General features: G+C 38.7%; 58 protein-coding genes and 1 other annotated feature (2 of these 59 cut by a window edge). Of the genes, 49 read left to right on the top strand and 9 right to left on the bottom strand.

Going from position 1 to position 57,671, the window contains the following annotated elements; genetic code table 11:
• The 12 genes from spoIIP to deoC form a co-directional block, all read left to right on the top strand.
• Positions 1 to 53: the final stretch of a stage II sporulation protein P gene (gene spoIIP / locus ACI48O_RS12840; RefSeq protein WP_435562209.1), read on the top strand. 1,147 nt of this gene lie to the left of the window's left edge; only the last 53 of its 1,200 coding nucleotides appear in the window; the start codon falls outside the window, past its left edge; it ends in the stop codon at positions 51 to 53.
• 15 nt (positions 54 to 68) lie between these two features.
• Entirely contained in the window at positions 69 to 410 is a 342-nt protein-coding gene (locus ACI48O_RS12835; RefSeq protein WP_435562208.1) for a YqxA family protein, read from the top strand.
• Positions 411 to 537: 127 nt separating this feature from the next.
• The gene (lepA, locus tag ACI48O_RS12830) at positions 538 to 2,373 is read left to right on the top strand and encodes a translation elongation factor 4 (RefSeq protein WP_435562207.1); all 1,836 of its coding nucleotides are present in this window, start codon (positions 538 to 540) and stop codon (positions 2,371 to 2,373) included.
• An 82-nt stretch (positions 2,374 to 2,455) separates the two neighbouring features.
• Positions 2,456 to 3,598, top strand: a complete 1,143-nt coding sequence (gene hemW / locus ACI48O_RS12825; protein ID WP_435562206.1) for a radical SAM family heme chaperone HemW — start codon at positions 2,456 to 2,458, stop codon at positions 3,596 to 3,598.
• An 85-nt stretch (positions 3,599 to 3,683) separates the two neighbouring features.
• Complete coding sequence (gene hrcA / locus ACI48O_RS12820) at positions 3,684 to 4,715, top strand: heat-inducible transcriptional repressor HrcA (protein ID WP_435562205.1); 1,032 nt, start codon at positions 3,684 to 3,686, stop codon at positions 4,713 to 4,715.
• A 90-nt stretch (positions 4,716 to 4,805) separates the two neighbouring features.
• On the top strand, positions 4,806 to 5,438 hold the full coding sequence (gene grpE / locus ACI48O_RS12815; protein ID WP_435562204.1) for a nucleotide exchange factor GrpE: 633 nt from the start codon (positions 4,806 to 4,808) through the stop codon (positions 5,436 to 5,438).
• A gap of 47 nt (positions 5,439 to 5,485) precedes the next feature.
• On the top strand, positions 5,486 to 7,315 hold the full coding sequence (dnaK, locus tag ACI48O_RS12810) for a molecular chaperone DnaK (protein ID WP_435562203.1): 1,830 nt from the start codon (positions 5,486 to 5,488) through the stop codon (positions 7,313 to 7,315).
• A 154-nt stretch (positions 7,316 to 7,469) separates the two neighbouring features.
• Positions 7,470 to 8,594, top strand: coding sequence for a molecular chaperone DnaJ (dnaJ, locus tag ACI48O_RS12805; protein WP_435562202.1), 1,125 nt, complete (start codon positions 7,470 to 7,472; stop codon positions 8,592 to 8,594).
• Positions 8,595 to 8,616: 22 nt separating this feature from the next.
• Positions 8,617 to 9,555 carry a 50S ribosomal protein L11 methyltransferase gene (gene prmA, locus ACI48O_RS12800; RefSeq protein ID WP_435562201.1) on the top strand — a complete coding sequence of 313 codons (939 nt, stop codon included), beginning with the start codon at positions 8,617 to 8,619 and terminating at the stop codon, positions 9,553 to 9,555.
• Between the two features lie 95 nt (positions 9,556 to 9,650).
• On the top strand, positions 9,651 to 10,400 hold the full coding sequence (locus ACI48O_RS12795) for a 16S rRNA (uracil(1498)-N(3))-methyltransferase (protein WP_435562247.1): 750 nt from the start codon (positions 9,651 to 9,653) through the stop codon (positions 10,398 to 10,400).
• A 5-nt stretch (positions 10,401 to 10,405) separates the two neighbouring features.
• The gene (gene mtaB, locus ACI48O_RS12790; RefSeq protein WP_435562200.1) at positions 10,406 to 11,767 is read left to right on the top strand and encodes a tRNA (N(6)-L-threonylcarbamoyladenosine(37)-C(2))-methylthiotransferase MtaB; all 1,362 of its coding nucleotides are present in this window, start codon (positions 10,406 to 10,408) and stop codon (positions 11,765 to 11,767) included.
• Between the two features lie 166 nt (positions 11,768 to 11,933).
• Positions 11,934 to 12,605 (top strand): deoxyribose-phosphate aldolase, encoded by a 672-nt coding sequence (gene deoC / locus ACI48O_RS12785; RefSeq protein WP_435562199.1) that lies wholly within the window; start codon positions 11,934 to 11,936, stop codon positions 12,603 to 12,605.
• A 734-nt stretch (positions 12,606 to 13,339) separates the two neighbouring features.
• Here deoC and ACI48O_RS12780 read toward each other — a convergent pair.
• Positions 13,340 to 14,269, bottom strand: a complete 930-nt coding sequence (locus ACI48O_RS12780; RefSeq protein WP_435562198.1) for a Na/Pi symporter — start codon at positions 14,267 to 14,269, stop codon at positions 13,340 to 13,342.
• A 235-nt stretch (positions 14,270 to 14,504) separates the two neighbouring features.
• Between ACI48O_RS12780 and rpsU the strand changes: the two genes are divergently transcribed.
• The 24 genes from rpsU (at position 14,505) to ACI48O_RS12660 (ending at position 36,806) form a co-directional block, all read left to right on the top strand.
• Positions 14,505 to 14,678 carry a 30S ribosomal protein S21 gene (gene rpsU, locus ACI48O_RS12775; RefSeq protein ID WP_019154564.1) on the top strand — a complete coding sequence of 58 codons (174 nt, stop codon included), beginning with the start codon at positions 14,505 to 14,507 and terminating at the stop codon, positions 14,676 to 14,678.
• Between the two features lie 15 nt (positions 14,679 to 14,693).
• Positions 14,694 to 15,137 (top strand): GatB/YqeY domain-containing protein, encoded by a 444-nt coding sequence (locus ACI48O_RS12770; RefSeq protein ID WP_435562197.1) that lies wholly within the window; start codon positions 14,694 to 14,696, stop codon positions 15,135 to 15,137.
• A 152-nt stretch (positions 15,138 to 15,289) separates the two neighbouring features.
• Positions 15,290 to 16,600, top strand: coding sequence for an NfeD family protein (locus ACI48O_RS12765; RefSeq protein ID WP_435562196.1), 1,311 nt, complete (start codon positions 15,290 to 15,292; stop codon positions 16,598 to 16,600).
• A 75-nt stretch (positions 16,601 to 16,675) separates the two neighbouring features.
• A complete protein-coding gene (gene floA, locus ACI48O_RS12760) occupies positions 16,676 to 17,674 on the top strand; it encodes a flotillin-like protein FloA (protein WP_435562195.1) in 999 nt (332 codons plus the stop codon).
• A 29-nt stretch (positions 17,675 to 17,703) separates the two neighbouring features.
• Positions 17,704 to 18,192, top strand: coding sequence for a hypothetical protein (locus tag ACI48O_RS12755; RefSeq protein WP_435562194.1), 489 nt, complete (start codon positions 17,704 to 17,706; stop codon positions 18,190 to 18,192).
• 76 nt (positions 18,193 to 18,268) lie between these two features.
• Positions 18,269 to 18,553 carry a sporulation protein YqfC gene (yqfC, locus tag ACI48O_RS12750; protein WP_435562193.1) on the top strand — a complete coding sequence of 95 codons (285 nt, stop codon included), beginning with the start codon at positions 18,269 to 18,271 and terminating at the stop codon, positions 18,551 to 18,553.
• Positions 18,554 to 18,568: 15 nt separating this feature from the next.
• The gene (yqfD, locus tag ACI48O_RS12745) at positions 18,569 to 19,762 is read left to right on the top strand and encodes a sporulation protein YqfD (RefSeq protein WP_435562192.1); all 1,194 of its coding nucleotides are present in this window, start codon (positions 18,569 to 18,571) and stop codon (positions 19,760 to 19,762) included.
• The gene (locus ACI48O_RS12740) at positions 19,759 to 20,730 is read left to right on the top strand and encodes a PhoH family protein (RefSeq protein ID WP_435562191.1); all 972 of its coding nucleotides are present in this window, start codon (positions 19,759 to 19,761) and stop codon (positions 20,728 to 20,730) included. Before yqfD ends, ACI48O_RS12740 begins: the two co-directional genes overlap by 4 nt.
• Before the next feature lie 127 nt (positions 20,731 to 20,857).
• A complete protein-coding gene (locus ACI48O_RS12735) occupies positions 20,858 to 23,023 on the top strand; it encodes an HD family phosphohydrolase (RefSeq protein ID WP_435562190.1) in 2,166 nt (721 codons plus the stop codon).
• Positions 23,020 to 23,490: an rRNA maturation RNase YbeY gene (ybeY, locus tag ACI48O_RS12730; RefSeq protein ID WP_435562189.1), complete on the top strand. Its 471-nt coding sequence runs from the start codon at positions 23,020 to 23,022 to the stop codon at positions 23,488 to 23,490. The genes ACI48O_RS12735 and ybeY overlap by 4 nt, the downstream gene beginning before the upstream one ends.
• Positions 23,468 to 23,851 carry a diacylglycerol kinase family protein gene (locus tag ACI48O_RS12725; RefSeq protein ID WP_435562188.1) on the top strand — a complete coding sequence of 128 codons (384 nt, stop codon included), beginning with the start codon at positions 23,468 to 23,470 and terminating at the stop codon, positions 23,849 to 23,851. The genes ybeY and ACI48O_RS12725 overlap by 23 nt, the downstream gene beginning before the upstream one ends.
• Before the next feature lie 548 nt (positions 23,852 to 24,399).
• Positions 24,400 to 24,798: a cytidine deaminase gene (locus ACI48O_RS12720; RefSeq protein WP_435562187.1), complete on the top strand. Its 399-nt coding sequence runs from the start codon at positions 24,400 to 24,402 to the stop codon at positions 24,796 to 24,798.
• Positions 24,791 to 25,711, top strand: a complete 921-nt coding sequence (gene era / locus ACI48O_RS12715) for a GTPase Era (RefSeq protein WP_435562186.1) — start codon at positions 24,791 to 24,793, stop codon at positions 25,709 to 25,711. The genes ACI48O_RS12720 and era overlap by 8 nt, the downstream gene beginning before the upstream one ends.
• 173 nt (positions 25,712 to 25,884) lie before the next feature.
• Positions 25,885 to 26,028 (top strand): YqzL family protein, encoded by a 144-nt coding sequence (locus ACI48O_RS12710; protein ID WP_435562185.1) that lies wholly within the window; start codon positions 25,885 to 25,887, stop codon positions 26,026 to 26,028.
• 33 nt (positions 26,029 to 26,061) lie between these two features.
• Entirely contained in the window at positions 26,062 to 26,820 is a 759-nt protein-coding gene (gene recO, locus ACI48O_RS12705; protein ID WP_435562184.1) for a DNA repair protein RecO, read from the top strand.
• Between the two features lie 38 nt (positions 26,821 to 26,858).
• Positions 26,859 to 27,026: a binding site (T-box leader), on the top strand.
• An 83-nt stretch (positions 27,027 to 27,109) separates the two neighbouring features.
• Positions 27,110 to 28,495 (top strand): glycine--tRNA ligase, encoded by a 1,386-nt coding sequence (locus tag ACI48O_RS12700; RefSeq protein ID WP_435562183.1) that lies wholly within the window; start codon positions 27,110 to 27,112, stop codon positions 28,493 to 28,495.
• A 187-nt stretch (positions 28,496 to 28,682) separates the two neighbouring features.
• Entirely contained in the window at positions 28,683 to 29,318 is a 636-nt protein-coding gene (locus ACI48O_RS12695) for a helix-turn-helix transcriptional regulator (protein ID WP_435562182.1), read from the top strand.
• A 29-nt stretch (positions 29,319 to 29,347) separates the two neighbouring features.
• Positions 29,348 to 30,163, top strand: a complete 816-nt coding sequence (locus ACI48O_RS12690) for a pyruvate, water dikinase regulatory protein (RefSeq protein WP_435562181.1) — start codon at positions 29,348 to 29,350, stop codon at positions 30,161 to 30,163.
• 318 nt (positions 30,164 to 30,481) lie between these two features.
• Positions 30,482 to 30,952, top strand: coding sequence for a YaiI/YqxD family protein (locus ACI48O_RS12685; RefSeq protein ID WP_435562246.1), 471 nt, complete (start codon positions 30,482 to 30,484; stop codon positions 30,950 to 30,952).
• Positions 30,953 to 30,993: 41 nt separating this feature from the next.
• Positions 30,994 to 32,796 carry a DNA primase gene (dnaG, locus tag ACI48O_RS12680; protein ID WP_435562180.1) on the top strand — a complete coding sequence of 601 codons (1,803 nt, stop codon included), beginning with the start codon at positions 30,994 to 30,996 and terminating at the stop codon, positions 32,794 to 32,796.
• Positions 32,797 to 32,834: 38 nt separating this feature from the next.
• On the top strand, positions 32,835 to 33,962 hold the full coding sequence (gene rpoD, locus ACI48O_RS12675; protein ID WP_435562179.1) for an RNA polymerase sigma factor RpoD: 1,128 nt from the start codon (positions 32,835 to 32,837) through the stop codon (positions 33,960 to 33,962).
• 562 nt (positions 33,963 to 34,524) lie between these two features.
• Complete coding sequence (gene cccA / locus ACI48O_RS12670) at positions 34,525 to 34,884, top strand: cytochrome c550 (RefSeq protein WP_435562178.1); 360 nt, start codon at positions 34,525 to 34,527, stop codon at positions 34,882 to 34,884.
• A gap of 97 nt (positions 34,885 to 34,981) precedes the next feature.
• Complete coding sequence (locus ACI48O_RS12665) at positions 34,982 to 35,704, top strand: tRNA (adenine(22)-N(1))-methyltransferase (protein WP_435562177.1); 723 nt, start codon at positions 34,982 to 34,984, stop codon at positions 35,702 to 35,704.
• Positions 35,691 to 36,806, top strand: a complete 1,116-nt coding sequence (locus tag ACI48O_RS12660) for a Nif3-like dinuclear metal center hexameric protein (protein WP_435562176.1) — start codon at positions 35,691 to 35,693, stop codon at positions 36,804 to 36,806. The genes ACI48O_RS12665 and ACI48O_RS12660 overlap by 14 nt, the downstream gene beginning before the upstream one ends.
• Before the next feature lie 419 nt (positions 36,807 to 37,225).
• Here the strand turns inward: ACI48O_RS12660 and ACI48O_RS12655 are convergent, their stop codons facing one another.
• Entirely contained in the window at positions 37,226 to 38,167 is a 942-nt protein-coding gene (locus tag ACI48O_RS12655; RefSeq protein ID WP_435562175.1) for a 4-hydroxy-3-methylbut-2-enyl diphosphate reductase, read from the bottom strand.
• Between the two features lie 221 nt (positions 38,168 to 38,388).
• Positions 38,389 to 39,093: a VrrA/YqfQ family protein gene (gene vrrA, locus ACI48O_RS12650; protein ID WP_435562174.1), complete on the bottom strand. Its 705-nt coding sequence runs from the start codon at positions 39,091 to 39,093 to the stop codon at positions 38,389 to 38,391.
• A gap of 208 nt (positions 39,094 to 39,301) precedes the next feature.
• Between vrrA and ACI48O_RS12645 the strand changes: the two genes are divergently transcribed.
• Both ACI48O_RS12645 and ACI48O_RS12640 read left to right on the top strand, forming a co-directional pair.
• Positions 39,302 to 40,618, top strand: a complete 1,317-nt coding sequence (locus tag ACI48O_RS12645; protein ID WP_435562173.1) for a DEAD/DEAH box helicase — start codon at positions 39,302 to 39,304, stop codon at positions 40,616 to 40,618.
• Positions 40,619 to 40,646: 28 nt separating this feature from the next.
• On the top strand, positions 40,647 to 41,540 hold the full coding sequence (locus ACI48O_RS12640; protein WP_435562172.1) for a deoxyribonuclease IV: 894 nt from the start codon (positions 40,647 to 40,649) through the stop codon (positions 41,538 to 41,540).
• Positions 41,541 to 41,811: 271 nt separating this feature from the next.
• On the opposite strand, the gene ACI48O_RS12635 is transcribed toward ACI48O_RS12640, so the two are convergent.
• Positions 41,812 to 42,072, bottom strand: a complete 261-nt coding sequence (locus ACI48O_RS12635; protein ID WP_435562171.1) for a DUF2624 domain-containing protein — start codon at positions 42,070 to 42,072, stop codon at positions 41,812 to 41,814.
• Positions 42,073 to 42,238: 166 nt separating this feature from the next.
• On the opposite strand from ACI48O_RS12635, the gene ACI48O_RS12630 reads away from it, so the two are divergent.
• The 3 genes from ACI48O_RS12630 to ACI48O_RS12620 are packed head-to-tail and all read left to right on the top strand — an operon-like array spanning position 42,239 to position 44,290.
• Positions 42,239 to 43,024, top strand: coding sequence for a metal ABC transporter ATP-binding protein (locus tag ACI48O_RS12630; protein WP_435562170.1), 786 nt, complete (start codon positions 42,239 to 42,241; stop codon positions 43,022 to 43,024).
• Positions 43,021 to 43,863: a metal ABC transporter permease gene (locus tag ACI48O_RS12625; RefSeq protein WP_435562169.1), complete on the top strand. Its 843-nt coding sequence runs from the start codon at positions 43,021 to 43,023 to the stop codon at positions 43,861 to 43,863. The genes ACI48O_RS12630 and ACI48O_RS12625 overlap by 4 nt, the downstream gene beginning before the upstream one ends.
• A 16-nt stretch (positions 43,864 to 43,879) precedes the next feature.
• Complete coding sequence (locus tag ACI48O_RS12620) at positions 43,880 to 44,290, top strand: Fur family transcriptional regulator (RefSeq protein WP_435562168.1); 411 nt, start codon at positions 43,880 to 43,882, stop codon at positions 44,288 to 44,290.
• A 30-nt stretch (positions 44,291 to 44,320) separates the two neighbouring features.
• On the opposite strand, the gene ACI48O_RS12615 is transcribed toward ACI48O_RS12620, so the two are convergent.
• Complete coding sequence (locus ACI48O_RS12615; protein WP_435562167.1) at positions 44,321 to 44,887, bottom strand: hypothetical protein; 567 nt, start codon at positions 44,885 to 44,887, stop codon at positions 44,321 to 44,323.
• Between the two features lie 144 nt (positions 44,888 to 45,031).
• On the opposite strand from ACI48O_RS12615, the gene ACI48O_RS12610 reads away from it, so the two are divergent.
• Positions 45,032 to 45,415: a hypothetical protein gene (locus tag ACI48O_RS12610; RefSeq protein WP_435562166.1), complete on the top strand. Its 384-nt coding sequence runs from the start codon at positions 45,032 to 45,034 to the stop codon at positions 45,413 to 45,415.
• 64 nt (positions 45,416 to 45,479) lie between these two features.
• Here the strand turns inward: ACI48O_RS12610 and ispG are convergent, their stop codons facing one another.
• The 3 genes from ispG to ACI48O_RS12595 form a co-directional block, all read right to left on the bottom strand.
• Positions 45,480 to 46,571: a flavodoxin-dependent (E)-4-hydroxy-3-methylbut-2-enyl-diphosphate synthase gene (gene ispG, locus ACI48O_RS12605; RefSeq protein WP_435562245.1), complete on the bottom strand. Its 1,092-nt coding sequence runs from the start codon at positions 46,569 to 46,571 to the stop codon at positions 45,480 to 45,482.
• A gap of 122 nt (positions 46,572 to 46,693) precedes the next feature.
• Complete coding sequence (locus ACI48O_RS12600) at positions 46,694 to 47,014, bottom strand: LysM peptidoglycan-binding domain-containing protein (RefSeq protein ID WP_435562165.1); 321 nt, start codon at positions 47,012 to 47,014, stop codon at positions 46,694 to 46,696.
• Positions 47,015 to 47,133: 119 nt separating this feature from the next.
• Positions 47,134 to 47,904 carry a DUF1189 domain-containing protein gene (locus tag ACI48O_RS12595; RefSeq protein ID WP_435562164.1) on the bottom strand — a complete coding sequence of 257 codons (771 nt, stop codon included), beginning with the start codon at positions 47,902 to 47,904 and terminating at the stop codon, positions 47,134 to 47,136.
• Positions 47,905 to 48,090: 186 nt separating this feature from the next.
• On the opposite strand from ACI48O_RS12595, the gene ACI48O_RS12590 reads away from it, so the two are divergent.
• The gene (locus ACI48O_RS12590; protein ID WP_435562163.1) at positions 48,091 to 48,573 is read left to right on the top strand and encodes a DUF456 domain-containing protein; all 483 of its coding nucleotides are present in this window, start codon (positions 48,091 to 48,093) and stop codon (positions 48,571 to 48,573) included.
• Between the two features lie 416 nt (positions 48,574 to 48,989).
• On the opposite strand, the gene ACI48O_RS12585 is transcribed toward ACI48O_RS12590, so the two are convergent.
• Entirely contained in the window at positions 48,990 to 49,685 is a 696-nt protein-coding gene (locus tag ACI48O_RS12585) for a Crp/Fnr family transcriptional regulator (RefSeq protein ID WP_435562162.1), read from the bottom strand.
• Positions 49,686 to 50,028: 343 nt separating this feature from the next.
• On the opposite strand from ACI48O_RS12585, the gene ACI48O_RS12580 reads away from it, so the two are divergent.
• From ACI48O_RS12580 to pstA, 6 genes are all read left to right on the top strand, one after another.
• Positions 50,029 to 50,637, top strand: coding sequence for a superoxide dismutase (locus ACI48O_RS12580; RefSeq protein ID WP_435562161.1), 609 nt, complete (start codon positions 50,029 to 50,031; stop codon positions 50,635 to 50,637).
• A 318-nt stretch (positions 50,638 to 50,955) separates the two neighbouring features.
• Positions 50,956 to 52,173, top strand: a complete 1,218-nt coding sequence (locus ACI48O_RS12575; protein ID WP_435562160.1) for an MFS transporter — start codon at positions 50,956 to 50,958, stop codon at positions 52,171 to 52,173.
• Between the two features lie 377 nt (positions 52,174 to 52,550).
• Positions 52,551 to 54,698, top strand: coding sequence for a peptidoglycan D,D-transpeptidase FtsI family protein (locus ACI48O_RS12570; protein ID WP_435562159.1), 2,148 nt, complete (start codon positions 52,551 to 52,553; stop codon positions 54,696 to 54,698).
• Positions 54,699 to 54,930: 232 nt separating this feature from the next.
• Complete coding sequence (locus ACI48O_RS12565) at positions 54,931 to 55,899, top strand: PstS family phosphate ABC transporter substrate-binding protein (protein ID WP_435562158.1); 969 nt, start codon at positions 54,931 to 54,933, stop codon at positions 55,897 to 55,899.
• A gap of 121 nt (positions 55,900 to 56,020) precedes the next feature.
• A complete protein-coding gene (pstC, locus tag ACI48O_RS12560; protein ID WP_435562157.1) occupies positions 56,021 to 56,977 on the top strand; it encodes a phosphate ABC transporter permease subunit PstC in 957 nt (318 codons plus the stop codon).
• Positions 56,978 to 57,671: the 5' portion of a phosphate ABC transporter permease PstA gene (pstA, locus tag ACI48O_RS12555; RefSeq protein ID WP_435562156.1), read on the top strand. It continues 191 nt past the right edge of the window; 694 of the gene's 885 nt are visible here — the first part of the coding sequence; its start codon is at positions 56,978 to 56,980; its stop codon lies off the right edge, out of view. It abuts the gene before it with no gap.

The raw sequence follows: 57,671 nt of genomic DNA, 5'->3' as shown, positions 1-57,671 counted from the left end.
GGCAGGCTGAAAAGGTTAACCAAGGAACAGAACAACCTGCTAACCCCAATTAGAATGTAGGTGAAAATATGAAATTGTTTATGCTGAAAAGTTTTCTGTTGGCTTCGCTCATGTTCGTTTCCGTGTTATTTGGGATGCAGCAGGCGAATGATGGGATTCATCGAATGAAGGGGTATGAAGATACGGGTTTTGGGAAGGCATTTACCCTAAATGAGGATGAGCAAGGAAAAATGGCGGGAACATTTTTAGGAAATGATGTAACCAGTCATGATTTAGAAAAAAAGAAACAGGAGCTTGCAGAAATGAATTCCTACAATTTCTTTTCATCTATTGGAAAAAGCATGGCAAAGGGGATATCAGAGGCAACGGAAAAAACGATAAATTACTTCGTTGATAAAGCAGGAAAGTGAGACAGAGCGATCATTCGACTCTGTTTTTCTTTTTCCCCCAAAATTTTCTTTTAATTGATTGTGAAATAGGCAATTGGTATAATGAAAAATAGTGTATATTGCGCGAGTATTGTAGGAGTGAACGATAATGAACAGAGAAGAAAAACTAAAACGACAATCAAAAATCCGTAATTTCTCCATCATTGCTCATATAGATCATGGGAAATCCACTTTAGCTGACCGGATCTTAGAAAAGACGAACGCGTTGTCTCAACGTGAAATGAAGGATCAGTTATTAGACTCCATGGATCTAGAAAGAGAACGGGGAATCACGATAAAACTTAATTCCGTCCAATTGAACTATAAAGCAAAAGACGGAGAAGAATACACCTTTCATTTAATTGATACACCAGGGCACGTCGACTTCACATATGAGGTGTCCCGCAGTTTAGCGGCATGTGAAGGAGCAATACTGGTCGTCGATGCAGCTCAAGGTATTGAGGCGCAAACATTAGCAAACGTCTACCTTGCCCTTGATAACAATCTTGAAATTCTCCCGGTTATTAATAAAATAGACTTGCCAAGTGCTGACCCTGAAAGAGTTCGCCATGAAATTGAAGAAGTAATTGGACTAGACGCATCTGAAGCGGTTCTTGCTTCAGCAAAAGCTGGAATCGGGATTGAGGATATCCTTGAACAAATCGTTGAAAAGGTTCCTGCTCCTGAGGGCGATCCTGATGCCCCGTTAAAGGCTTTGATTTTTGATTCATTGTTCGATGCATACCGCGGTGTTGTTGCTTATATCAGAGTGGTTGAAGGCACCGTTAAGGTTGGCGATAAAATCAAAATGATGGCAACAGGAAAAGAGTTTGAAGTTACTGAAGTAGGCGTATTTACTCCAAAAGCTGTCCTTCGTGATGAGCTTTCTGTTGGTGATGTTGGCTTTTTAACAGCTGCAATCAAAAACGTTGGTGACACACGTGTCGGGGATACGATTACCAATGCGAAAAACGGAGCAACTGAAGCATTGCCAGGTTATCGCCGTTTAAATCCAATGGTATACTGCGGATTATATCCAATTGATTCAGCGAAATTTAATGATTTGCGTGAGGCGTTAGAAAAGCTTCAATTAAACGATTCCGCTCTGCAATTTGAAGCAGAAACATCGCAAGCATTAGGATTTGGTTTCCGTTGTGGTTTCCTTGGTCTATTGCACATGGAAATTATTCAAGAGCGTATTGAACGTGAATTTAAAATTGACCTTATTACTACAGCACCAAGTGTTATATATCATGTAATTAAAACAGATGGCGAAGAAATCAAAGTGGACAATCCATCCAAAATGCCGGATCCACAAAAGATTGATCGAATTGAAGAGCCATATGTGAAAGCGACAATGATGACGCCTAATGATTATGTGGGTGCCATCATGGAGTTATGCCAAGCCAAACGCGGTATTTTCATCGATATGCAATATTTAGACGAAAACCGTGTCAGCATCATTTATGAAATTCCGTTATCTGAAATCGTCTATGATTTCTTTGATCAATTAAAATCCAGTACAAAGGGCTATGCTTCCTTTGATTACGAGCTTATTGGTTACAAAGAATCCAAGTTGGTTAAAATGGACATTCTATTAAATGCTGAAAAGGTGGATGCATTAAGCTTTATCGTTCATAAAGACTTTGCATATGAACGAGGCAAGGTGATTGTCGAAAAGCTGAAGGAATTAATTCCGAGACAGCAATTCGAAGTTCCAGTCCAAGCAGCGATTGGTCAGAAGATTGTTGCCCGCTCCACGATTAAATCGATGGGGAAAAACGTATTAGCGAAGTGTTACGGTGGAGATATTTCCCGTAAACGGAAGCTTCTTGAGAAGCAAAAAGAAGGTAAGAAGCGGATGAAGCAGGTGGGCTCCGTTGAGGTTCCACAAGAGGCATTCATGGCCGTATTAAGAATGGACGACAATAATACGAAAAAATAAATCCTTAATGGAGGTTAGACATGTCTGATAAGACGATGCTAGCCTCTTTTTCTTAGATTAATAAAAGAAAGGACGTGAGACGATGATTCATGCCGCTTATCTGCATATACCGTTTTGTGAGCATATATGCCATTATTGTGATTTTAATAAGGTCTATTTAAAAGGTCAGCCAGTGCAAGACTACCTTTTTGGATTAGAGAAGGAAATCAAGCTAACCTTTGATCAGGTACCCCCTCCTCAACAATTAAAGACAATCTTCGTAGGCGGAGGAACACCTACTTCCCTTTCAGAAGAGCAGCTTGCATTTCTTTGTGAAGTAATCGGGAATAATATTCCGTTTGGCTCGGATACAGAATTTACGTTTGAAGCCAATCCTGGCGATTTGTCGAAGGAAAAGTTTCAAATACTAAAGAATGCTGGTGTTAATCGAATTAGCTTTGGTGTTCAAACCTTTAATAATGAATTATTGAAAAAAATAGGCAGAACCCATCGAGCAGAAGATGTCTATAAATCGATTAAACTTGCCAAGGAAACAGGCTTCGAAAATATAAGCGTAGACTTGATTTACAGTCTACCAGGTCAAACAATAGACGATTTCGCCCAAACCTTAGACCTTGCCTTTTCGCTGGAGATTCCTCATTACTCAGGATATTCCTTGATAATAGAGCCAAAAACGGTCTTCTATAATTTGCTAAATAAAGGAAAACTCCCGGTTGTAAGTGAGGACACTGAAGCTGAGATGTACGAACTGTTAATGGAAGAAATGGACAAGCATGGATACAAACAATATGAAATAAGCAATTTCGGATTTCCTGGCTATGAGAGTAGGCATAATCTTACCTACTGGAACAATGATTATTATTACGGATTTGGGGCAGGGGCCCATAGTTATGTTAATGGGTTTAGACGAGCTAATACGGGTCCAATCAAAAAATATATCGATCAAATAGAAATGAACCAGCTTCCGATCATAGAAAACCATGAAGTGACAAAAAATGAAGCCATTGAAGAAGAAATGTTCCTTGGATTAAGAAAAACAGCAGGCGTATCCTTAGTGAATTTTTATAAAAAATTTCAAGAGGATCCAATCGCCTTATTTTCAAAGGAAATAGACGATTTAAAAAAACGAGAATTGATTAAAGTAGAGGATGAGCATATTAAGTTAACGAAACGAGGAAAACTACTAGGTAATGAAGTGTTCCAATCATTTCTAGGGGTTATCTAAACGTTGACACTCTGCTCCTTATTTGTTAATTTAATATTAGAATTAGCACTCGTTCATAAAGAGTGCTAACAGAGGTGATGTTCCGTTGTTAACAGATCGTCAATTGTTGATATTTCAGGTAATAGTTGATGACTTTATTCGATCTGCGCAACCAATCGGCTCAAGAAGCTTGTCTAAAAAAGAGGAAATTTCCTTTAGCTCAGCCACGATTCGTAATGAAATGGCTGACTTAGAAGAAATGGGGTTTATCGAGAAAACCCATATATCATCAGGAAGAATTCCGTCTGAAAAAGGCTATCGTTATTATGTTGATCACTTGCTTTCACCACAAAGACTAGAATCAGATGATGTTTCAAAGGTGAAGTCGATTTTTGAAGAACGCTTATATGAGCTTGAAAAAATCGTGCAAAAGTCTGCTAAAATTTTGTCGGAATTAACAAATTACACTTCGATTGTCTTAGGTCCTGCAGTAAGGGAGAATAAATTAAAGAAAATCCAAATAGTCCCTTTAAATCAGGAAACAGCGATTGCCATTATTGTTACTGATACAGGTCATGTAGAAAATCGAATGTTTCATTTACCGGCAACAATGGATGCAAATGAACTTGAGAAGCTAGTCAACATATTAAATGATCGTTTAGTCAATGTGCCGATTGTTGATTTAAATGAAAAAATTTATAAGGAAGTCGCAACGCTTCTGCGTCAGCATATTCATCATTATGATTCGATGTTAAGCTCGCTTGCCGATACACTTAAGCTTCCAACCACAAACAAATTGTTTTTTGGCGGAAAGACGAATATGTTAAGGCAGCCGGAATTTCATGATATCGAGAAAATCAGGCTTTTGATGAATATGATTGAGCACGAGGACGGAATTTATGATTTGATTCAAAAAAATCCAGTTGGTATTAATGTCAAAATTGGCCGTGAGAATAACAACTTAGCGATGGAGAACTGCAGCCTCATAACCGCAACCTACTCGGTTGGTGCCGAAAAACTAGGATCAATAGCTATATTGGGACCGACTAGGATGGAGTATTCACGAGTCATCAGTTTGTTGCAAATGATTTCCAGTGATCTTTCTAAGGTTTTAACAAAGTTGTATCAAAGTAACTAACGCAGGAAATATTGATTAGGGTGGAGCAATGGCTCCATCCCCTTTCTATGTATATTTAGGTGAGCACTTTTATTTTTGGGAGGTGAAAAAATGTCACAAGAACAAAACGTAAAAAATCAAGAGGAAGTTCAAGTCGAAGGGCAACAAGTTGACGAGACTGTTGAAGTTAACGAAACAGTTGAAACAACGGAATCTGTAGAAGAAATTTTTGCAGAAGCAGATGGTACCCAACAAACTTCTGAACAAGAAGCAGATCAAGAACTTGCAGAGGTTAAGTCAAAACTTGCAGAAGTAGAAGGCCAATTAGAGATTGCCGAAAACCGTTATCTGCGTCTTCAAGCTGATTTTGATAATTTCCGTCGCCGCACAAGGCTTGATGCTGAGGCGAGCGAAAAATATAGAGCCCAAAATTTAATTACTGATCTTTTACCTGCTCTCGATAATTTTGAAAGAGCACTTGCAATGACAGCTGAGAACGAGCAAACAAAATCATTGCAGCAGGGGATGGAGATGGTATATAAGAGCTTGCTAGAAGCGATCAAAAAAGAAGGTGTTCAACCAATTGAATCCGTTGGGCAAGAATTCGATCCACACCTTCACCAAGCTGTCATGCAAGTAGAAGATGCTAACTTTGGACCAAACGTTGTTGTTGATGAGTTCCAAAAAGGCTATATGTTAAAGGACCGTGTCATTCGTCCTTCGATGGTGAAAGTGAATCAATAAAAAAATGATGAAGCACTTACATAGTAAGTATTGGGAGGTAAAGAAACATGAGTAAAATCATTGGTATTGACTTAGGAACTACAAACTCTTGTGTAGCTGTTCTAGAAGGCGGCGAACCAAAAGTAATTCCAAATCCAGAAGGAAACCGTACAACTCCTTCGGTTGTTGCATTTAAAAACGGTGAGCGTCAAGTTGGGGAAGTGGCTAAGCGTCAAGCAATCACAAACCCTAATACAATTATTTCCATTAAGCGTCATATGGGTACTAGTCACAAAGAAACAATCGAAGGAAAAGACTATACTCCACAAGAAATTTCTGCGATTATTCTTCAATACTTAAAATCGTATGCTGAAGAATATTTAGGAGAGCCGGTTACAAAAGCAGTTATTACAGTACCTGCATACTTTAATGATGCCGAGCGTCAAGCAACGAAAGATGCTGGTAAAATTGCTGGTCTTGAAGTTGAACGGATCATCAACGAACCAACTGCTGCAGCTTTAGCTTACGGCTTAGATAAAACAGACGAAGACCAAACCATTCTTGTATTTGACCTTGGTGGCGGAACGTTTGACGTTTCCATTCTTGAACTAGGTGATGGCGTATTTGAAGTTAAATCTACTGCTGGGGATAACCGTCTAGGTGGAGACGACTTCGACCAAGTGATTATTGATTACTTAGTAGAGCAATTTAAAAAAGAAAACGGCATTGACTTGTCTAAAGATAAAATGGCGTTACAACGCTTGAAAGATGCGGCAGAAAAAGCGAAAAAAGACTTGTCTGGTGTAACTTCAACGCAAATTTCATTACCTTTCATTACGGCAGGGGAAGCAGGACCATTACACCTTGACGTTACTTTAACAAGAGCGAAGTTTGATGAGATTACTGCTCATCTTGTTGAAAGAACAATGGGCCCTACTCGTCAAGCACTTAGAGATGCCGGCTTGTCTGCATCAGAAATTGATAAAATCATTCTTGTTGGTGGATCTACTCGTATCCCGGCTGTTGCTGACGCAATTCGTAAGGAACTTGGAAAAGAGCCTTCAAAAGGGGTTAACCCTGACGAAGTAGTAGCTATGGGAGCTGCAATTCAAGGCGGTGTTATTACTGGGGACGTTAAGGACGTTGTATTACTTGACGTTACTCCATTATCACTTGGTATTGAAACAATGGGTGGCGTATTCACAAGATTAATTGATCGCAACACGACCATTCCAACATCAAAATCTCAAGTGTTCTCAACTGCTGCTGATAACCAAACTGCTGTAGACATTCACGTTCTACAAGGGGAACGTCCAATGGCTGCTGACAATAAAACATTAGGAAGATTCCAATTAAGTGATATTCCGCCAGCACCACGCGGAATTCCACAAATTGAAGTAAGCTTTGATATTGATAAAAATGGTATCGTAAATGTTCGTGCAAAAGACCTTGGCACAAACAAAGAACAAGCGATTACAATTAAATCTTCTACCGGTTTATCTGATGAAGAAATCCAAAAAATGGTTCGTGAAGCAGAAGAAAACGCTGAAGCGGATAAAAAACGTAAAGAAGAAGCAGAGCTACGCAATGAAGCAGATCAGTTAGTTTTCCAAACTGAGAAAACATTAAAGGATCTTGAAGATAAAGTTGATGCTGCAGATGTTGCAAAAGCAAATGAAGCGAAAGATGCTCTCAAAGCGGCAATCGAGAAAAATGATTTAGATGAAATGAGAGCGAAGAAAGATGCTCTTCAACAAATCGTTCAAGATTTGAGCGTAAAGCTGTATGAACAAGCTCAAGCGGAGGCTCAAGCTGCTCAAGGCCAATCGGGAGAAGCAAAAGGCAAAGACGACAATGTAGTTGACGCTGAATTCGAAGAGGTTAACGACGATAAATAGAAAATTTCAGCTTTAGGGAAAAAGTCAAAGTCAGCTCGTTCATGGCTTTGGCTTTTTCATTATCAAAGCTACCTGAGTATAGAGCTTTTCATTGCTTTTTTTTAGATTAGAATGTTACAATAACGTTTATGTGAAAGGATGCGGGAGTGGTAACATGAGTAAACGGGATTACTATGAAGTCCTTGGAGTTAGCAAAAGTGCGTCAAAGGATGATATTAAAAAAGCTTATCGTAAGCTTTCAAAGCAATATCACCCAGATATAAATAAAGCAGAAGATGCTGCAGATAAGTTTAAAGAAATTAAAGAAGCTTATGAAGTACTAAGCGATGATCAAAAACGTGCCCATTATGACCAGTTTGGTCATGTTGATCCAAATCAAGGCTTTGGCGGCGGAGATTTTGGTGGTGGCTTCGGTGGTTTTGAAGATATTTTCAATACCTTCTTTGGTGGCGGCGGAGGTCGTCGCCGTGATCCGAATGCACCTAGACAAGGGGCAGATTTACAATATACAATGACCTTGAAGTTTGAGGAAGCAGTTTTTGGCAAGGAAACAGATATTGAAATTCCGCGCGAGGAAGAATGTGAAACTTGTCATGGATCTGGTGCTAAACCAGGGACAAAAGCAGAAACATGTAAGCATTGTCATGGATCAGGTCAGTTAAACGTAGAGCAAAATACACCATTTGGCAGAATTGTTAACCGTAGAACTTGTAACTACTGTGGTGGAACAGGTAAACAAATTAAGGATAAGTGTTCTACATGCGGCGGTTCAGGTAAAGTTAAAAAGCGTCGTAAGATTCATGTGAAAATCCCTGCCGGAATTGATGACGGCCAACAACTTCGCGTTTCAGGTCAAGGGGAAAGCGGAATTAATGGCGGACCTCCTGGAGATCTTTATGTAGTGTTCCATGTTAGGGATCATGAATTTTTTGAGCGGGATGGCGATGATATCTATTGCGAGATGCCGATCACATTCACTCAAGCAGCCCTTGGTGATGATGTCGAGATTCCAACCTTGCATGGTAAAGTTAAATTAAAAATACCTGCTGGTACCCAAACAGGAACCAAGTTTAGACTTAAAGGTAAAGGCGTTCCTAATGTTAGAGGGTATGGGGTCGGAGATCAGCATGTGATCATTCGTATTGTTACCCCATCAAAATTATCAGAAAAACAAAAGCAGTTGCTTCGTGAATTTGCTGAAATCAGCGGTAAGGTTCCGAGCGGCGGTCCTGAAGATAGTTTCTTTTCAAAAGTTAAGCGAGCCTTTAAAGGTGAATAATTAGAAAATGGAGTTGGTAGAGATGAAATGGTCAGAAATCAGCATTCATACTACAAATGAAGCGATTGAACCAATCTCAAATATTTTACACGAGGCAGGCGCCAGTGGCGTGGTAATCGAAGATCCCTTTGAGCTTAGTAAGGAAAGGGTGGATCGCTTCGGTGAAATCTACCAACTCAATCCTGATGATTATCCAGAAGAAGGAGTCATTATTAAAGCTTATATTCCCATCAACAGTTTCCTCGGTGAAACGGTGGAAGAAATAAAAGATGCAATCAATAATTTAATTTTATTTAATATTGATATTGGTAAGAATAATGTTACTATCAGTGAAGTAAACGAGGAAGAATGGGCGACAGCTTGGAAAAAATATTATAATCCAGTTAAAATATCTGAGCGGTTCACGATTGTTCCTACTTGGGAAGATTATTCGCCGGTTTCTAGTGATGAGTTAATCATCGAATTGGATCCTGGAATGGCATTTGGGACAGGAACCCATCCAACTACGGTAATGTGTGTTCAAGCTCTTGAACGGACTGTTAGCCTTGGAGATACTGTTATTGATGTTGGGACCGGTACCGGTGTGCTTAGCATCGCTGCTGCATTATTAGGTGCAAAGAATGTTACAGCATTAGACCTCGATGAAGTTGCGGTTCAATCAGCGATACTCAATATTAAGCTTAATAAAGTGAAAGAATACGTAAACGTGTCCCAAAACAATTTATTGGATGGGATTGAAGGTCCGGCAGATATTGTTGTCGCGAATATTCTTGCTGAAGTGATTCTGCGATTTACGGATGATGTAGCAAGAGTAGTTAAGAAGGACGGTTATTTTATTGCCTCAGGGATTATCCAGCAGAAGAAAAATCAAGTGAAAGAAGCAATCGAGAATGCTGGTTTTTCTATTGAAGAAACGCTGGTCATGGAAGATTGGGTCGCGTTGATCGCTAAGAAAAAATAATCCACTTCTTTATGAGGAGTTTCCCGTTCTTGCTGAAAAGGCTCGCCTCTGGCGAGTTTCTTTTTTGTATTAATATCCGGAAAGAAGGAAGAGGCATGCAGCGTTATTTTATTAATAGCGGATCCGACCATGATCGTTTTTTTATCAATGGCGAGGATTATCACCATATTACCCGCGTAATGAGAATGAAAGCTGGCGAAAATATTGTCTGTGTTACAAAAGATGAAAAAAGTGCCCTTTGCGTAATTGCAGAAATTACCGATGAACAAGTGGTGGCTAACGTTGTAAAATGGGAAGAAGGGTCCACAGAACTTCCGATTCGCGTTACCATTGCGAGCGGATTGCCAAAAGGGGACAAGCTTGAATGGATCATTCAAAAAGGAACAGAGCTTGGTGCAACTGATTTTGTCCCTTTTCTTGCAGCCCGTTCGATTGTTAAATGGGATGAAAAAAAAGCAGAAAAAAAAGTCGACCGTTGGCAAAAAATCGCCAAAGAAGCGGCCGAACAATCTTATCGATATAAAATTCCTGCTGTGTATTCGCCAGTGACACTATCTAATCTTATCAAAATGTCTAATGACTATGATATAAAATTAGTTGCTTATGAAGAAGAAGCTAAACAAGGAGAATCGGCTAAACTGGCTAAAGTACTGAAAGAACTTAAACCTGGTCAGTCGTTGTTTGTTATTTTTGGTCCGGAAGGCGGTTTAGCTTCAAACGAAATCTCATTATTGACTGAAAATGGATTTTTAGCTTGTGGATTAGGACCGCGTATACTCAGGACAGAAACGGCTCCTCTTTACTTACTATCAGCTGTGTCCTATCATTTTGAATTATTGAGGTGATTATTATGCCTACTGTTGCGTTTCATACACTTGGATGTAAAGTAAACCACTATGAAACTGAAGCGATTTGGCAATTATTTAAAGAACAAGGCTATGACCGAGTTGAATTTGAATCAACTTCTGATGTATATATCATCAATACTTGTACCGTTACCAATACGGGTGATAAGAAAAGCCGTCAAGTAATCCGTCGTGCTGTTAGGAAAAATCCTAATGCCGTCATTTGTGTAACAGGTTGTTATGCGCAAACGTCTCCTGCTGAGATTTTAGCAATCCCTGGGGTTGATATCGTTGTTGGAACCCAAGACCGGATTAAAATGCTAGAATACATTGAGCAATATAAAAAAGAGCGTGAGCCGATCAACGCTGTAAGAAATATCATGAAAAGCCGTGTTTATGAAGAGTTAGATGTTCCTGCTTTTACTGATCGAACACGAGCTTCCTTAAAGATTCAAGAAGGCTGCAATAATTTCTGCACCTTCTGTATTATCCCTTGGGCACGTGGCTTAATGCGTTCTCGTGATCCGAAAGAAGTCATTCGCCAAGCTCAGCAGCTTGTTGATGCAGGTTATCAAGAAATCGTTCTAACCGGTATCCATACTGGAGGCTATGGCGAAGACATGAAGGATTATAACCTGGCTATGCTGTTGCGCGATCTTGAAAAAGAGGTCAAAGGATTGAAGCGCCTTCGGATTTCTTCAATTGAAGCCAGTCAAATTACCGATGAAGTGATCGAAGCAATTAATCAATCAGACATTATTGTCCGTCATCTTCATGTTCCACTTCAATCCGGTTCAAATACTGTTCTGAAAAGAATGCGACGAAAATATACTATGGAGTTTTTCGGAGAGCGTCTTAACCGCTTAAAGGAGGTATTGCCTGGTTTGGCAATCACTTCTGATGTTATTGTCGGCTTCCCTGGTGAAACAGAAGAAGAATTTATGGAAACCTTTAATTTTATCAATGATCATAAATTTTCTGAGCTTCATGTTTTCCCTTATTCGAAGCGGACCGGAACCCCTGCCGCTCGAATGGAGGATCAGGTGGATGAGGATGTAAAAAATGAACGTGTTCACCGTCTCATCTCGCTTTCTGATCAACTTGCAGCGGAATACGCATCACAATTCGAAGGTGAAGTGCTTGAGGTGATTCCTGAAGAAAAGTTTGAGGGAGATGCAGATCATCCCCTTTATGTCGGATACACTGACAATTATTTAAAGGTAGTCTTTGCAGGAACGGAAGCGATGATTGGCAAAATTGTTAAAGTAAAAATTACTAAAGCTGGATACCCATACAATGAAGGTCAGTTTATTCGCGTCGTAAATGATGAATTTATAACGGATCACAAAGAGGAAACCGCTATTTAAAAAACTATAACAGACTGTCGAAGCTAAATTCGACAGTCTGTTTTTGTATAAATTATCTAATTTCATTAAAAACTAAAAGAGGTATAAAAAATGCCTCGAATTTTCTTTAGTCGAATGTTATATTGTAGAGGTACGGACATCTTAAAAGTCTGAAAGGAGATACATAATGACAACAAATGTTGCGTCAATGATTGATCATACATTGCTAAAAGCCGATGCAAAAAAAGAGCAAATCGAAGTGCTATGCAAGGAAGCGAGGGAATTTACATTTGCCTCTGTTTGTGTAAACCCAACCTGGGTCAGCTATGCAAGTCAGCTTTTAAAGGATAGTCCTGTGAAGGTTTGCACAGTTATTGGCTTTCCTCTCGGTGCAAACACTCCTGAAACAAAGGCGTTTGAAACGAAAAATGCGATTGAAAATGGTGCAGAAGAAGTAGATATGGTCATTAATATCGGTGCATTAAAGAGTATGGATGATGAGTTAGTAGAACGAGATATTAAGGCAGTTGTTGATGCTACTAAAGGAAAAGCGTTAACCAAGGTCATTATTGAAACAAGTCTATTAACAGATGAAGAAAAAGTGCGGGCATGTCAAATTGCAGTTAAAGCTGGAGCTGATTATGTAAAAACCTCTACTGGTTTTTCAACAGGAGGGGCAACAATTGCTGATATCGCTCTTATGAGAAAAACTGTTGGACCAGACATCGGCGTGAAAGCCTCTGGTGGGGTAAGAAATACAGAAGATGCTAAAAACATGATCGAAGCAGGAGCGACAAGAATTGGAGCTTCAGCAGGCATCGCAATCGTTAAAGGACTGACAAGTGATTCGGATTATTAATTCAAGAGGTTAAGGACTGGTTTAACGTAATAGTGTTAATGGAATTAGAATAGGTCGCTAAAAGAGGCTTTAGTGGATGTAGAATAGAAGACGGACACGTAGAATAGGTCCGTAATTGTCCAAAACGAAGCTGGAAGAGAGCAAAAGTGGCCAATAGGAGGTTCCTACTGGCCAAAACGAAGCAGGAAAACCGCCAAAGTGGCCAATAGGAGGTTCCTACTGGCCAAAACCAAGTAGAGCGAAAGCCAAAGTGGCCAATAGGAGGTTCTTACTGGCCAAAACGAAGCAGGAAAACCGCCAAAGTGGCCAATAGGAGGTTCCTACTGGCCAAAACGAAGCAGAGCGAAAGCCAAAGTGGCCAATAGGAGGTTCTTACTGGCCAAAACGAAGCAGAGCGAAAGCCAAAGTGGCCAATAGGAGGTTCCTACTGGCCAAAACGAAGCAAGAAAACCGCCAAAGTGGCCAATAGCAGGTTCTTACTGGCCAAAACCAAGCTGGAAAACCGCATAAGTGGATGTGGACTAGAAGATGACACGTAGAATAGGGCACTAAAGTTGTGTTTAGTGCCCTAATAAGGTCCTCCTACCCTAGAATAAGGCGCTAAAGGAGGATTTAGTACCCTGTTTTGGTACACGGTCCCAAAAAAAGGTCACTAAAAGAGCGTTAAGTAACCTATTTTGAATGCCCCCCAATCCCAGTCCTGCCCAACCCCCGTCCAGCCCCTCAATTCACTCTCACTTTTTCCCCCTCCCATGAACAAACATAATCCATTTACCAAATTGCTCTGAAAACGGCAAAACGACTAATGAGGAAATCACATTAAAGAGCAGGCTCGTATGAGCGAGTTGGACATCCGGACTTTTGGCAACATTTTGAGCCATGGAAGACATCCAGTCAACAAACGGGATAAAGATGAGCACACCTACAACGTTTAACCAAATATGAGCGTACGCACATAATTTTGATTCCTTCCCGGAACCAATGGAAGCTAAATACCCTGTGATGCACGTACCAATATTCGAACCAAGCATAATCGCTATTCCTGAGTCGAGATTAAGGATACCTCCTGATAAAAATCCCATTGTAATTCCAGTCATTGCTGTACTGGATTGAATTAATGCAGTTAAAATTGCGCCAAATACTATGCTTAATAGATGACTCCTGTTTAGCATTAATAATATATTTTCAACAATCGGTAATTCAGTAAGTGGAGTTGAAAGAAACTCAAATCCTTGTATTGCAATAAAAACGGCGGACATGCCGAATAAAATAAACCCGCTGCTCCTGAACTTAACATTTTGGAAAACCATTAAAATCGCGCCGATTACAGCCATTGGGACGAGGTATTGATTAATATTAAAAGTAATAATTTCGGTGGTAAAGGTGGTTCCAATATTAGTACCTAAAATGATTCCGATTGATCTTGGAAAAGTGAGCATTCCGGCAGAGATTAGTCCAATTGTAATTACCATGACTGCAGAGCTGCTATGCAAAAGGGCTGTTACAAAAATACTTGTCAGCATCGCCTTAAACGGAGAATTTGTGACCCGCTCAAGCAGTTTTTTAAATCTCTCCCCTGATAATTGAAATAGGCCTGCTCTTAAAATGGACATGCCCATTATGAAAACTGCAATAAGAAAGATAAATAATAAAAAATATAACATGTCCTTCACTCCCTTTAATGTTTATATGCGTTGGGAAAATAAAATAGACATGCCGTTATAATAAAAATGTGGCGATGAGTATAAAATATAGTCGAAAAAGAAGATTTTTTCACGAATCGTAGGAACAAGCTCAAATTGAGTTGACCTTATATCTCCGTTATATTATAATTGTCAAAGTACATGGGATTCCATGTCCTCGATGTTAGTGTGTTGTTTTCGGAGGGAGGGAAAGAGAATGTCTAAAACCGTCGTTCGTAAAAACGAATCGCTTGAAGATGCTCTTCGTCGCTTTAAACGTACTGTATCTAAGTCTGGTACGATTCAAGAAGCTAGAAAGCGCGAATTCTACGAAAAGCCTAGTGTAAAGCGTAAGAAGAAATCAGAAGCAGCAAGAAAACGTAAGTGGTAAGAGAGGGTGTAATTCATGAGTCTTCTCGAGCGTTTAAATAACGATATGAAACAAGCGATGAAGAATAAGGAAAAAGACAAACTCTCCGTTATTCGGATGATTAAGGCTTCATTGCAAAATGAAGCGATTAAGCTTGGTCGCGAGCTTGTCGAAGAAGAAGAGTTAACAGTCCTTTCTCGCGAAATGAAACAACGCAAGGACTCCCTCCATGAATTTGAAAAAGCCGGTCGTGAAGATTTGGCTGAAAAATTGCGTACAGAATTGACGTTTGTCGAATTGTACATGCCGAAACAGCTATCTGAAGAAGAAGTGGCTGAGATCGTTAAACAAACGATTTCAGAAGTAGGTGCAACATCAAAAGCTGAGATGGGAAAAGTAATGTCTGCGATTATGCCGAAAGTAAAGGGTAAAGCAGACGGAACACTCGTAAATAAACTTGTTCAACAACACCTTTCATAATGCCGACATCAACAGCCGCAGAGAGTATCTCTGCGGTTTTTCACTTTGTAATAAAAGACCGGAAAAGGGCATAATGATTTGAAGGAAATTGAAACTTTTTGTTTTTCTATCCGTAAATACTATTATGGAGGCCAAGAAAGGGGGGAAACAGAATGAGAAAATTTATGAATCTCATCATGCTCTTATTTGTTTTTAGTATTTTAATGATCCCACAACCTGCCTTTGGAAACCAAAAAACGGTTTATGTTGTTCCAGTTGAAGAAACGGTTGAAAAAGGATTATACGCCTTCTTAAAAAGAGCAGTAACAACAGCGGAAGCGGAACAAGCAGATGCGATTATTTTTGAACTGAATACACCGGGTGGGGCGGTAGATGCAGCTGGAGAGATTGGCAAGCTGTTAACCTCATCGGATGTGAAGACGATTACCCTGGTTAATAAACAAGCTTTGTCGGCAGGAGCGTACATAGCATTAAACACAGATGCAATTTATATGGTTCCGGGGTCGACAATGGGTTCAGCGGCCATTATTGATCAACAGGGGAATACCGCTGGAAAAAAAGCGGAGTCTTATTGGTTTGCGGCAATGAAAAGTGCGGCGGTTCAAAACAATCGAGATCCCCTTTATGCAGTGGCGATGGCGGATGAAACCATTGATTTACCGCAATACGGAGCAGGTGCTGGGAATTTACTAACCTTAACCTCCGATCAAGCAGTCGAAGTTGGTTATTCTGAGGGGACTGTGGCAGATTTAGATGAACTATTGCAGAAGTTAGGTTATGCTGATGCGGATGTCCGTTCCGTTGAGGAAAGCTTTGCTGAAAAGGTTGCCAGATTTATCACCCATCCGGTCGTTGTCCCAATATTATTAACAATTGGTAGTTTGGGGCTTGTTCTCGAGCTATATTCCCCAGGTTTTGGGGTGCCCGGCTTTATGGGCTTATCAGCGCTATTAATGTTTTTTTACGGACATATGGTCGCGGGACTTGCAGGATTTGAAACACTTATTTTATTTATTGTAGGGATTGCCCTCGTCATCCTAGAAATATTTGTCCCGGGTGGAATTGTTGGGGCGATTGGAACGATTTCTATATTGGGTAGTCTTTTTCTGGCAACGGATAATGTTGTTCATATGGGAATTTCAATTTTAATCGCTATTGGGATATCGATAATCACTTCAATCATTATGATAAGGGTGTTTGGTAAAAAAATGAGCCTGTTCAAAAAAATAATCCTGACTGATTCTACGAATACTGAAAGTGGCTATGTTTCGAACCGTAATCGGACGGAGCTTTTGGGACTTGAAGGAATTACTTTGACCCCGCTGCGGCCGGCAGGAACTGTTCTAATTGGAACTGAAAGAATTGATGTTGTAAGTGAGGGCGAGTTTATCTCCAAGGATCAAAAGGTAATAGTAGTAAAGGTAGAAGGCGTCCGTGTCGTGGTTAGAAGTAAGCAAGGATAAATGTCTATAATAGGTCTGTTTTCGTATTACTAAAATTAGTAGCATAATTACATATTTTCAGAGGAGGAAAAAGATATGATCACAGCTGGTTCTGCTTTTTTAATTATCGCGGTTGTGCTGGGCTTAATCCTGTTAAGCATTTTGTTTACGTTTGTTCCGGTCATGCTGTGGATTTCAGCTTTGGCCGCAGGCGTGAGAGTCAGTATTTTTACATTAATTGGGATGAGACTCCGCCGTGTAATCCCAAGCCGGGTAATCAATCCGCTTATTAAGGCCCATAAAGCGGGTTTAAATGTAACAACAAATCAACTAGAAAGCCATTACCTAGCGGGAGGTAATGTTGACCGTGTTGTTAATGCGCTTATTGCTGCCCACCGTGCCAATATCGAATTAACCTTTGAACGCTGTGCAGCAATCGATTTAGCCGGCCGTGATGTTCTCGAAGCGGTGCAAATGAGTGTAAATCCTAAGGTTATTGAAACGCCGTTTATTGCAGGTGTAGCGATGGATGGGATTGAAGTAAAGGCAAAGGCTAGAATCACCGTTCGAGCGAATATTGAGCGTTTGGTCGGGGGTGCTGGAGAGGAAACGATTGTTGCTCGTGTTGGTGAAGGAATTGTTAGTACGATAGGTAGCTCTGAAAATCATAAAAAAGTACTCGAAAATCCCGATATGATTTCGCAAACGGTACTCTCGAAGGGTCTCGATTCTGGTACTGCATTTGAAATCTTATCGATTGATATCGCGGACGTTGATATCGGCAAAAATATTGGTGCTGAATTACAAACAGAGCAAGCTGAAGCTGATAAAAAAATAGCCCAAGCGAAAGCGGAAGAACGCCGGGCGATGGCGGTTGCTCAAGAGCAGGAAATGAAGGCAAAGGTTCAAGAAATGCGTGCAAAAGTGGTGGAAGCAGAGGCAACTGTACCTTTAGCTATGGCTGAAGCTCTTCGTGAAGGAAATATCGGTGTGATGGATTATATGAATATCCAAAACATAAATGCTGATACCGATATGAGAGATTCGATCGGTAAAATGACAGGTGACCGTAAACAGATTGATAAAAATGAATAGGACCGGTCATTTGATGAGGAGGATCTCAAATGAGATTTTTATTTGATAATCCATTCATTTTGATAATATTAATTGGAGCTATTTCTTCCCTTTTTCAGCGTGCGAAAGCGGCTAATCCTGAAAATAAAAAGGGTTATAATCCGATTCCAAGAAGAAATCCTGCTTCACCTGTCGGTCCTGATCGTCCAAAGAAACCGGAAATGCAGCAGCAGATCGAGACGAAAACATCCAGACCTTACAGACAGCAAAATGCAAATAGAAAGCCGATTCCTACTCAAAAGGAAATATATCATCAACTTGAAAATGTATATGAGGCTACCAAAAAAAATGCTAACGAAAACAAGCAAGTTTTTTTCGAGGATCATCGAGTATCTAAACAAGCCGGTACCCATCAGAAAGAAGAGGTGCCTAAGGCGAAGTCCCAAGAAATAGACCGTGATAATCTTATTGACGGTCTGATATGGTCAGAGGTGTTAGGGCCGCCGCGAGCGAAAAGACCGCACCGATCGGTCAAGTAAGATAGACTTACACAAAAATAAGTGCTAGAACCCCTTTTCATTTCATAAATATGAGATGAAAGGGGGTTCTTTTTTTATGGCAAAAAAATGGGGCCAGATTGTCCGCAACTGGGTAACGAAAAATATGGAGCTTCCTCATGATGTCATGATGGATTTACCCCGGATAACTATGGTTGGACAAATCCATATCTATATTGAGAACCACCGTGGCTTATTAACCTTTTCTGATAAGGAGATTCGCTTGTTACTAAAACAGGGGCAGCTTTTGGTAAAGGGAAAAGCCTTTGTAATAAAAACGATATTACCGGAAGAAATCTTATTAGAAGGAAAAATAGACCAAGTTATTTATATAAACGAGTGATTCAGGAGGAGAACAATGAAGAACCAATGGATCGAGTTTTGTTCCGGTATTGTATCTGTAAAGGTATCGGGAAAGGGAATAGAAAGATTCATTAATCAATTAATCAGAAATGGCATTTCCGTTTGGGATGTAAAAAGACATGGTACAGAAACCGTCATCTTTCATTTAAAATTGGCAGATGTGAAAAAGCTGCGCCTGCTAGCAAGAAAAAGCGGGTGCAAAATCAGCTTTCAGCAAAGAATTGGAGTTCCATTTCTGCTCAAAAAGCTGATGCATAATATCGGTCTTATTGTTGGTGCTTTTTTGTTTTTATTTATTATTTTATTTTTATCCAATATGGTGTGGCGGATTGAGATAAATGGCGCTAATCCGGCAACAGAATATAAAGTTTATAAACAATTGGACAAGATGGGGATTAAGCCAGGAAAGCTTCAGTTTTTTATCGATGATGTGGAAACGATTCAACGAAATTTAACCAATAAAATCCAAGTGATTACATGGGTTGGTGTAGAATTGCGGGGGACAACCTTTCATTTAGAAGTGGTTGAAAAAAAAGAACCAAAAAAGCCTGAGATACATGGGCCGCGTAATCTGGTCGCCAAAAAAGAGGCTGTCATCACCTATATATTTGTAGAGAAAGGCAAACAAATGGTTAATCGTCATGATCATGTTGTTCCAGGCCAAATTCTCGTTTCCGGTGTATATGGAAAGGAGGGGCAAACAGAGCTGGTGTCATCAAAAGGGGAAATTTTAGGTGAAACATGGTATAAATCCACTGTTGAGCTTCCAATAAAAAGTACCTTCCAAGTTTTTAATGGAAATGAAAAGAGAAAATATTATGTACGGATTGCGAATTTTTCGATTCCGGTTTGGGGCTTTGGGACCCCGAAATATGCTGAATATGAAACGGATTCAACCGAGCATAAGGTTCACTTTCTCAAGTGGGATTTACCTGTTTCTTTTATAAATTCAACGATAAGGGAACGAGAGGAAGTTACCAGAATATACACAAATGATGAAGCAGTTAATATGGCAAAGGAAATTGCGAGAAAGGATATAAAAACTAAGCTGACTGAAGATGCTATTATTAAAGGTGAAAAAGTTTTACATCAAGCTGTTGAGAATGGTAAAGTTAAATTATCAATACATTTCCAAATTATTGAGAACATTGCAGAAGGCCAACCAATAATTCAAGGAGACGAAGAATGACGGAAGAACGAAAAACAATCGATGTAAAAATAAATGATCAACACGAAGCGATTACCTTATTCGGTAATTCTGACAGCAATTTGAAAATAATTGAACAAGAACTTCAAGTATCGATTATCACTCGTGGAGAATCGTTAATCATTACTGGAAATGCTGACAAGCTAGATCTTGCTGCAAAAGTCATCGACAAACTTCTAGAAGTGATTAAAAAAGGAATTGCGATCAGCCAGAGAGATGTTAGCTATGCCGTTAAATTAGTCAAAAAAGGCACGATTGAATACTTTGGAGAATTATACGAAGAAGAAATAAGCAAAACGGCTAAAGGAAAATCAATTAGAGTTAAAACGTTTGGACAAAGGCATTACGTATCATCCATCAAAGAAAATGATCTCGTGTTTGGGATCGGGCCAGCAGGAACGGGAAAAACTTTTTTAGCCGTTGTAATGGCAGTAAATGCTTTGAAAAATGGTCAAGTAAAAAGGATTATTCTAACAAGGCCTGCAGTAGAAGCAGGGGAGAGTTTAGGGTTTTTACCTGGTGACTTAAAGGAAAAGGTCGACCCTTATTTACGCCCATTATATGATGCCCTCCATGAGGTCCTAGGGATGGAACATACCGTGAGACTGATTGAGCGAGGAACGATCGAAATTGCACCTTTAGCTTATATGCGGGGAAGAACATTAGATGATGCATTTGTCATTCTAGATGAAGCACAGAACACCACTCATGCTCAAATGAAAATGTTTTTAACTCGGCTAGGCTTTGGTTCGAAAATGGTGATTACAGGGGATCGGACCCAGGTTGATCTTCCTAAGGGAGTAAAATCCGGATTGACGGAAGCTGAAACCATTTTAAAGGGGATTAGGGGAATGTCTTTTGTTTATCTTGAAGCGGCTGACGTTGTCCGCCATCCTTTAGTTGCAAAGATTATCAATGCCTACGATCAAAATGAAAATCAACAAAGCTGACCCACTGGAGTCGGCTTTTTAGTTTATTATTCTTTCCTTATTTAGGATGAAACTTTTAACAAAAACTGATATTATGTTACATAACATATTTGCTATCAGGCAATAGCCATGGTAGGAGGGATTTACTTTGGGAAAAATCCAGCATCAAGTAACCAAAATCAAAAATTTACTGGGTGAAACCTTGTTTCAAGTTTTATTAATCATCCTTGTAGGTTTAATCCTCTTTGCATCCATGTACAGCAATGTTAAACCAGAAAAATTGGACCTTAAATTATTTTCTGTTGCTGACCAAACAATCCGCTCTCCGATTACCGTAGAGGATAAAGAGAGTACAGAGAAAAAGCGGAAGGAAGCGCTAAATCTTGTCCAGGATGTTTATATCTTAAAAAAAGAATACACACAAAATCGGGTTGATTTAATAACATCAATCTTTGATTCTGTTGTGGAAGTAAAAGATGATATAGCGGATGAAATGAGCCAAAAGGAAAAAGAGGAAGGTCAAGTTTCAGAGGAACCTCCTATCTCTGATCAATTACAAAGATTAAAACAAAAATTAACGGAAAATGAGACGAAAGAACTGACTGATCCTGTTTTTATCGCCTTACTACAGTCCTCAAAGGATGAATTATCGATTGCAAGAGATTTAACGGTAACGGCAATCAATTATGTAATGAGTTCACGTATCGCGGCGGACGATGTTGAAAATGCTAAGAAACGGCTAGAAGAAGAATTAAAATACACAAGCCTGAACAGCAGCTTGAAAAATGCGGCAATTGAACTAGGCAGGTATGCCATCATTCAAAATGAGTTTTATGATCCAACTGCTACGAAAGAAATGCGTCAGCAGGCTATAGAAGCAGTGGATGCGGTTAGAATACTTGAGGGGCAAATCTTAGTTGAAGAGGGACAGTTAATCAGCCGGGATATATATCGTCAATTAGAGCTTACCGGCATCCTTGACAACGAGAATTCATTAAAGCCGTTTGCCGGGTTGGCGTTATTACTCGTTACATTGTTAAGTGGATTATATTACTTTTTTTATTTTTTAGATGTATCTCGAGAATTAAAACATATGTATCTGCTAATCGTTAGCATTATTTTAGTTTTTTCAATTGTTCTAATGAAGATATTAAGCTTGTTTGTACAATTAAACTATGCTGAAATTTCCTATATATTTCCGGCGGCAATGGGAGCAATGTTGATCAAGTTGCTTACCCATGAAAGATTAGCGATTGGTTTTACCATTGTTTTGGCGATTTGTGGAAGTATCATTTTTAATGAGGGTATTACAGCGACACTACAAATAACGGTCGCCATTTATATTCTATTAAGCGGGATGGCCAGTATTTTATTTTTAAGTAAACAAAACAATCGTTCAAAAATATTACAAGCCGGCCTATTCGTCACTGCAGTTAATATCATTGTCATTCTTATGTTGATTTTTCTACGGAATGGTCAGTATACCGGCATGGAATATGGGTTTTATTTGATTGCTGCATTGGCATCCGGTATTGGCTCAGCGGTTTTAACGATTGGATTACTGCCTTTTTTTGAAGCGGGATTTGGTATTCTGTCGACAATGAAGTTAATTGAGCTTTCGAATCCGAATCATCCTTTACTGCGAAAAATTCTTACGGAAGCTCCGGGAACATACCATCATAGTGTCATGGTGGCGAACTTGGCAGAAACTGCTTGTGAAGCTATTGGAGCAAATGGGCTACTGGCAAGAGTTGGATGCTATTATCATGATATGGGCAAAACAAAGCGGCCGCAATTTTTTATCGAAAACCAAATGAATATTCAAAATCCACATGATCGGATACCACCTCAAACAAGTAAAAACATTATTATTGCCCATGTAACCGATGGTGTAGAATTGCTGAAAAAACATAAAATGCCAAAAGAAATTATCGATATTGCAGAACAACATCATGGTACTACAAAGCTTGCGTTTTTTTATCATAAAGCAATTCAAGAGGGGATCGAGGTAAACGAAGCAGATTACCGATATCCGGGTCCAAAAGCTCAAACGAAAGAAGCTGCAATCGTTGGAATTGCGGATAGCGTCGAAGCTGCCGTCCGTTCAATGGTCCATCCTACACATGAACAAATTGAAACAATCGTCAGAAAAATTATCTCAGACCGTCTATCTGATGATCAGTTTTGTGAATGCGATATTACGTTAAAAGAACTAGAGACGGTTGCGAATGCATTATATGTAACATTAAAAGGTATTTTTCATTCGCGGATTGAGTATCCAGAAAACATAAAGCAGAAGGTGAATCATGCATGAGTTTAATTATTGATATGATTGATGAAACAAATAAATTAGCTAGTGAGGATATGAATGAAGTAATCGCACTGTTAAACTTGGCTGCTGACAAGGAAGCGGTTGAGAATGAAAGCGAAGTTTCCGTAACATTCGTCTCCAATGAAAGAATCCAGGAAATCAATCGTGAATATCGAGATAAGGACCAACCTACAGATGTTATTTCCTTCGCGATGGAAGAGTTAGGCGAAGGGGAAATGGCGCTCGCAGGCCTCGATATGCCCAGAATTCTTGGCGATATTATTATCTCAGTTCCGAAAGCAGAAGAACAAGCCGAAGAATACGGACATTCTTTTAAAAGGGAACTCGGCTTTTTGGCGGTCCATGGTTTCCTGCATTTATTAGGATATGATCATATGACCGAAGCCGAGGAGAAAGAAATGTTTACAAAACAAAAGGATATTCTCAATGCGTACGGACTCGAACGTTAATATACAAAAGGTGATCAAATCCTTTTCCTTCGCTGTACAAGGAATTACCCTTGCATTAAGAAGTGAGCGAAATTTAAAAATTCATTTTGCTGTAACCGTACTGGTTGTCATTTTCGGATTTTTCCTCTCGTTATCAACGATGGAGTGGCTTTTTATTCTTTTTGCCATCGGTGGAGTTATATCCCTCGAGTTGCTCAATAGTGCATTAGAACGAGTGGTAGATCTTGTTACAGAAGAGTTTCATCCACTTGCAAAGCAAGCAAAGGACATGGCTGCAGGTGCTGTGTTTGCTTACGCCATCCTTTCTGTGTTGGTTGGGCTAATCATTTTTATGCCAAAAATATTATCTTTATTATTTTAAGGGGGCTGGAGTTTTTAACGGCTTCCGGCTTTCCTGCCTATCGCAACCAAAAAAATGACTAACAAATTGTATGATAATTTGTTAGTCATTTTTTTGGTTGCGGACATCAGATCTTTTTTGGTGACGGGCGGACATCAGATCCGTTATTTTCACAAAAAGAGTGGTTTTGATGAGTTAAGAGGACACCAGGTTCCTTATTTGTTAATAAAATGGCTTTATTCAGTGGTTTTTACATAAATAAGGTATTCTGTGTCCGCTTAAGTCTAGAATAGTGGTCTTTTTATTAAAATAAGGTCCTCCATGTCCGCTCCATAAACGGGCTTTGCATTTTTCAGTACAGTTTCACATACCTTTTCCTTACCCAATTTGAAAACGCTCTTCAATTTAGATAAAATAACAGAACAGAGCAAAGCATAAAATAGAATAGATAAATTTTTAGAAAATTCAATTTTTTATGCAGTTATTTTGCCATAAACGAGTGAAAAGATCGCTAAAATAAGATACAATAAGGAGACAGCGATTTTTTTCTGTTGAAGGGAAGAGTGGTTGTGGATCAAAATCAATTAATTGAAGAAGCTAAAGCGGCAAGAGAGAAAGCCTATGTTCCTTACTCAAAATTTAAGGTTGGAGCTGCCCTTTTAACTGTTGATGGAAAAATTTATCATGGATGTAATATTGAGAATGCAGCCTATAGCATGACAAACTGTGCAGAGCGTACAGCATTATTTAAAGCCTACTCAGAGGGAGACAAAGAGTTTGCTAAACTGGTTGTTATTGCTGATACCGACCGACCTATTTCACCATGTGGTGCCTGCCGTCAGGTTATTTCAGAATTGTGCCCAAAGGATATGAAAATCGTGTTAACAAACTTAAAGGGCCTTGTCCAAGAGATCACAGTAGAAGACTTGTTGCCAGGAGCTTTTTCAGCGGAGGACTTAAATGAATAACGAAGAAGCAAGAAACAAATTTAAATCGGGGTTTGTATCAATTATTGGAAGACCAAATGTTGGAAAATCAACGTTTTTAAACCGAGTGATTGGTCAAAAAATCGCGATCATGAGCGATAAACCGCAGACAACAAGAAATAAGGTTCAAGGTGTTTTAACGAGTGATGATGCACAGCTCATCTTCATTGACACGCCTGGAATTCATAAGCCAAAGCATAAATTAGGCGACTTTATGATGAAAGTAGCAATCAACACCCTTAAGGAAGTTGATTTAGTTCTGTTTATGGTAAATGCCGAGGAAGGCTTTGGACGTGGAGAAGAATTTATCCTTGAAAAGTTTCAAGGAGTTAAAACTCCGGTATTTCTTGTAATTAATAAAATCGACCTAATTCATCCTGACAAATTGTTAGAAGTGATTGAATCCTATAGAGAAAAATATGATTTTGCAGAAATAGTACCGATCTCGGCACTTCAAGGGAATAATATTGAACGAGTGCTAGAGCAAATCAAGCGTTACATTCCTGAAGGACCGCAATACTATCCGGCTGATCAAGTTACCGATCATCCCGAACGATTTATTATTACGGAATTAATTCGGGAAAAAGCCCTTCATTTGACGCATGAGGAAGTGCCGCATTCTTTAGCGGTTGTAATGGAAAAGCTTGATCGACCAGAGAACAAAGACATGATACATGTCATGGCGACGATCATTGTTGAGCGCGACTCCCAGAAAGGGATAATCATCGGCAAACAAGGGAAAATGCTAAAGGAAATCGGTAAACGAGCTCGAATCGATATTGAAAACTTGCTTGGATCAAAAGTTTTCCTTGAGCTTTGGGTAAAGGTTCAAAAGGATTGGCGGAATAAAATGGGGCAGTTGCGAGACTTTGGTTTTCGTGAAGACGAATACTAATTTGTTATGTGTCTAGCTTCACCCTAATTAAATTATTAGCAACGAACGAAATTTATGCTTTGAACAATTTACAATTTTTTCGTCTTATGATTTTCTACTTTCGGGCTATGATAATTGTAAAGGAATTGGGATCATGAAAGGCTAGTTGAATATTTGAAAGGTGGGGGTTTTCGATGATGGATTTTACCTGGAAAATTTTTTCGCAAACAGGTAATATTGACATGTATCTTCTTTTCAAGGAAATTGAAAAAGATAACCAAGAAATACCCGGTAATCAGGATGATGAGCTAGCAGAAATTGATTTTCCCATTTCATAGGTTTGTTTCGTTGCAATGGATGGTGGTGAGTTCATGCTTCAAAAATGTGAAGGCATCGTCATTAGAACAACGGATTATGGTGAAACCAATAAAGTTGTCACTTTATATACACGTGAATGGGGAAAAGTTGGCGTGATGGCAAGGGGGGCAAAAAAGACGAATAGTCGCCTGTCGGCCGTCACCCAGCTTTTTACATATGGATATTTTCTGATCCAAAAAGGCAATGGGTTAGGGAGTTTACAACAGGGTGAGATGATTTCTTCTTTGCGATCCATTCGCGAGGATATTTTTCTAACGGCCTATGCAAGCTACATCGTTGATTTAACTGACAAAGCAACAGCCGATGAAAAAAGACCTAATCCTTTTCTATTTGAATTGCTGCACCAAACACTTTCTTTAATGAATGAAGGCTATGATTTAGCGATACTAACTAACATCTATGAAATGAAAATGTTGGACCTTTTCGGATTGCACCCTTGTTTAAATCAATGTTCTGTTTGTAGTAATACAGACGGACATTTTTCATTTTCTGTTCGAGAAGGCGGTTTTATTTGCCACCGTTGCCTTGAACAGGATCCATACTCAATTAAAATTTCACCGGCTACCGTTAAATTGTTGCGGCTATTTTATTATTTTGATCTTTCAAGATTAGGTAATATTGATGTGAAGCCGGAGACAAAGGCGCAGCTAAAACAGGTGATAACAGCGTATTATGAGGAATATTCAGGTTTGCATTTAAAAACAAAGAAGTTTTTAAATCAGATAGACAAAATGAAAGATATGTTAACTTGACAATAGCGTTTCTTTCCATTAACATCAAATTAAATTTAATAGTTGCCGTGAAGGAAAAGAGTACTTAATTCCCTTTTTAAAAGCGAGTCTAGGATGGTGGAAGCTAGATAAGAAGCATTAAGGAAGGCGTTCTGGAGCAACATTCTTTTAAGAGGCTGCTTTGGCAGCAAATAGGGTGGAACCGCGGGTTAACTCTCGTCCCTATGCATTATTGCATAGAGACGGGAGTTTTTTATTTGGTCTTAAAAAGGCCGTCTTTACTAAAGGAATTTGAAAAGGAGTTTTGATGATGAGCGTTAGTAGTATGGAACAAATCGTTTCCCATGCAAAACACAGAGGTTTTATTTTTCCGGGCTCAGAAATTTATGGTGGCTTGGCAAATACTTGGGATTACGGTCCGCTTGGGGTTGAACTTAAGAACAATATTAAACAGGCATGGTGGAAAAAATTCATACACCAATCTCCTTATAATGTCGGATTAGATGCAGCTATTTTAATGAATCCACGTACATGGGAAGCCTCTGGTCATATTGGAAACTTTAATGATCCTATGATCGATTGTAAAAAATGTAAAGCAAGACATCGTGCCGATAAGCTAATTGAAAATGCACTCGACGAAAAAGGAATTGAAATGGTTGTCGATGGTCTTCCGTTCTCCAGAATGGAGGAATTAATTTCTGAACACAAAATCGCTTGTCCGGATTGTGGAAGCTTTGATTTTACAGGAATTCGTCAATTTAATCTTATGTTTAAAACGTTTCAAGGTGTTACCGAGTCAAGCGCAAACGAAATCTTCCTTCGCCCTGAGACAGCTCAAGGTATCTTTGTAAACTTTAAGAATGTTCAACGGACGATGCGTAAAAAACTTCCATTTGGTATTGCTCAAATCGGAAAAAGCTTCCGAAATGAAATTACTCCAGGTAATTTTACGTTCCGTACAAGAGAATTTGAACAAATGGAACTGGAGTTTTTCTGTAAGCCAGGCGAAGAACTTAAATGGTTTGATTATTGGAAACAGTTTGCAGAGCAATGGTTAATGTCTTTAGGTATGACCAGAGAAAACCTTCGCCTTCGTGATCACAATGAAGACGAATTATCTCATTACAGTAATGCAACAACCGACTTTGAATACAAATTCCCGTTTGGCTGGGGTGAGCTTTGGGGTGTTGCGTCAAGAACAGATTACGATTTAAAACAGCATATGGAGTTTTCTGGTGAGGACTTCCATTACTTAGATCAAGAAACAAATGAAAAATATATTCCTTACTGTATCGAACCATCATTAGGAGCTGACCGTGTAACGCTTGCTTTCCTAATCGACGCTTATGATGAGGAACAACTTGAGGATGGTACATCGAGAACCGTGATGCACTTGCATCCGGCACTTGCGCCATTTAAAGCAGCGATTTTACCACTTTCCAAAAAATTATCTGATGATGCAAGAGAAGTGTATGACCTGTTGGCAAAACATTTCTTAGTGGATTACGATGAATCAGGTTCAATCGGTAAACGCTATCGTCGTCATGATGAAATTGGTACTCCATTCTGTATCACTTTTGACTTTGATTCAAAAGAAGATAAGATGGTAACCGTTCGGGACCGTGATACAATGGAACAAACCCGTATTCCGATTTCCCAATTAGTAGAATTCATTCAAAATAAAATCGAGTTTTAATTTTCTTCTAAGTTATCATTCGATGTTCTTGCGAAAACATAAAAGTGCGGAATCTCCGCACTTTTTCCTTAATTTTTCACGTTTTTACCTTGTTTCTTACCTTTTCAAACAGGATAATTAGTATATAATAATTTTAAATAGTATAGCCTTATAAATAAAGGTTTTACATAAATGGTTTTTTAACAGGGTGGTGAGGACAATCGAACTGAATAATCGGCAAGAACAAATTCTTCAGATTGTAAAAGACAATGGACCAATCACAGGTGAAAATATTGCTGAACGGCTAAACTTAACAAGAGCGACGCTTCGCCCTGATTTAGCTATACTAACTATGGCAGGATATTTGGATGCCAGACCACGGGTTGGTTATTTTTATACAGGCAAATCAGGAGTTCAGCTGCTTACCGAAAATTTAAACAAAATATATGTTAAGGACTATCAATCAATTCCAGTTGTCATTAATGAAAGTGTTTCAGTTTATGATGCGATTGTAACCATGTTTCTAGAGGATGTAGGAACTTTATTTGTTATCGATCAAAACTCGATATTAGTTGGAGTACTTTCGCGAAAAGACTTGCTGCGAGCAAGCTTGGGTAAACAGGAATTAGCTGCCTTACCGGTAAATATTATCATGACGAGAATGCCAAATATTACTGTTTGTCAGCGAGATGATTTGTTAATTGATATTGCCATTAAATTAATCGAAAAACAAATTGATGCCTTACCTGTTGTAAAAGAAACCGAAAAAGGTTTTGAAGTGGTAGGTCGGGTGACAAAAACTAATATTACAAAGGCCTTTGTCGCTCTTGCATCTGGAGAATAAGGTCAAACCTTAGGAGATGGTATAAAGGAATGAATAGGCTGCCAATTATATACGTCGTTTCTGATTCTGTTGGGGAAACAGCTGAGCTTGTCACCAAAGCTGCAATCAGTCAGTTTAATGGTGCTAATGTAACAATTAAACGATTCCCTTATGTTGAAGATACGGCACATTTAGATGAAGTGATCTCTTTAGTAAAACTAGATAAAGGCATGATTGCTTATACATTGGTTAAACCGGATATGCGCAATTATATGCGTGACATTACTCAAATGGAAGGCATTCAGGCTTGTGATTTAATCGGTCCAATAATGGATCAAATTGAGAATTTATGTGGAACGAAACCACTAAATGAACCAGGTCTTGTTCGCAAGCTTGATGAGGATTATTTTAAAAAGGTAGAAGCAATTGAATTTGCTGTAAAATATGATGATGGTCGCGATCCACGCGGTATTATCAAAGCGGATATTGTTTTACTTGGTGTTTCGCGAACTTCAAAAACACCATTATCACAGTATCTTGCCCATAAAAGATTGAAGGTTGCAAATGTACCAATCGTACCAGAAGTGGATCCTCCTGAAGAAATTTTCGTTTCTGCACCGAATAAATGCTTTGCTTTAAAAATAAGCCCTGATAAATTGAATCAAATTCGAAGAGAACGGTTAATTTCACTTGGTTTAAACGATAAAGCAAGCTATGCGAATATTGAACGAATCAAAGAAGAACTTGCCTTTTTTGAAAAGGTTGTTGCCAAAATCGGTTGCCCAGTCATTGATGTGACCAACAAAGCGGTTGAGGAAACAGCAAATGTTATTTGGAATATGTACAATAAAAAATTACAAAGTTAAACGTAAGAGCTGACACATTAGTGTTAGCTCTTTTATTAGTCAAACGGTAAAATATTTCAAAAATGTGTCGGAAAACAAAATACTTTAATTAAAAAGCCTTTAATCCAAAGTTTTTTTAAAAAAAGCGATGGAAAAACTAAAGGCAATATACTATAATAAAAAATTGTGATAAAAATGTATCAGAAATAGGTTTAGAGTTGATTGTGAACGAATAAACTATTTATTGTGAGATGTCAAGGAAACCCCTGTAAAAAAAATCGACACGTTTCCCTAGTGAAAAGTTATCCTCAAAAGAAGGAATATGTGGAGTGATGTAGAATAATTAGTTATAAAATTAATCAGCCGACTCTATTTGTCGATGCTGATTCTTGTCCAGTCAAACAAGAAATCATCCAAATTGCTAACAAATTCTTGTTTGAGGTTATTTTTGTTGCATCCTATTCACATGTGTCGAACCATACAGCTGAGGAACGATGGGTCTATGTTGAGAATGAAAAGGAAGCGGCTGACTTATTTATACTTAATCATGTGAACAAAAGAGATATTGTTGTTACACAGGATATTGGGTTAGCTTCAACCCTTTTGCCAAAGGAGGTTTTTGTCCTATCTCCACGGGGAAGTATTTATAACGAAGAGGACATCGTTACAGCTCTGGATATGAGATATCTTTCAGCAAAGGCCCGCCGTCAGGGGAATTTTGGGAAAGGTCCAAAACCTTTCTCAAAGGAAGATCGGCAAAGGTTTATCAATCAACTGACCTTGCTTTTGTCGAATTATGTAAGAAAATAATCAAGAGAAAGAAATTTTCACTTTGTGATGGAGTTGTTTTCATGGCAGAACTAATTGCCGAAGAAAAAATTAATCAAATTCGTCAATCAGTGGATATTGTCGATGTGATAAGCGAATATATTCAACTGAAGAAGCATGGACGAAATTATTTTGGATTATGTCCATTTCACGGTGAAAGTACCCCTTCTTTTTCAGTATCGCCCGACAAACAAATTTACCATTGCTTTGGATGTAAAGCTGGAGGAAATGTTTTCTCATTTTTAATGGAGAAAGATGGATTAACATTTGTTGAAGCAGCAATGAAATTAGCTGAAAGAGCTAATATAGAACTTGAAATCCAGACAAATGTACCAGCAAAATCCATTTCAAAGGATTTCCAACAAATGTTGGATGCCCACGATTTATTACGTAAATTTTATCATCATTTATTAGTAAACACAAAAGATGGTCAGGAAGCCCTTGAATATTTATTAAAAAGAGGCTTTACCAATGAGTCCATTGAAAAATTTCAAATTGGCTACGCACTGCCCTCTTGGGATTATACTTTTAAGCTTTTAACCAAAAAGGGTTTTTCAATTGATTTGTTGGAAAAATCGGGGTTAATTATTAAAAGGGAACGGGACGGAAACGTTTTTGATCGTTTTCGAAATCGGATTATGTTTCCGATATTTGACCGAAATGGGAATACGATTGCTTTTTCCGGGAGATCACTCGGGGGCGAAGACCCCAAATATTTAAATAGTCCTGAAACAGCAATCTTTAATAAAAGTAAAATTATATATAATTATCATTTAGCAAGATCTCATATCCGAAAACATCAACAAGCAGTTCTTTTTGAAGGATTTGCAGATGTAATTGCTGCAGATCGATCCGGTGTAGTTAACGGTGTTGCCACAATGGGTACATCTTTGACAGAGGAACATGTTGAAATATTGCGGCGTGATTGTCAAACCGTAACGATTTGCTATGATGCTGACCATGCAGGAATTGAGGCTTCATATCGTGCCGGTAACATGCTTACAGCTGCCGGCAGCAATGTTTTTGTGGCCGTAATGCCTGAAGGACTAGACCCTGATGACTACATCAAACAATTCGGTGAGGAGAAATTCTTTCACGATGTAATAGGGGCCAGTATTACGTTCATGTCCTTTAAACTTCTTTATTACCGGCGTGGAAAAAATCTTCAACATGAAGGAGAACGGCTCCTTTATATCGAAGAAGTATTAAAAGAGATCAGCAAACTGGAAAAAGCAGTTGAAAGAGATCATTATCTTCGGCAAATAGCCAATGAATTTTCCTTATCCCTGGATGCGTTATTACAACAATTACAAAGTTATAGCGGTGGGAAACCGGAAAATCAACTCAAAAAGCAAAAAGGATCTAATCAACCAGTACTGATCAGAAAGCAAATTGATCAATTAAAGCCTGCTTACTATAATGCGGAACGGCATTTAATTGCTCACATGCTGAAAAGCAGTGAGGTCGCCTTTAAAGTGCAGCAATTACTGCAAGGAAATACCTTTAACATTGATGAACACCAAGCCATTTTTACTTACTTACTCGGTTTTTATGAAGAAGGAAACCAACCTGATCCCAGCTTGTTTTTAAACTTTGTTCAAGATGAAAGACTTCGCCGAATTATTACAGAGATTGAAATGATGCTGGTTAATGAAGAATTAGCTGAAAAGGAATTATCTGATTATATAAAACAGGTGTTGAATCATCAAAAAATGTTAAAGATAAAAGAAAAAGAGGCGGAAAGAACGGAAGCAGAGCGTCAAAGGGATTTTCTTAAAGCAGCCGCTATCGCAATGGAAATCATCCAACTGCGCAAGTCGCTATAGATCTATTGTATCTTTGATTTTTGGAAGGAGGGGGACATATGGCTGAAAAACCAGCCCGTTCGAAAGAGGTCGATTCAGATATGACCCTGGAACAGATAAAGGACCAGTTGACTGAAACTGGGAAAAAAATTGGCGTCCTTAATTATGATGACATTGCTGAAAAATTAGCTCAGTTTGAATTAGATTCTCACCAAATGGATGAATTTTATGAATTTTTAGGGGACCAAGGTATTGAATTAGTTGGAGATGGGGACGAAGAAGATCCAAGTCTTCCCGATTTAACTAAGGAAGATGAAGAAGAGTTTGATTTAAATGATCTTAGTGTTCCTCCAGGTGTTAAAATTAATGATCCCGTTAGAATGTACCTAAAAGAAATTGGTCGCGTTGATCTTCTTTCCGCTGAGGAAGAGATTAATTTAGCCACTCGAATCGAAGAAGGAGACGAAGAGGCAAAAAGACGTCTTGCTGAGGCAAACTTACGTCTTGTTGTCAGCATTGCCAAGCGTTATGTCGGTCGTGGAATGCTATTTCTTGACCTTATTCAAGAAGGAAATATGGGATTAATTAAAGCGGTAGAAAAATTCGACTATCGTAAAGGCTTTAAATTTAGTACGTATGCAACCTGGTGGATTCGCCAAGCGATTACTAGAGCAATTGCTGACCAAGCAAGAACAATCCGAATCCCTGTGCATATGGTTGAAACGATAAATAAATTAATCCGGGTTCAAAGACAATTACTTCAAGATCTTGGCCGCGAACCAACTCCAGAAGAAATTGCCGAGGATATGGATTTAACTCCAGATAAAGTTCGTGAGATTCTGAAAATCGCTCAAGAACCAGTTTCATTAGAAACACCAATTGGCGAAGAAGATGATTCACATTTAGGTGATTTCATTGAGGACCAAGATGCAACCTCACCTTCCGAGCATGCAGCCTATGAACTGTTAAAAGAGCAGCTTGAAGATGTTCTTGATACATTGACTGACCGTGAAGAAAACGTGCTTCGTCTTCGCTTCGGTTTAGACGATGGACGCACAAGAACACTTGAAGAGGTCGGAAAGGTTTTTGGCGTTACCCGTGAACGGATTCGTCAAATCGAAGCAAAAGCCCTTCGAAAGCTAAGACACCCAAGTCGAAGCAAACGATTAAAGGATTTTCTTGAATAAATCATAACAATAAAGATAGTTTACTTCTTAAATGAAGTAAGCTATTTTTTTTTACAGCTGTGTTAAAGAACAATGTTGATTTTTGAGCACTCTGTTGATTGGAGCGGAAGGTGCGAGACTCCTGCGGGAGAAGGTGTCACGGGAGACCCCACAGGCGCTATGGCGCCGAGGAGGCTCGCGGACTCCCCCGCGGAAAGCGAGCATCTACAGCGGAAATCAACAGGCTATTTACAAAGACTTTTTACAAATAAATTCCTTTATTTGTATTTTCTATTATTTTACTGAATAATTATTTAGTTTGCAAATGAGTTTTCAAAGGAAATATTGATATTATCTATCTGTATTCAAAATATTTAGAAAACTATTATAATTAATATTATAGATGCAAATGTAAGCGTATTCAATATCGAACTTCGTCTAATTCTTCAGATTATTTACACATTATTTGTCAATTCCTGTGATAAAGTTTACTTTAGGGCTTTTACAATTTTGAATTTTCAAGTAAAATAAAAGTTGTTTGAAGATTTATTTATTTGATCGTTATTACATAGGAGGTAATATCATGAATCGTAATCCGATCATCCCGTTCGTGGTCATCATGATTTTTGGGATTGGCCTAATGTTTTTGCTATCATTCAAAGGGTTAGGGGACGCGGAAGAACTTGCAAAAGAAAAAGAAGGCGGCGGAAAGACTGAAGAAGTTGCTGCCAATCCAGAGGACATTTACAAGCAGAGCTGTGTAGGATGTCACGGTGCCGACTACAGTGGGGGAGTAGGTCCGGCATTAAAAGGTGTTGGAAAAAGATTGTCACAAGATGAAATCAAGACTGTTGTGACAAAAGGTAGAAACAGCATGCCTCCTGGATTAGTTCCAGAGGATAAAGCAGCCGATATGGCAAAATGGCTGGCTGAAATTAAATAATTGTGGAAAGTCCTTTGCATATGCAAAGGACTTTTTCTATACTTAAAAGGGTAATGTTTTATAATGATGGATATTGTTAATGAAAGTGTGGGTACATATGAATACGGAAATTTTATCGCTACGGTTGCAAACAGTAGTTAAATACATACCTCAAGGTTTAAAAATTGCGGATATTGGCTCAGATCATGCTTATCTTCCTTGTCATGTTGTTTCTAAGGGTATCTCGCCCTTCGCTATTGCTGGGGAGGTGGTCGAGGGGCCTTACCAATCTGCAATGAAACAAGTCAAACTTGAAGGGCTTGAATCTAAGATATTGGTCCGAAAGGGTGATGGTTTAGCTGTAATAAATCCTAATGAAGTAGATTGTATTACGATTTGCGGAATGGGTGGGACACTTATCTCGACTATTTTGGAGCGGGGAAAGGAAAAGCTTGGCACAATAAAACGGTTAATATTACAACCTAATGTTGGTTCTAAGGCGGTTCGTAAATGGTTGTTAGAAAATGGCTGGATGCTTATAGAGGAAGAGATCATAGCGGAGGACGGAAAAGTATACGAGGTATTGGTTGCGGAACAAGGAAGTCCTTTAACGGGCTATGAACAAGACATCGAGTCGGGACTTTTACTTGGACCTTATTTGAAAAAGAAACAAAATGCTGCATTTAAGCAGAAATGGCAAGCGGAAAAGGAAAACTGGCTTCGTATTTTGCAGCAGCTTGAACAGGGTGGAATGAATCCTGAAATTGAGCAAAAAAGACAAGAGTTATTGCAAAAGGTGAAGATTGTCGAGGAGGCATTTAAGGGCAATGAAGAAAGTTAATGGACATGAAATGATTGAATTGTTTGAGAAGTTTTCGCCAAAAGGATATGCAATGGAGGGGGATAAAATCGGTTTGCAAATTGGCCGTTTAAATAAGCCAATCGAAAATGTCATGATTACATTAGATGTCCTAGAAAACATCGTAGATGAGGCGATCCAAAAAAATGTCCAATTAATTATTGCTCACCATCCACCCATTTTTCGACCGCTTCAGAAATTGGTGACCGATACACCCCAAGGTCGAATCTTTGAAAAATTAATAAAGCATGACATTGCAGTTTACGCAGCTCATACAAACTTAGATGTGACTGAAGGCGGGGTGAATGATCTCTTAGCTGAAGCGCTTGGTCTGCAAAACGTTGAAGTTTTAGTACCAACTTATGAGATGAAAATGAAAAAATTAGTTGTCTTTGTCCCAAAAACACATAGCCAGCTTGTTCGAGAAGCTTTTGGCTCAGCTGGAGCGGGGGCAATTGGAAATTATAGTAACTGTTCTTTTTCAAGCGAAGGAATGGGCTATTTCCTCCCGGAAGTAAATTCAAATCCATTTATTGGGCAAGTAGGCGAAATCGAAGCTGTTCAAGAGGAACGAATTGAAACAATATTTCCAGCTAGCATCGAAAAGAAGCTTCTTTCGGCAATGTTTAAGGCGCATCCTTATGAAGAAGTGGCTTATGATATTTATCCGTTGGATAATAAGGGTACCGAGCTTGGTCTTGGCAGAATTGGAACTATAACAGACATGACTTTAAAAGAATTTGCTGAACATGTGAAGCATGTGTTTGGACTTAGTGGTGTTCGGGTCGTAGGGGATCTGAACGCTCCAATAAAAAAGGTAGCCGTATTAGGCGGAGACGGAAACAAATATTGGAGCCAAGCAAAGTTTAAAGGTGCAGATGTATATGTAACAGGTGATTTGTATTATCATGTGGCGCATGATGCATTTGTCTCGGGATTAAATATTGTTGATCCAGGTCATCATATCGAAATGGTTATGAAGCAAGGTGTAACAAATGTCTTAACGAAAATGTGTAACGACAAGGGATATGAGGTAAATATATTCCCTTCAGAGCTTAGTACAGATCCGTTTCAGTTTTTATAAAAGAAGAGACTGCGTGTTGTATAAACGATCTTTTCAGTGTGGTTGATGTATGTATGTATGTATGTATGTTAGTTGTTTGTTTGTTTGTTTGTTTGTTTGTTTGGCGGACACCATTGCCGCTATTTATGGCATTAAGGGGTGTTTTGATAGGTTAACGGACACCAGAGCCTTTATTCGGTAGTAAATCGGCATGATTCAGTGATTTTTATGAAAATAAGGTATCCTGTGTCCGCTTAAACGAAAAAAAGGCGATTTTAATCAAAATAAGGTACTCTGTGTCCGCTTAGGTTTAAAACGGTGAAAGCTTAACAGGTTTCAGCAAGGCAGGCCTTTACGTTGAAGAAGCTTCAATCTCAAATCTGTAGGACTGTACTATTGCTTTTCTCAAACAAAAAACACCGCATTGTGCGGTGCTTTTTTTAAGTATTCTTGATTTTTGGCAATATTTTATTTAACGGTACCTTCTTTTCTTTACTCCAAGTCGTTTCATCTAAAGGATCAAATTGTTCAAGATACGAGATTACTTCCTTGGTGATTGGTGTCGGTGTGGACGCACCTGAAGTAACAGCAACGGTTTTCGCATCCTTGATCCAGTCAATGTCCAATTCCGTAATATCAGCAATACGGTAAGATTTTGTTCCGGCTATTTCTTCTGATACTTGAGCTAAGCGGTTTGAATTATTACTTTTTGGATCTCCGACAACGATTAAAACATCCGCCTCGCCAGCTTGCTCAGCAACTGCTTCCTGACGGACTTGGGTGGCCATACAAATTTCATTGTGGACCTCAACATGTGGAAACTTTTGCTCTACCTTTTCCATTATATGTTTAACATCCCATTGGCTCATTGTGGTTTGGTTTGTCACTATGATTTTGTCGGCTTCTAAATGAAGTGCTTCAACGTCTGCTACCGTTTCAACTAAGTGAACAGCATGTGGTGCTACACCTACCGCACCTTCTGGCTCAGGATGCCCTTTTTTGCCTATATATATGATTTGGTATCCTTCTTTTTCTTTTTCTAATATTAAATTATGGGTTTTCGTTACATCGGGACAGGTGGCATCAATGGTTACTAATCCCTTTTGTTTTGCCAGTTCCCTAACTTCTGGGGAGATGCCATGTGCCGTAAAGATGACGGTTCCTTTGTCAACCTTTTCTAAGATCTCGAGTCGGTTCTTTCCGTCAAGAGTAATAATGCCTTCTTCTTCAAAAGCATCTGTGACATGTTTATTGTGGACAATCATGCCAAGAATATATATCGGACGTGGTAACGATTTATCTAAAGCGGCATTGCGGGCAATTACCATTGCATCCACAACTCCGTAACAATAGCCACGAGGTGAGATTTTAATGACCTTCATGAAACAGTTTCCCCCTAATTTGCTTAATTGGTTTATCTATGTATTCATTATATAAGACTACCCGCTATATTTCAAAAACCCATCTCCAAAGAACAATCGTTTCCATAAATGTAAACTGATTCATAAATAAAAAACTACCCGATGTTTGTAAGCTGTTATCAGCTTTCTACAGCGAGTAGATTCATAAAGGGATGCTATACCTATAAAACAATTAATTAAGACTAAATATACATCCTAGGGTAGGAGCGGCGTTCATGAAGCTGCCTATCTTTTGTCTGATTGTGTTCATCGCTACTTTCCTGATCGCCCTCATCATCCTGAATATCTAGGGTTGAAGCTTTATTGGTTCGCTTTTTAAAATCTCCATTACTGCTGGTGTTTCTTAATGAAGAACTCTCATTATCATCATTCAAATGTATTGATGATTCAACTGGTTCATCTTCATTTTCACTGTCTGAAGTCGCGTCTTTTAAGCCACGATACAGCTTCCACATAGCTGGTAAATTTTTGACGAGTGGACCGTATTGTGAAACCATTGGAGTGAATTGTTGAATGGCACTAAGTATCTGTTGAGTATTGTTAAGAAATCCAGAAATGGCAGAAGGATCTGTAATTGATTTTAGAAATGAACCACTTCCTGCGGATGCTGTACCGACTTTACCTGGAGGGAACATTCCAGGGAAACCTCCCATTGGGGGGGTCTTTTTTCTGAAAATCCTTGCAAGCAATCCTCCGCCAGACCTTGTAGGGGTTGATCCCATTTGACCAAAGGGACTCATTTGACCAGTTGACCCCATCATCCTCATTTGCCGCCTAGATGGCCGTTGTTGTCTATACATCATTGGATGATAAGGGAATCGATTATATGGATCAATTTGACCTCTTGGGGGACCCCACTGAAAAGGTGTTTGTTGTCTTCGAACCACAGGAAAACCTCCTTTCAATGCATACATTCTCTCTTTACTCTATGCAGTTATTCACGATAAGGTTAGGTAAATTGGAGGTCAAAAATGCGGATGCTATAAGTTTATTTCAATCCGTGCTGAGGATACTAATAAGATAAGTGGAGATTTATAACAAACTTTATTATAATAACAGGATGGATGTTAGACGAGAAAAGTTAGGAGATAAAGAATGAATAAAACAAAATTTGATCGATATGAGTTTAAACCGTTCATAATAGAAGCGATTGGTGATTTAGGATTTTATGAACCAACGGAAATTCAAAAGCGGATGATTCCGTTAGTAATGAAGGGGGAAAGTACGATTGGCCAGTCACAGACTGGTACAGGAAAAACCCATTCTTATATTTTACCGATCTTACAAAAAATAGATCCTGCACGTCAAGAGGTTCAGGCAGTCATCACTGCTCCAACAAGAGAGCTTGCTGATCAAATCTACCGAGAGATCCTAAAGGTTACATCTCATAGCAAGCCGGGTGAAGAAATATCAGCAAGATGCTTTATGGGCGGAACGGACAAGCAGCGGACAATTGAAAGATTAAAAATACAGCCTCATATTGTTGTTGGAACTCCGGGAAGAATAAATGATTTAGTAAAGGATCAAGCCTTGATTGTTTATACAGCAGACATTCTTGTCGTGGATGAAGCAGACTTGGTTCTCGATATGGGCTTTATTGAAGATGTGGATCAGATCGCATCCCGAATGCAAGAGAACCTTCAAATGTATGTTTTCTCTGCAACCATTCCGGAAAAGCTTAAGCCTTTCCTAAAGAAGTATATGGAGAATCCCAATTTTGTTCACATTGAGCCTAAGCTAGCAGCAGCGGAAAAGATTGACCACCTGCTACTTCCAGGTCGTCATCGAAATAAAGTGGGTTTAACATTTGAAGCCTTAAAGTTATTTAACCCGTATTTGGCCATTGTTTTCACCAATACGAAAAAGACTGCTGACGAAGTGGCCGATGCGCTTATTGAAAAGGGCTTAAAAGTTGGTAGAATCCATGGCGACTTAACTCCGCGTGAGCGGAAAAAGGTGATGAAGCAAGTCAAGGATTTGGAATTTCAGTTCATTGTCGCAACCGATCTTGCGGCACGCGGAATTGATATTGAGGGTGTAAGTCATGTTATTAACTATGAATTACCTGCTGATTTAGATTTTTATGTTCATCGAGTTGGCCGAACAGCTCGCGCAGGTAAATCAGGCGTAGCACTTACAATATATGAGACAGCTGACGAGGATGCTTTAAATCGCCTTGAAAAAATCGGAATCTCCTTTAAAAATGTTGATTTAGCCAAAGGCGAACTGGTCGATATAGGAGATCGCAATAAGCGGAAAAACCGCCAAAAGCAAGGTAATGAAGTAAAAGAGCAAGCCAAATCCCTTGTTCGTAAACCTAAAAAAGTCAAACCTGGCTATAAAAAGAAAATGCAAGCTGAAGTAGAAAAAATCGAAAAACGCCAAAGACGGCTTAATCGAGGAAAAAAATAATAAAAGCTAAAAAGGGGAGAGGGAGCATATGTTAAAAATTGGATCGCATGTATCGATGAGCGGCAGTAAAATGTTGTTAGCAGCAAGTGCAGAGGCGGTTTCCTACGGAGCCAATACATTTATGATTTATACGGGTGCTCCACAAAACACGAGACGAAAGAAAATCGAGGATTTAAATATCGAAGAAGGCCGCAGGCATATGGAGCTTAATGGTATTGATGAAATCGTGGTCCATGCACCGTATATCATTAATATTGGGAATTCAACAAATCCAGATACGTTTGAACTAGGTGTTCGTTTTTTAAGAAGCGAGATTGAACGGACAGAAGCGATTGGGGCAAAGCAAATTGTCCTTCATCCTGGTGCTCATGTTGGAGCTGGGACAGAGTTAGGGATAAAGAAGATCGTTGAAGGACTAAACGAGGTACTGACAGGCAAAGAAAACCTTCAAATTGCCCTTGAAACCATGGCTGGAAAAGGTTCTGAATGCGGCAAGAGTTTTGAAGAATTGGCCATGATTATTGATGGAGTGGTCTACAGTGATAAGCTATCTGTATGCTTTGATACTTGTCATACTCATGATGCCGGGTATAATATCGTGGACGATTTTGATGGGGTTTTAAATGAATTTGATAAAATTATTGGGATTGATCGAATTAAGGTCCTTCACATTAATGACAGTAAAAACGAAAGAGGAATGAGAAAAGACCGTCATGAGAATATCGGTTTTGGCAAAATAGGGTTTCAAACACTCAACTATATTGTCCATCATCCTCAATTAACAAATGTGCCAAAAATTCTAGAGACACCTTATGTCGGTGAAGACAAAAATAATAAGAAGGCTCCATATAAACACGAAATTGCGATGCTTAAAAATCAGATTTTCAATGATAATTTGTTAGATGAAATAATGCAAGGCTAACATAATGATGACAAAAAGCTGTGCTTAAAAACACAGCTTTTTCTTTTTGAAAAATTTAGAAAAATAGGAATAACAGTTTTTATTGAGCTAGTGTAACGAGCAATATTGATTTTGAGCACTCTGTTGATTGGAGCGGAAGGTGCGAGACTCCTGCGGGAGAAGGTGTCACGGGAGACCCCACAGGCGCTATGGCGCCGAGGAGGCTCCAGGACTCCCCCGCGGAAAGGGAGCACCTGGAGCGGAAATCAACAGCCAAATGTAACAGAGCTTTTTATTTTGTAAATGTAATAAACAGTTTGTTTATTTCTCGAGCTGTTTCCGGTCCGGTGATTTTGGCGATATCCTTAATCATTTGGGCCCGCTCGCTGTCTTGAAAAATATTAAGCCTAGTACTTCTTAAGTATTGGGCAATCTTTTCTGCCTGATTTTTAGAAAGGCTGATGTTAAATGGATTCGCGTACTTTAAAAGCTCATCTGAAGTAATTGTTTTTAGCTTATAGTTAATAATATTTTCAAAAATACTCACCTGCATCACTCCTCCTTAATACTTTATGAGCGACTTTTCAGGATCGTGACTAGAAATCGTTCTCGTGCTTGTATATTTCCGTGTACAAGGTAATAATGGTTTACAAAGAGAAGCAGGATATTGTATACTACAACATGTTAAATCGGAATGATTCTGATATAGGGTGATAAAAATGAATCAACATGAACCAATTGTAAAAATACAAGGTGTATCCTACCGGTATGAAAAAGAAAATGTTCTGGAGGATATCAATCTAAGCATTCATAAAGGCGCTTTTCTGGGCATTGTAGGACCAAATGGATCTGGAAAATCAACGCTATTAAAATTAATTTTGGGCTTAATTAGGCCGCAGAGCGGAGAAATTTCTCTTTTTGGACAAGAAATCGCCCGTTTTAAGGATTGGCACAAAATTGGCTATGTATCGCAAAAAGCCAATTCGTTTAACACAGGCTTTCCAGCCACCATATTTGAAGTAGTGGCAAGCGGTTTGACCAAGAAACTTGGCCTATTTCGAAGCTTATCAAAAGAGGACCGCAAAAAGGTGTATCATGCCGTTCAATTAGTCGGAATGGAGTCCCTTATCAATCAAAACATTGGTGAATTGTCAGGCGGGCAGCAACAGCGTGTTTTCATTGCACGAGCACTTGTTAGTGAACCGGAGCTGTTGATCCTTGATGAACCAACGGTTGGCGTTGATGCGAAAAACGTGTCGTCTTTTTATCAATTGCTTGAGGAATTGAACAAACATGAAGGAATCACGCTTTTACTGGTTACTCATGATATTGGGACGATTTCAGATAAAGTGACTCATGTAGCTTGTTTGAATAAGAATCTTCATTTTCATGGGGAAACGAGAGAATTTGAACAGCTTAAATTGGGGGAAATGACAGAGTTCTATGGCCATGATGTTCATGTTTTGACCCATCATCATGCGCATACTGGGGGAACAAATGGATGATTTCAGGAATTTTACAATATGAATTTCTTCAAAACGCTTTTTTAACGGGGATTATAATCGGGATTATTGCTCCGCTGCTTGGGGTTTTTATCGTTGTCAGACGCCTTTCGCTTATCGCAGATGCCTTGAGTCATGTAACTTTAGCAGGGATTGCCGCAAGCTTACTGCTTTCAAAACAATTTGCTGTGTTTGCAAATTTAAATCCACTGTATTTGGGAATAGCTTTTTCAGTTACCGGCTCGATATTTATTGAAAAATTAAGAAGTGTTTATAAGCATTATCAAGAATTGGCGATTCCGATTATTTTATCCGGGGGAATTGGTTTAGGCGTTATTTTTATTTCTTTAGCTGATGGATTTAATACGGATCTATATAGTTATTTGTTCGGAAGTGTGAGCGCGGTAAGTCGTTCCGATCTATGGACAATTTTGTTGATAAGCCTTTTAGTTGTTACGATTGTTTTTCTATTGTATAAAGAATTGTTTCTGCTTTCTTTTGATGAGGAATATGCAAAAGCATCGGGGATTGCCGCAAAAAGTGTTCATTTCATCTTTATTGTCATGGTGGCCCTCGTTATTGCAGCCTCAATGCGAATTGTAGGAATCCTGCTGGTGTCATCATTAATGACATTACCGGTTGCTGCGAGCATTCGGATTGCAAAAGGATTTAAACAAACGATTATTTATTCCGTTATTTTTGGGGAAACAGCCGTGCTCGGCGGTCTGTTCAGCTCATATTATTTGGATTTGGCTCCAGGGGGAACAATTGTTGTCTTGGCGGTGTTTATTTTAATTATTACCATTTTAATAAAAAAAATAAAAAATTTACGTCCTGTATGATTTTGGGGTGATAATTGTGAATGTAACGGATGCACTAAATTTATTAAAAGATCAAGGATTTAAGTACACAGGAAAAAGAGAAGAGATTCTTCAGCTTTTTGCAGACCATAATAAATATTTAACGGCTAAAGATGTTTTAGATCATATGAAGGATCGCTATCCAGGATTAAGCTTTGATACAATCTACCGCAATTTATCTTTATTTGTTGAACTGGGAATTTTTGAAATGACAGAATTAGCGGGTGAAAAGCATTTCCGTTTTACTTGTTCCCATCAACATCATCACCATCATTTTATTTGCTTGGAATGTGGCAAAACAAAAGAAATTGCAGCCTGCCCAATGGCAGGGCTTCTAGAAGATTTAAAGGGATACGACATTACCGGCCATAAGTTTGAGATCTATGGCAGATGTCCAGAATGTCAATGAAAAAAAACGGCTACTATTTAGCCGTTTTTTTCATCTTTTTAGCCAATTTTCAACCCATTCATACGCCTCATTCCAATGATTGACGCGGATAACTCCATCAGGAATCGGGTCTTGATTATAAGGGGTGTTAAACAAGATAACCGGAATTTTACATTCTTCATGGATCATAACAGCATTATCATGCTTATCCTCAAAAAATACATCGACCTGGTAATTTTTTGCTGCGCTAATTTTATCATGGCTGCCAATTAAATCAATGTGGTCAAATTTTAGTTTATTATTAATAAACCAATCCTTTGTAATCTTGAGCAGGTTCGATCTTCTTGCACTAATAAAAAATAATTCATGCTTTTGCTCCCATTGGGATAAAACTTCCTTTGCCCCTTGAGCTAATGGAGAGTTGGCATAAATTTCAGGCTCCGTTTCGATAAACCATTTCGCTAACTCCTCACTTGAGACATTAACAAAAGGAGAAAGATCATATTGAGTAATATCCGCTAACGTTAAATTTAAATTAAATGCAGAGTTTAAATATGGTACCAATGATGTTGGACAAGTAACGGTACCATCTATATCAATTCCAAAACGTTTTCTCATGAAGAAATTGCCCCTTTCAAAAAATCAATTGTAGAAAAAACTAAGAAAGATACAACATAACAGTTAAACATTAACATAGTGAAACCATGCAGTTTCGCAAACAATATAAATGCTCCATTAATGAAAGCGAGGGATCAGATCAATATGGCAGAAGAGCGTTATGGAACTCCTACACGTGGACTTCAAGAAGACCGAACTGTAGATATTCAACACCGTTTACCTGCACCTAATAATATTGAAGAAACCTCAGCTGAGATTGCAGCACCCGTTCCATTGACTAGGAATGTAAGAATGGATCAAAATACCGACACTCAAACAGAAGCGGGAGCAGCAGGGAGAGGTGTTGGGTTTACAGCCTTAGCTTTATCGATTATCTCTCTGTTTGTTTTACCGATTCTATTTGGTGCGGCAGGGATTATCCTCGGGTTTGTTGCGAGACGCAGGGGAGCTGAAAGCCTTGGTAATTGGGCAATTGGTTTAGGCGCAATTTCCATTATCGTTGGTATTTTCATTCTCCCGTTCTTTTAAAAACTTCATTGTGGGGCAATAAAAAACGCTTGGCATCTAGCCAGGCGTTTTCTTAGTTTAAGGTCTAGCTCTGTGTCTCGGAATGTTTCGCAAAGTATTCCTCAGCGACTTGGTCGATTTCTTTTTTTAATTCCTCAACCATGATTTCCTCGGGAACTTTTCGGACAATTTTTCCTTTACGGAAAAGGAGACCTTCGCCTCTTGCACCGGCAATTCCAATATCTGCTTCTCTTGCTTCCCCAGGTCCATTAACCGCACAGCCAAGAACGGCCACTTTGATTGGCGCTTTAATTTTTTGAATATATTCTTCGACTTCATTCGCGATGCTAATAAGATCAATCTCAATTCGACCGCAGGTTGGACAAGAAATCAACGTTGCTGCATTTGAGGAAAGCCCAAATACTTTTAACAGTTCTCTGGCAACCTTAACCTCTTCAACTGGGTCAGCACTTAAGCTAATCCTTAAAGTATTACCAATCCCTTTGCTTAATATAGCACCAAGTCCTGCAGCGCTTTTTACGGTTCCCGCAAATAATGTTCCAGATTCAGTAATCCCAAGGTGTAGAGGATAATCAAATGCTTGCGCCGCTTTTTCATAAGCTTCGATTGCGAGTGGTACATCCGAAGCCTTCATCGATACGATGATATCATGAAAATCGAGATCCTCTAAAATTTTAATATGATGCAGGGCACTCTCCACCATGCCATCAGCAGTTGGATACCCGTATTTATCTAAAATTCGTTTTTCTAAAGAACCAGCATTTACCCCGATTCGAATCGGAATTCCGCGTTCTTTGGCAGCCTTGACAACTGCTTCTACTTTTTCCCGTTTTCCAATATTACCGGGGTTAATCCGAATTTTATCAGCTCCACCTTCGATAGCTTTTAGAGCTAACTTATAATCGAAATGAATATCTACAACTAATGGGATATTAATCCTGCTCTTAATCTCAGCAATGGCATTGGCCGCTCTTTCATCCGGACAGGCAACGCGGACTATTTGGCACCCTGCCTCTTCAAGCCGTTTAATTTCGGCAACTGTAGCCTCCACATCATGTGTTTTTGTGGTAGTCATACTTTGAATAACTAACTCATTACTTCCGCCAATGGTTAAATTCCCTACCTTAATTGGACGTGTTTTAGTACGATGTATTATTTCACTCAATGGTGGTTCGCTCCTTTAAATAATGGAATGTTGTGTAAAACATTCTGTATCATCACTGTTTTATTGTAACAATGATTGACCGTCGTTGACAAGAATCACGCTGACCACGGCAGTTAATCCTTCTCCTCATAGGTTGGGAATTTGTATTGATGTCCAATTTGAATCGTTTCTGGTTTTATCCCTTCATTTAATTTCCTAAAATCAGAAATTACTTTTGAGATGGATACAGGAAGAGGATGGGTAGAGTTTTTCTCAACAATTGACAGCACTGTGTCTCCTGGCTTTACTTCTTCTACAGAATAAGGAAGCTGAATGGAGGAAGAAGCAGGAACAGCAAGTTCTTCTTCTTGTTGTGGAATGGTCCCTTGAGTAAGGTCATGGTAAATCACGTAAAGGACTAGAACTGTAAACAATAAACCGATTAACCGTTTCACTTAGGACACCTACCCATAAAGAAAGTTTGTCCAATGTATATGTCAGTAGAAAGGGAAATAGAACTAATAAGAGGGATAATGTTTGCTGTAAGCAAAAAAAAACGCGCTTAGAGGCGCGTTTACGGTTGTTTTGTTTGGGGAATCTCTTTTATTGCTAAAAATAAAACGATATAGGCTACGAGCCAGTGGAGAAAAAAACCACCTGGAACAACTGTTTTTAATGCGGCCATAACTGTAAAAAAGAGAGTAGGTAAGGTAACGCTATAAGCCGACATTCTCCAAAGATGTCCATATGTTAATTTTCTTCCAATGATGTTTTTAATGATTAGACCAAGAAGAGCGAGAATCGAAATTTCAACAAATTTTACTCCAGAGGAGAAAATATAATTAAATAGGATTAACAGCGGTATGATGATAATCAACGAATTATCGATACTGTCAATTAATTCCACTAAATCACTTTTTGTTAATGTATAATCCTCTAACATGGAATACGCATAGGATTGTGTTTGTCCACCCGCCATAAAAACCATTTCATTTTTTAGCATAGCGACGCCATTGTCAATCTGATCAAAATCGCTTGGGCTAGCATTACCAGAGGAGTCAAACACAATGACAAATCCATTTTCGTTAATGGTGAGCGGCTTATCCAACTTTGATTCCAGTTGGCCGTTTTCAATCGTGAAGGAAGGAAATTCTCTGCTTATCGTTTCTTTAGCAGACTCAACTCCGTCGCTTATCGCAGTGCTCATATAGTACATGGAAGGAATGATCGAGAGCAAGGTTAATAGAAAAACAAATAGAATGGTTTTTCCAATTCCTTGAAATCGAAAAAAAGCAATATCTTTAGGAGAATAGCTGCTTTTTACTAATTGCTTAAAAACGTTCATGAAATCACACCTTTTTTATATTCAACATCTTATTTTATCGTTTCTAAATAGTATTGTACAAGCAAACAGTCATTTTGCACCAACCAAATGTTAAATTAATCGTGCAAAGCTGGGGAGAATTTTATGAAAGAGGGGATAGTGTTAAAATAAGGAAGATAAGATTTTTTTACATTTTAGGAGGAACGAATGTCAATTATATTTTGGGTTGTTATTGTTTTATTATTTGCCATCGCTTTTGTAGGTCTTATTTATCCGATCATACCAAGCGTATTATTTATTCTTGACGGTTTTTTGGTATACGGATTCACCTTTTCTTTTGAACCTTTTGGCTGGTTATTTTGGTCGGTACAAAGCTTGTTTATTATTTTACTCTTCGGAGCGGATTATTTGGCTAATATCATTGGTGTGAAACGATATGGTGGAACAAAGGCCGGTGTATGGGGAAGCACGATCGGTTTAATAATCGGCCCATTTATCATTCCTGTCCTAGGTATCCTGATTGGTCCTTTTTTAGGAGCCGTTATTGCTGAAATATTGGTGAATAAAACAAGTATAAAAGAAGCACTAAAGATTGGTCTAGGTTCTGTGGTCGGTTTTATAAGCGGTGTGGTGACAAAGGGCATCATACAGGCAGTGATGATTGTGTATTTTTTCATTCTTGTTTTATAAAACGTTTGTGTAAAGATGTACAAACACGAAATTCACAGTGTAGTTCATTTCGCGGACACCAATGCCGCTATTTAAGCAAAAATGGGGTGTTTTGATCAATTAGCGGACACCAGAGCCTTTATTCGTTCGTAACTGGTCCTGATTCAGTGGTTTTTATGAAAATAAGGTATCCTATGTCCGGTAAATCTAAAAAAAGGGTGATTTTATCAAAATAACGGCCTCTGTGTCCGATTGGGTGTAAACGAAACGAAAGAGGTTGAGAGGATTCGTTTATTGTAAAAGCAGTTTCAAATTAGTAAACAAAAAGCACCGCATTTGCGGTGCGATTTTTTATTCATGATAACGAAACTTTTGTAAGAAGGACAATCTATTGTATAAGAGCCCGCTGGTTGTAACAGCTAAGGGCAATCTAGTTATTAATTTACACCGCAAATCTCATATGGACAGTTTTGACAATCAACATGATGTTTTAGGTAGGCTAAATCTTTGACGATAAATTTTTGCTGACGGTAAATGAGTACATCATTTTCTCTGAGTTCTTTAAGAAGCCTTTGAATGACTTCCCTCGTTCCATAAGTTAGGTTGGCTAATTCTTGATGGGTTAAAGGAAGATCGATTAGAATCCCTTCATCTGTCATTACACCGTAGCTATTACATAGTCGGATTAGAACAGAATATAAACCGCCTTTTTTACCATTCATAATAAGATCTTGGCATTTCATTTGGGCTTTCAAATACTTGGTGCTCATCCAATGACTAAATGTTTGGAGTGCAGAAATGTTTTCCTCAAGGAATTTTTCAAAATCATCCTTTTTTATCATTAGCATTTCACAATCTGTTATTGTTTTTGCACTATAGTGATACCGTGGTGAAGGATTAAATATTTGATATTCAATCAGGAGTTCTTCTCCACTTAAGATTTTAAGGATAAATTCTTTTCCTTTAAAGTGAACCCTACCAACAGCAACAGTTCCTTTGAGCATAATATACACATGTTGAACGGGATCTTTCTCTTGAAAAAGTAATGTCCCAGGTTTTATTTTTTGAACGGTCTCATTATTACTAAAATTTCTGATCATGACTTGATAAAGACTATGACTTGTTTTTATCATTATTCTCACCTCGATGAATGCCTTCACCTTGATTTAAAAGAAAAGTTAGCATCATGTCAATATTGAATGAGGGCTTAACAACACTCCAAAGAGGCAAAAGCGACAAAAATCATAGACAAATCAAGGTTTGTAAAATGGTGACAAATTTCCGAAAAATTTCATTAACGGTCGTATACATTCAACATTCATCGGATATTATAATTATGTTCCAATGAGCATTTTATTTGATAGGGTTTTCTAAGTTTGGTAAATTAAAAATATAATCTTTTAGAAACATTCTAAATTGAGAATAATGGGAATGTTTTTGAAGTAATTTTTTTGTTACATAAGGAGGAATTTTATAATGGCTTTTGAATTACCGCAATTACCTTATGCTTATGATGCATTAGAACCACACATTGACACTCAGACAATGAATATTCATCACACTAAACATCACAACACATATGTAACCAACTTAAATAACGCTCTTGAGGGGAACGAGGAACTTCTTGGTAAATCTGTTGAAGAAGTAATCGCAAATTTAGACGCAGTTCCTGAAGCTGTGCGTACTGCAGTACGCAACAATGGTGGTGGACATGCAAACCATTCATTGTTCTGGCAACTGCTTTCTCCAAATGGCGGTGGTGAGCCAACTGGTGAATTAGCAGATGCGATCAACAAAAAATTTGGTAGCTTTGAAAACTTTAAAGCTGAATTCACTAAAGCTGCAACTACTCGTTTTGGTTCAGGTTGGGCTTGGCTTTCTGTTAACAATGGGGAGTTAGAAGTAACAAGCACTGCAAATCAGGATTCTCCATTAATGGAAGGTAAGACTCCTGTATTAGGTTTAGACGTATGGGAACATGCTTATTACCTAAAATATCAAAACCGTCGCCCTGATTACATCACTTCCTTCTGGAATGTTGTAAATTGGGATGAAGTATCTAAACGTTACAACGAAGCAAAATAATAAAGCTTTAAGCAGTAGACTTTATGTTTACTGCTTTTTTATTTTTTTGGCTGTGTTAAAGTTCATTGTTGATTTTCGGCACATAGTTGATTGGAGCGGAAGGTGCTCGACTCCTGCGGGAGCAGCGGGTCAGGTGAGACCCCGCAGGCGTAAAACGCCGAGGAGGCTCAGCGCCCGCCCCGCGGAAAGCGAGCACCTGCAACGGAAATCAACAGACAAATATAAGACTGCCTATTTTTTAAAACCATTCATTTCATAAACCGTATATCTCCATAATTTTAGTAAAGACTACCCTTTAGATAAAAGGGGAGTTTTTTTATGATTAATTTGAAGAGATTACTTGGTGAAATTGAACTTACAAAGGATTTTAAACTATTGCTTATTATCGGAGGGCTGTATTCAATCAGTACCTCTCTCTCTAATACGTTTGTAAATATTTACTTATGGAAGCAGTCAGGACAGTTTTTCGATATAGGACTTTATAATCTTTCAGTAGTGGTGCTTCAGCCGATTACCTTTATATTGGCTGGAAGATGGGCTAAAAAAATGGATCGAGTCATTGTGTTAAGAATAGGAGTATCGTTTTTAGCCCTTTTTTATTTAGCCGTGTTATTTTCAGGTACAAAAGCATCTGATTTACTGCTTTTATTAGGAGGCATACTTGGGGTCGGATATGGCTTTTACTGGTTAGCGTTTAACGTTCTTACTTTTGAAATCACCGAGCCTGAAACAAGAGATTTTTTTAATGGCTTTTTAGGCGTATTAACTTCTATTGGTGGTATGATTGGGCCGATTGCAGCGGGATTTATTATCTCTCGTTTAGAAAATTCGACGGGGTACACCATTGTTTTTGGGCTCTCATTAGGCTTGTTTTCACTGGCTGTCTTTTTAAGCTTTTTTTTAAAAAGACGCCCTGCCTATGGGAAGTATTGGTTTCAAAGAATATTAACGGAACGGAAACACAACTTTAACTGGCGTATGATTACCAATGCAAACTTCTTTCAAGGTTTGCGAGAAGGGACCTTTGTATTTATCATTTCAGTATTTGTTTTTGTTTCAACGGGGAGCGAATTAGCACTAGGTACCTTTGGCCTGATCAACTCGGGCGTATCCTTTCTTGCCTATTTCTTTGTCTCCAAAATGATTAAAAGAAATCATCGGAAAAAGGCTATTCTTCTAGGGGGGTTGATCCTCTATTCATCCATTTTTCTAATTGTATTTGATATTACATACACAAAACTCCTTATCTATGCAGCAACTATTGCCATTGCTTATCCGCTTTTACTTGTTCCTTATATGTCGATGACATACGATGTAATCGGAAGAGGCTGGAACGCTGCCGAAATGAGAATTGAATACATAGTAGTTAGAGAAATATTTCTTAACTTAGGGAGATTTGTGTCAATTGTGTTATTTTTACTGGCGATTACACTTTTTGACGAGCAGAAAAGTATCCCAATTTTATTGTTACTAATCGGTGCTGGACACACATGTATTTATATTTTTATAAGAAAAATCCACCTTTCAAGTTTATAAGTGCTGTTGAAAAACGGAAGTTAACATCGTCCGTTTTTCTTTTTTTGATAGGCTGTGTTAAACTTGACTGTTGATTTCCGCTCCAGGCGCTTGCTTTCCGCGGGGCGGGCGGTGAGCCTCCTCGGAGCTAAAGCTCCTGTGGGGTCTCACCTGTCTCGCTGCTCCCGCAGGAGTCAAGCGCCTTCCGCTCCAATCAACATTGTGTAAAAAAATCAACACTGAGCTTTAACACAGCCTTTTGATAAAAGGGAGTTGGAAAATAAAATGTTGGTAATCTGTGTTCTACGATAGATAAATTTTCTTTTTTCTTTTAAAATGAATAATAGACTAAAAAATAGTGAGCCAATGTTTATATATAAAAGGAAGTGTTAAATCCTGTGAATAAATCAAAGAAGAAAAAAACACATGTCCCGTTTCGGCTAAACATGCTGTTTTTTGCGGTGTTTTTGTTGTTTTCAACCTTGATTTTACGGCTTGGGGTTGTCCAAATTGTCTATGGGGACGATTTTAAGCGTGAAATAGAACGGACAGAAGATGTAACTGTGAACAATCCTGTTCCGCGTGGAAAAATGTATGATCGTAGCGGAAAGGTAATTGTCGATAATATCCCATTGAACGCGATTACGTATACAAAGTATCAAGGAACGAGCCAAGAAGAGATGCTTGAAGTGGCAGAAAAATTGGCCACACTCATTTATAAGGATCCAAAAAAGGTTCAAGAACGTGATAAAAAAGATTTCTGGATCATGAAAAATCCAGAAAAGGCAAAAGAGAAAATTACCAAAAAAGAGTGGGATCAATTCGAAGCTAAAAAGCTGGATGATAAGGATATTTATAAACTCCAATTAAAGCGGATCACCGAGGAAGAGCTAAAAGAGCTTAGCGAGGATGATCTTGAAGTATTGGCGATATATAGAGAGTTCAACAGCGGATATGCACTGACGCCGCAAATAGTTAAGAATGAAAATGTAACTCCTCAAGAATTTGCAGCGGTAAGCGAGAATTTAGAATCGCTTCCTGGGGTTGATACAACTACTGATTGGAAACGAAACTATATCTTTGATAAAACGTTACAATCCGTTTTAGGAAATGTATCAACGTCTGACGAAGGTCTTCCGTCTGAGCAATTGGACTATTATTTATCTAGAGATTACAACCGTAATGACCGGGTTGGAAAAAGCTATATTGAAATGCAGTACGAAGATGTTCTAACAGGCCAAAAGGCTAAGGTGAAAAATAAAACCGATAAAGCGGGAAATGTGCTGAGCACTGAAGTGATTTCAGAAGGGCAAAGAGGAAAGGATCTTGTCCTAACCATAGATATGGACTTGCAGCGGGCTGTTGAAACAATCATTGAAGAAGAACTTTTGAATATGAAAAAGCAACCAAGAACAGCACTTCTTGATCGAGCATATGTGGTATTAATGGACCCAAATACCGGTGAAATTTTAACAATGGCCGGAAAACGAATTGTTAAGGATGAATCCGGAACGGCTGTCATGCAGGATGATGCACTTGGCAACATTACAACTACGTATAATGTTGGGTCCGCGGTAAAAGGAGCGACGGTATTAACCGGGCTTAAAGCAGGGGCTATTACGACATCAACCACTTTTCAAGATTCGCCGATTAAAATTAAGGGAACTCCAGAGAAATCCTCGTGGAAAAATCTCGGTCGCGTGAATATTGTTAATGCATTGAAATACTCATCAAACGTTTTTATGTTTCATACTGCAATCAATATTGGGGGAGGAACATATCAATACGATCGCCCACTTCCGTTAAACCCTAAAGGGTTTAATACAATTCGCGATTCTTTTGCCCAATTTGGTTTAGGTGTTAGAACCGGAATTGATTTACCAAATGAACAAGTTGGTTTTAAAGGGCAAAGCACTTTACCAGGGTTCATGTTAGACTTAGTAATCGGGCAGTATGACACATACTCTGCTATGCAACTTGCCCAATATGTGTCTGCAGTGGCTAATGGAGGATACCGAATCCAGCCTCATATCGTTAAGGAGATAAGAGACCCAGTCCTTGATAATAAAGAACTTGGGCCGATTTTCCAACAAATCGGAACAAATGTGTTAAACAAGGTAGATGCTAAGGAAGAGTGGATTGACCTTGTACAGACCGGATTTAAGAAGGTAATGCAAGAATCAGGTGGGACTGCGTACAGTAAGTTTGGCGGAGCCTCATATCAACCAGCTGGTAAAACAGGGACTGCTCAAGCTTTTTATGATGGTCCTGAACGAAAAAATTATGGTAAAGAACCACCAGAAGTTATGAATTTAAGTTTAGTTAGTTATGCACCTTCTGATAATCCAGAAGTGGCCATGGCTGTTCTTGTTCCGTGGGCCTATCAAGGTGATAAAGGTCCAAGTCCAAATCTCGAAATTGGGAGAAGGGTACTAGATACCTATTTCAATTTGAAAAATGAAAAACTAAATCAAGCTCAACAAAACCCCACTCCAAACGCAGGTGACGGCACCGCTGTTCAAGAGAATCAAGGAGCTGGACAATAATCGAAAAAAGAAACTGTCTCAATAGAGGCAGTTTCTTTTTTGCTTTTTAGGGAATAATAACTTCACTATTTGTTATTCAAATGAAACCAGCAAATTTAACACGACAAATTTACACAAGATTCGTCCAAATTTACAAAAGCTTTACAATTGATTAAAACCTGATTAACAGTCAACCAGTATATTTGTACATGTAGGACAAAACAAAAACAAATCTCTTAGGGGGAACAAAGAAATGAAAAGCCTTAAAAAGTTAAGCCTGCTTATGGTGCTTGCAGCAGTGATGATGTTTACAGCTGCTTGTGGTGGCGGAGATTCTGCAAAAGAAAAAACAACAGGTGAAGAAAAAGCTGAATTAGAAGGTAGTGTAGTAATCGACGGTTCGGGTACGGTTTACCCTTTTATGGCCAAAATGGCTGAAAACTATATGACGAACGAACAAGAAGGGGTTTCTGTTGAAGTAAGTCGTGCCGGTACTTCTGCTGGTTTCAAAAAGTTTTTAGCTGAAAATGGAACAGATTTCAACAACGCTTCTCGCACGATTAAAGATGAAGAGAAAGCTGAAGCTGAGAAATTAGGAATTGAAGTTCAAGAAATGAAAGTAGCATTAGATGGTATCACAATCGTTATTAATAAAGATAATGATTGGGCTAAAGAGCTTACTCAGCAAGAAGTAGTCGACATCTTCCTAGCAAGCGCAGGAAAGAAAAAATGGTCTGATGTTCGCGCTGATTTCCCAAATGAGCCAATTAAAACTTATGGACCAAACGAAAACCATGGTACTTACGAATTCTTCTATGAAAAAATTCTTGAAGAACAAGATTTAGTTGAAGGAATTAATTTGCAACAAGATTATTCCACACTAGTTGATTTAGTATCAAAAGATAAAAACGCAATCGGTTTCTTCGGATATGGCTACTATGCTAATAACAAAGATAAAATTGCTGCTGTAAAAGTAGACTTTGGTAATGGGCCTGTTGAGCCAACTCTTGACACGATTGCTGAAGATGGCGACTATGCACCATTTACACGCCCAGTATTCACATACTTAAATACAGGCTTTGCAAAAGAAAAGCCACAAGTATTAGATTATGCAATCTATACAATGAAAAATGCTCAAGATGTTGCGAAAGAAACTGGATTTGCTCCACTACCGGATGAAGATGTCCAAGCTGCAATTGATACATTAGAAGGATTAAAATAATCAAAAGCGACTCATATATTCGTTGAAGATGAGAAGTCTACATTTCTCATCTTCTTGCCTGTTTAAAAAAAGAGTATTTGTTCCTCCTTTGTTTACACTAAGGAAGAAAGGGGTTTTAACATTGGAAAGGTCCGTTCCTGATGGAAAATACAAACAATTAAATATCCAGCAATTAATTGAGGATAAGAAAAAAACAACGAGTTTTAGAAATTCTTCAGAGAAATTGATACCAGGAATATTATTTGGTATTGCGGCTATCTCGGTCTTAACGACTATTGGCATTCTTTTTACCCTTTTAACCGAAACGATTATCTTTTTCAAAGAAGTTTCCATTATAGATTTCTTTACCGGAACCAAACTTAAACCACTTGGCGATGACGCTGTGTTTGGAGTGCTCCCATTGTTAATGGGAACTTTACTGTCTACCATTATTGCGATGTTAGTGGCCATCCCAATAGGAGTAATGACAGCTGTATTTTTAAGTGAGTATGCTTCAGATCGATTAAGAAAAATCTTAAAGCCATTACTGGAGATACTTGCTGGGATTCCAACCATTGTGTATGGTTTTTTTGCTTTTACCTTTGTCACACCTTTATTGAGATCGTTTATTCCTGGATTGGAACCAACAAATATACTAAGTCCAGGGTTAGTCATGGGGATCATGATTATCCCTTTAGTTGCTTCCCTTTCTGAGGATGCGATGAGTTCTGTTCCGAACGCGATGAGAGAAGGAGCTTTGGCTCTTGGCGCAACAAAGCTTGAAGTGACTTGGAAGGTAGTCGTTCCAGCTGCTATTTCAGGAATTATTGCTTCTTTTGTACTTGGTATTTCCCGTGCTGTCGGGGAAACGATGATTGTGGCGATTGCAAGTGGAAGCTCAAAGAATTTTACTTTTGACATCACACAATCCATGCAAACGATGACGGCTTATATTGTAGAAGTAACAGGCGGTGAGGCACCGGCTGGTTCAACTTTGTACTATAGTTTATATGCGGTAGCGATGACATTATTTGTATTTACTTTAGTCATGAACCTAATTGCCCAATATATTTCCCGTAAAGTTAGGGAGGAATATTAAATGAAGTATATCGACACTGCTCAAGTTGAAAAAAAGATGGGTTCACGCTTATTGTCAAATAATTTAGCGAAATTTTTCTTTTTGTTAGCAACATTATTTGGACTCGTTGTTTTAGTTGTGTTAATTTATCGAGTTGTTGCACAGAGTATTGGTTGGATTGATATGGAGTTTTTAACGAATAAATTATCCACCGATCCCGAAAAAGCCGGAATTATGGGGGCCATTCTTGGTACCTTATGGTTAATGCTCGTAGTTGCACCGGTTACGATGATTTTGGGTGTTGGTACAGCCATTTATTTAGAGGAATATGCAAAAAAAGGCCGGTTACAGTCACTTATTCAAACAAATATTTCTAACCTGGCAGGTGTACCATCTGTTGTTTTCGGAATACTAGGCTTAACTGTGTTTGCAAGAGGTCTTGAATTAGGTTCGGTTGTTTTAGCAGGTGGTTTAACGATGGCGCTGCTCGTTCTTCCTGTCGTCGTTGTTTCCAGTCAGGAAGCAATCCGTGCGGTTCCACAATTTTTACGAGAAGCTTCCTTTGGAATGGGGGCAACAAAATGGCAAACAGTTAAAAATGTTGTTTTGCCAGCCTCATTACCTGGAATTCTAACCGGTGTTATCTTAGCTCTGTCCCGTGCGATTGGGGAGACAGCACCACTTGTAGTAATTGGAATACCGGCATTATTGATTC

Source organism: Neobacillus terrisolis, from assembly GCF_051233475.1.
Lineage (GTDB): Bacteria > Bacillota > Bacilli > Bacillales > Cytobacillaceae > Bacillus_BU.
This window is presented reverse-complemented; position numbering and strand designations above follow the sequence as displayed.

Excerpts from the sequence above, each read along its gene's own strand:
- ACI48O_RS12835 (WP_435562208.1), top strand. The coding sequence starts at position 69 with ATGAAATTGTTTATGCTGAAAAGTTTTCTGTTGGCTTCGCTCATGTTC.
- lepA (WP_435562207.1), top strand. The coding sequence starts at position 538 with ATGAACAGAGAAGAAAAACTAAAACGACAATCAAAAATCCGTAATTTC.
- hemW (WP_435562206.1), top strand. The coding sequence starts at position 2,456 with ATGATTCATGCCGCTTATCTGCATATACCGTTTTGTGAGCATATATGC.
- grpE (WP_435562204.1), top strand. The coding sequence starts at position 4,806 with ATGTCACAAGAACAAAACGTAAAAAATCAAGAGGAAGTTCAAGTCGAA.
- dnaK (WP_435562203.1), top strand. The coding sequence starts at position 5,486 with ATGAGTAAAATCATTGGTATTGACTTAGGAACTACAAACTCTTGTGTA.
- dnaJ (WP_435562202.1), top strand. The coding sequence starts at position 7,470 with ATGAGTAAACGGGATTACTATGAAGTCCTTGGAGTTAGCAAAAGTGCG.
- prmA (WP_435562201.1), top strand. The coding sequence starts at position 8,617 with ATGAAATGGTCAGAAATCAGCATTCATACTACAAATGAAGCGATTGAA.
- ACI48O_RS12795 (WP_435562247.1), top strand. The coding sequence starts at position 9,651 with ATGCAGCGTTATTTTATTAATAGCGGATCCGACCATGATCGTTTTTTT.
- mtaB (WP_435562200.1), top strand. The coding sequence starts at position 10,406 with ATGCCTACTGTTGCGTTTCATACACTTGGATGTAAAGTAAACCACTAT.
- deoC (WP_435562199.1), top strand. The coding sequence starts at position 11,934 with ATGACAACAAATGTTGCGTCAATGATTGATCATACATTGCTAAAAGCC.
- ACI48O_RS12780 (WP_435562198.1), bottom strand. The coding sequence starts at position 14,269 with ATGTTATATTTTTTATTATTTATCTTTCTTATTGCAGTTTTCATAATG.
- rpsU (WP_019154564.1), top strand. The coding sequence starts at position 14,505 with ATGTCTAAAACCGTCGTTCGTAAAAACGAATCGCTTGAAGATGCTCTT.
- ACI48O_RS12770 (WP_435562197.1), top strand. The coding sequence starts at position 14,694 with ATGAGTCTTCTCGAGCGTTTAAATAACGATATGAAACAAGCGATGAAG.
- ACI48O_RS12765 (WP_435562196.1), top strand. The coding sequence starts at position 15,290 with ATGAGAAAATTTATGAATCTCATCATGCTCTTATTTGTTTTTAGTATT.
- floA (WP_435562195.1), top strand. The coding sequence starts at position 16,676 with ATGATCACAGCTGGTTCTGCTTTTTTAATTATCGCGGTTGTGCTGGGC.
- ACI48O_RS12755 (WP_435562194.1), top strand. The coding sequence starts at position 17,704 with ATGAGATTTTTATTTGATAATCCATTCATTTTGATAATATTAATTGGA.
- yqfC (WP_435562193.1), top strand. The coding sequence starts at position 18,269 with ATGGCAAAAAAATGGGGCCAGATTGTCCGCAACTGGGTAACGAAAAAT.
- yqfD (WP_435562192.1), top strand. The coding sequence starts at position 18,569 with ATGAAGAACCAATGGATCGAGTTTTGTTCCGGTATTGTATCTGTAAAG.
- ACI48O_RS12740 (WP_435562191.1), top strand. The coding sequence starts at position 19,759 with ATGACGGAAGAACGAAAAACAATCGATGTAAAAATAAATGATCAACAC.
- ybeY (WP_435562189.1), top strand. The coding sequence starts at position 23,020 with ATGAGTTTAATTATTGATATGATTGATGAAACAAATAAATTAGCTAGT.
- ACI48O_RS12725 (WP_435562188.1), top strand. The coding sequence starts at position 23,468 with ATGCGTACGGACTCGAACGTTAATATACAAAAGGTGATCAAATCCTTT.
- era (WP_435562186.1), top strand. The coding sequence starts at position 24,791 with ATGAATAACGAAGAAGCAAGAAACAAATTTAAATCGGGGTTTGTATCA.
- ACI48O_RS12710 (WP_435562185.1), top strand. The coding sequence starts at position 25,885 with ATGATGGATTTTACCTGGAAAATTTTTTCGCAAACAGGTAATATTGAC.
- recO (WP_435562184.1), top strand. The coding sequence starts at position 26,062 with ATGCTTCAAAAATGTGAAGGCATCGTCATTAGAACAACGGATTATGGT.
- ACI48O_RS12700 (WP_435562183.1), top strand. The coding sequence starts at position 27,110 with ATGAGCGTTAGTAGTATGGAACAAATCGTTTCCCATGCAAAACACAGA.
- ACI48O_RS12690 (WP_435562181.1), top strand. The coding sequence starts at position 29,348 with ATGAATAGGCTGCCAATTATATACGTCGTTTCTGATTCTGTTGGGGAA.
- dnaG (WP_435562180.1), top strand. The coding sequence starts at position 30,994 with ATGGCAGAACTAATTGCCGAAGAAAAAATTAATCAAATTCGTCAATCA.
- rpoD (WP_435562179.1), top strand. The coding sequence starts at position 32,835 with ATGGCTGAAAAACCAGCCCGTTCGAAAGAGGTCGATTCAGATATGACC.
- cccA (WP_435562178.1), top strand. The coding sequence starts at position 34,525 with ATGAATCGTAATCCGATCATCCCGTTCGTGGTCATCATGATTTTTGGG.
- ACI48O_RS12665 (WP_435562177.1), top strand. The coding sequence starts at position 34,982 with ATGAATACGGAAATTTTATCGCTACGGTTGCAAACAGTAGTTAAATAC.
- ACI48O_RS12660 (WP_435562176.1), top strand. The coding sequence starts at position 35,691 with ATGAAGAAAGTTAATGGACATGAAATGATTGAATTGTTTGAGAAGTTT.
- ACI48O_RS12655 (WP_435562175.1), bottom strand. The coding sequence starts at position 38,167 with ATGAAGGTCATTAAAATCTCACCTCGTGGCTATTGTTACGGAGTTGTG.
- ACI48O_RS12645 (WP_435562173.1), top strand. The coding sequence starts at position 39,302 with ATGAATAAAACAAAATTTGATCGATATGAGTTTAAACCGTTCATAATA.
- ACI48O_RS12640 (WP_435562172.1), top strand. The coding sequence starts at position 40,647 with ATGTTAAAAATTGGATCGCATGTATCGATGAGCGGCAGTAAAATGTTG.
- ACI48O_RS12635 (WP_435562171.1), bottom strand. The coding sequence starts at position 42,072 with ATGCAGGTGAGTATTTTTGAAAATATTATTAACTATAAGCTAAAAACA.
- ACI48O_RS12630 (WP_435562170.1), top strand. The coding sequence starts at position 42,239 with ATGAATCAACATGAACCAATTGTAAAAATACAAGGTGTATCCTACCGG.
- ACI48O_RS12625 (WP_435562169.1), top strand. The coding sequence starts at position 43,021 with ATGATTTCAGGAATTTTACAATATGAATTTCTTCAAAACGCTTTTTTA.
- ACI48O_RS12615 (WP_435562167.1), bottom strand. The coding sequence starts at position 44,887 with ATGAGAAAACGTTTTGGAATTGATATAGATGGTACCGTTACTTGTCCA.
- ACI48O_RS12610 (WP_435562166.1), top strand. The coding sequence starts at position 45,032 with ATGGCAGAAGAGCGTTATGGAACTCCTACACGTGGACTTCAAGAAGAC.
- ACI48O_RS12595 (WP_435562164.1), bottom strand. The coding sequence starts at position 47,904 with ATGAACGTTTTTAAGCAATTAGTAAAAAGCAGCTATTCTCCTAAAGAT.
- ACI48O_RS12590 (WP_435562163.1), top strand. The coding sequence starts at position 48,091 with ATGTCAATTATATTTTGGGTTGTTATTGTTTTATTATTTGCCATCGCT.
- ACI48O_RS12585 (WP_435562162.1), bottom strand. The coding sequence starts at position 49,685 with ATGATAAAAACAAGTCATAGTCTTTATCAAGTCATGATCAGAAATTTT.
- ACI48O_RS12580 (WP_435562161.1), top strand. The coding sequence starts at position 50,029 with ATGGCTTTTGAATTACCGCAATTACCTTATGCTTATGATGCATTAGAA.
- ACI48O_RS12575 (WP_435562160.1), top strand. The coding sequence starts at position 50,956 with ATGATTAATTTGAAGAGATTACTTGGTGAAATTGAACTTACAAAGGAT.
- ACI48O_RS12565 (WP_435562158.1), top strand. The coding sequence starts at position 54,931 with ATGAAAAGCCTTAAAAAGTTAAGCCTGCTTATGGTGCTTGCAGCAGTG.